The organism is Marinobacter fonticola, assembly GCF_008122265.1.
Classification (GTDB): Bacteria; Pseudomonadota; Gammaproteobacteria; order Pseudomonadales; family Oleiphilaceae; genus Marinobacter_A; species Marinobacter_A fonticola.
In genome coordinates, this window is record NZ_CP043042.1 from 171729 (window position 1) to 229399 (window position 57671).

Consider the following 57671-nt stretch of genomic DNA (forward strand, 5'->3'; position numbering starts at 1 on the left):
CGAGGCGCTGGCGGATCATATCGCCGGCCTCTGGCCACATGCGCCGGTCGCGTCCGGGCCACTCAAGCCCTACGTGGTCTGCACCGGCGGCGAGCCGTTGCTGCAGCTTGACGAGCCACTGATCGAGGCGCTCCATACCCGGGGGTTCGAGGTGGGGGTTGAAACCAATGGCACCTTGCCGGCACCCTCAGGGCTCGACTGGCTCTGTGTCAGCCCCAAGGCGGACGCGAAAGTGGTGATCGAGCGCTGCAACGAGCTGAAGCTGGTTTATCCCCAGCCGCTGGCCATGCCGGAGCGTTTCACCGCTATCCGGGCAGATCACTATTTCCTCTCGCCGATGGCTTCCCCATCGGTGCCGGATGAGGGCGACGACGCACTCAAACGGAGCAACACCCGCCGCGCCACGGATTATTGCCTGGCCCATCCGCAATGGCGGCTGACGTTGCAGATGCACAAAATTGTGGGGATCGATTAGATTGCCGCTTTGCCGACGAGCCGAAGCTTCTGCTGTTAGCAGGCATGGGGCGTGTTAAAAGCTTTCCGCCCCCTACGGCTCAATCCCCCAACAAATGATCCAGCGGCTGGCTGTAGCTCGGCGCGAACACCTCCAGAAAGTAGCGCACCTCCGGCAAGTCCTCGGCATCGAGACGTTGGCGGATCTGGATGGCCGCGGGTTCAAACTCTTTGTTGCCGGCGCTGATTTCCGCCTGGCACTTAAGCCACGCCGAGAGGCGGTCGGCGGCCTTCACCAACGATTTGACCTCTGCCGTCCATTGGGACTCCTTCACGTAGAGGGCAAAATCGTCCTTCAGGCTGGGGGGTAGAAGCTCCAGTAATTCGTCTTCGGCCCTATGCTCGATCTCCCCAAAGGCTTCACGCATGACGCTGGAGTGGTATTTGACCGGCGTCGGCAGGTCCCCGGTGATCACCTCCGTCGCGTCGTGGTACAACGCGGCGGCGGCAACGCGGTCGGCGTTGACCTGCCCGTGGAAATGACGATTGCGGATGAGCGCCAAGGCGTGGGCGATGGTGGCGACTTCCCAAGAGTGGGTCGCCACGTTTTCCTCGATGGCATTGCGCATCAGGCCCCACCGGCGGATCCAGCGAAGGCGGGCGATGTAGGCAAAAAAGTGACTGAGGGATGCGGACATGAACTTGACCTGGTTTAACGAGATTTCAAAGATGTGTCGTATGTAGGGGCGAAGGGCCGTGCTAATGTTCTATGAACTGTAGGAGAAACGCCCATGCGTCTGCGCTTGACGCACACCCTTTTAATGATTGTTCTCTGGATGTCGTCGTATGTCCAGGCCGCAACGACGGTGAAAGTCGGCGCTTACGCTCCCAGTTCCGTCGTTACCTTCGACGCCGACGGCCCGCCTCGGGGCCTTGTAGTCGATGTGGTCGGCGAACTCAATCGGCGTCAGCAGGCATTTAACTTCGAGATTTTCCGCACGGCGTCCAAGCGCCGGTTCGAAGACTATCGGCTCGGTCGTTACGACGTGATCCTGTTCGAGAGCCTGAACTGGGGTTGGGATGCCATGGACGTGGAGGCCACGGAGATTCTGCTGACAGACGAGGAGGTATACGTGGCCCTCGACAAGCCCGGCCGCGACCAGTCTTTTTTCGATAACGTCGCTGAGCGGCGATTGCTGACCATGCTCGGCTACCACTATGGTTTTGCCGACTTCGATGCCGACGAGGAGCGTCTGGCCAAACGCTTTAATATCGAAATGTCGAGCAGTCAGCAACGCAATTTGGCGCTTATCCTGGCGGATCGGCCGTCGGTGGCGGAAGTGGCTGTTTTTCCCCGCTCCTTTCTCAGGCTTTTTCAGGAAGCTCGGCCCGAGGTAGCCGAAAAGTTGCTGATCTCCGACAAGCCGGACCAAATCTACCCGCTGCGCGGCATGCTTCGCCCGGGCCATGACTTCACCGTCGAACAGCTTGAAGCCCTGGTCCGGGAAATGATTGACGACGGTACCTACGGGGCTATCGTCAAGCGCTACGGTAAGAGCGTCCCAGAAACACTGATCAACGAGATCCCATCGAAAACGGCACGATGACCTGAATGGTTTCCGCGCTCAGTTTAGTGTCCGCTTCCTGGGATGGGGCTTGCTGAAACAGTTGTTCGTTGGCAATGTCGTAATCCTCCGATAAACGCTGGAACAGTAACGATCCCCGTTGCTTGGCCAGACGGTCCAGTTCTTCCGGTGGTATCTCAACGTCCTTGGTAAGCTCGCGTGTCAGCGCTTCGAGCCATTGTGCGTTATTCAGTCGCGCTTCCGTCGTCTGGCTGTTGGCCTGTTTCAGGGCGTTCAACGCTTCATTGCCTTGGGTGCTGGCCAGGTGATTTTCCAGCGTACGAATGCGCTCTGCCCGCGGTGTGTCGGTTGTGAGGTCCAGACTGGTATTCATTTTCTGGCTCTTTAGGGCGAGCCCGTCCAGATCCGGCGCGACCGCACCACGGACATTGAGCCGCAACTGTTGGCGATCGGCCAACGCGTCGGCCAGCAGCTCCAGCTTTTTCTCCTCACCCTCTGCCAGAGTCGCCTCGCCGGGAACAAACCCGACCTTACCAAGCTCTTCGCCGGAGAAACCGGCCATATCGGCGATGGAGCCCAGCATGGTGAACGGTGACGTGGCGGCTTTGGCGAGTAGGTTGACGAAGGCGCCCATAACCACTTGGCTAAAGCGGAACTTCGGGTCGCCCAGGTTGCCCGAAACCGGCAGGTTGATGTCGATGATGCCGTTGCTGTTACGCAGTAGTGTCAGACCAAGTTTGATGGGGACGTCAACCGCCTGCTCGCTCTCCACGGGCTGCCCGAGGGTGAACTGATCCATGACGATATGATTGGCAGCGTCCAACTGGGTGCCCGTAATGGTGTAGTCGAGATCCAGGCCCAGCTTGCCGTTGTCGACGGCATAGCCCAGGTAGCGGCCGACATAGGGAGACAGCTCAGCCATAGCCAGGTTGTCCAGCTCAAGCTTGAGTTTGGTGGTATCTTCCTTGCCGAGGGTGCCAATTGAGCCGCTGATTTGCACGTTGCCTTGGTCGCCAATCTGACCGTTCAGCCGAACGTTGCCCTGCTGTGGGGAGACGTTGCTGAGACTGCCGACCGTGCCCTCAAGCTCCCGCATACTCAGGTTGAAAGCCGGCTCGACCGAGCGGTCGGCGAAATCGAGCTGTCCCTGTTTGATCTGGATGGTGTTGGCGCGAAAGACGAACCCCGGCTTCTGCTCTTCGTTGCCGTTTTCCGCGTCGTTTCCTTCACTCCCGGATTGCTCGGAGTTGCCTCCAGAGGACCGGTCTTCGTTGGGCGATGTGCCTTGCTCCCCCGAAGCCACCATCAGATTGCTCAAGTTGGTGCTGCCGTCCTCACGCCGGATGACCCGGCCGTCCGGATCGTTGATCGTAATGGTGCCGACTTCCAAGCGGCCCGGATCGAGATTGAGCTCGATGGGGTTGAGCACCAAGGAGCTCCAGCTCAGCAATTCGTCGGACTGGCCCTTTTGGGTGAGCTTCATGTCGGCCACTTCGCCGTTGCCGCTGAAGGTACCGGTGAGTGTCGGGTCCTGCGTATCCAGGTCGAGATTGCCCTCGATGTTGAGCTGGCCGCTGGCGAGGCCGATGTTGGCGTGCTCTTGGAGGTATGGCTGGAATGGCGGCAAGGCGATGCTCTTGACCGAGAGGACGGATTCCAGAGTGAAAGGCGCCACGGTTATCTGGCCCCGGGCGGACGCGGTGCCATCGTCGCCCGTGTTGAAGCTCAACTTGTAGGGAATCGGTTCGTCCATGGCTTGGGACAGCGGTCCCATTTCGACAGCGAGTCCGGTCACGGTGAGGTTAGCCGGTGTAGCCGGCGCGTCGTCATGCCAGTTCACCTGGCTGTTACCCAGGCGAACGCTGCCAATATGCCAGCGGAACGCGCCGTCCGAGTCTGAGGATTGCTGGCCTTGCGCGCCCGCGGCTTGGCTTTCTTTGCCTTCTTTGCCTTCTTTGCTTTCCTCACTCTCCGCGCTATCGCCCGCGAAGGGCTTAGCCACGTTGATCACGCCTTGTTCACTGCGGCTGATATCGGCATTCAGCGTATCGAGGTCCACCGAACCGATATCCAGGCTGAGTTCATTCAGGTCGAAGCTGATATCGTTGGCGGCGGCGGTGGTCAGCGTGGCGTAGGGCTCGTCCTGGTCGGCCAGCCGGGCGCTGAAGTCCTGGATGCGGATTTGGCCGTTGCGGGTGATCAGGGCGAACTTTCCGTCGCTGGACATGGCGTAGTCGGTCGACAGGCTGACGTTGCCGTTGGTCACCACGTACGGGGCGTAAGGCGCGGCGAAATGCCAGATGGTGGAATACCCGATATCGCTCAGTTCGATACGGCCATTGGAGTGGAACGGCATGATGCCGAGATTGCCCTGCCATTCGATTTGCTGGTCGCCGATGGCGGCGGACAAGGTGTAATCGCTGGGGCTGCCGTCATCGCTGACGGTGGCGAGATCGTTGAGCGCGAGACTTAGGGGCTCGATGTCGAAGGTTTGGGTGTTCTCCTTGGTGAAATCCCTGAGCTGGATGTGACCCTGGTCGATGCGGATTTCAGCAAAGTAAAGCCGGGGTGGATCGCCCTCTTCGGATTCGTTGGCCTCCGCCTCGTCCGCCTCTTCGGCGTCTTTGGAGTGATGTTGCGCCCAATCCCGTGCCAGGTTGATGCCGTAGCCTTCAAGCAGGTCGACACGTACGAAAGGGTTTTGCAGGTGAATGATTTCCAGAGCAACGGTGCCGGTAAAAAGACGCCAAAATGCGAGGTCGGCGTGTAGCGCTTGCAGCGTGACAACCGGGTTGCCCTCGCTGTCCTTGGCTTCCAGCTGTTCCACATCGAGTGTCATAAAGAAGGGATTGACGTCGATGTCACTGACGCTCCCTTGCCAGCCCATCTGACTCTGTAACTGCTCGGGCACTTGGCGCTCCAGCCACCAGGGCAAAAATAGGAAGCCGGCCAGGGCATAGAGGGCCAGCAGCAGGGCCAGCCAGAATGTCACCATCTTGTAGACCGGTTTACGGGTCTTGGAGTCGGCCACGAAACGCTCCTTGTCGGCGCATGAACGGAAATAAAACCAAAGGATAGTCCGAGACCGGGCCGCCTGTCATGGCTCCAATGGTGGCAGCATGGCCCGGGCGTCTGATTCTGTGTGGGCGGAAAGTAAAAAGGAAGGCCCCGGCCGGAACCTTCCCGGGTGCGACTGACCTATTTGGCCGCGTCGCGGGCGGCGTCCAGCCAGCCGTTGTAAGTGTCCTGGTGATTTTTGATCCAGGCCTTGGTATGCGCCATGATTTCTTCCTGTGAGTCTTCGCCGTCGCGAATTTTCATGTTCTGGGCGCTGACGTCGTTGACCGATACGGCCATAACCTCGAATAGCTTGGCGGCAGCGGGGTTTTCGTCGGCCCATGCCTTATTGGCAACGATCCGTTCGCTATTGATTTCAAAGCCGTAGTTCTTGCCGTTAGGCAGCTCGGTGTCCGCGCCGTTGGGATTGGCGGAATACGGGACTTCCAGCCACACCACGTCCTGGCCCGGTACGAGGATGCCGGAGACCCAGTACGGCGTCCAGGTGTAGTAGAAGACCGACTCGCCGTTCTCGTAGCGGGTAATGGTGTCGGAAATAATGGCCGCGTACTGGCCCTGCTTGTGGGTAATGCTGTCACGCAGTTCGAAGGCATCGAGCTGGTGTTCGATGACACCTTCGCAGCCCCAGCCTGCCTGACAGCCGGTCAAGTCAGCCTTGCCGTCGCCATCGGTATCGAAGAGCTTGGCAACTTCAGGTTTCTTGAAGTCTTCGAGGTTGTCGATGCCATGTTTCTCTGCGGTCTTCTTGTCAATCAGATAGCCTTGTGCCGCACCTTTGATGTAATGCCCCTGGCGGTAGAAAGCGTCGTCCCCGCCGGCATTCTTATACATGGTGTTGTGCAGCGGGTACCAGTTCACTGCCATGAACGTGGCGTCGCCATTGGCCACGGACGTGTAGCCGGCACTGTAGTCTACTTCCTGAATGTCCTGGACGTCATAGCCCAGGTCGCGAAGGGCCTGGTTGACCAGCATGGTCTGGAAGGTTTCTTCGGCGATCGGGCTCTGGATACCTTGTACGGTCACGCCCTCGCCGGGCATGTCGGCGGCCTGAACGGCCATTGTTACGCCGCCGGCCAGGATGGCGGCGGTCAACGTGTGTTTGAGCGTCATGCGTTTTCCTCCTGCATTATGATTCTTTAGCCTTGCTTCTTCTTGTTCACCAGCGTGCAAACCAGTCCGGCAGGGCCGGACTCATACCAGTGTCGGGTTCCCCTCTCCCGGGAATCCCGGCCCAGAGCCTGGGTCATGCGATCCAGGATGATGGCCAGAATGACGATGCCGATGCCGCCCACGGTGGCCAGGCCAATATCCAGCCGGCCAATGCCGCGCAGGACCATCAGGCCTAGGCCGGGCACCGCAATCATCGAGGCGATAACCACCATCGACAGGGCCAGCATGAGCGTTTGATTGACGCCGGCCATGATGGTGGGCATCGCCAATGGCAGTTGAACCTTGAACAGCAGTTGGCGAGGACTGGCGCCGAATGAGCGAGAGGCTTCCACCAGATCGTCCGGCACCTGGCGGATGCCCAGGTTGGTGAGCCGGATGACCGGCGCCACCGCGAAAATGATAGTGACGATCACGCCTGGCACATTGCCGATGCCGAACAGCATGACGATGGGCACCAGGTAGACGAATGCAGGCGTCGTCTGCATGGCATCCAGAATCGGGCGTACAGCGCTGGCTACACCGTTGCTTTTGGCCATCCAGATGCCCGTGGGAATACCGATGAGCATGCAAAAGAGCACGGAGGTAAGCACCAGCGACAGGGTCGTCATGGCCTGCTCCCAGGCGCCGATGGCGCCCATGGCGATCATGCCGATGATGGCGGCAATGCCCAGGCGCAGGCCCGCGAGTTGCCAGGCGATCAGTCCAAATAGGGCGACCATGATCAGTGGCGGCACATTAAGCAGGGCGGCATCGAAAGTGCCGAGAGCGAGATCCACCGGCTCCTTGATGAGCTGGAAGAACAGGCGGAAGTTCTCGACGATCCAATCGATGCCGTTTTCGACACCGCCCTGAATATCGAACCATTCCGTCTTGAACGGCTCCGCCAATGTGTTCTGTGCGCGCTCGACGCTTTCGGCGGTGTCGAGCCAGCTACTGCTCGAGGTACTTTGTTCCGCGCCGGTGCTCCCCCAGGGGTTACTGCTGGTACCGCCCGAGCCTTGCTGCTCCGAGGCATCGGCCCAAGGGTTCGCCCCGCTGGCGCTGTCCTCGGGAACGGACTCGGGGTTCTGGGTGTCTTGCTGTTCAGCCATCTTTATTCGCCCTCCCGATCCAGCGCTTGTAGCAGCACCGCCCGGGAGATGACGCCCAGATAGTGCCCCTCGTCGTCGATGACCGGCAGTCCGCAGGGCGCCTGAGCTACCGGCCCCATAATCTCGGTAAGCGGTGTGTTGCCGGGAATGGGATCGACGCCGGAGAGGAAGGCGTCGCTCACCCGGCCACCGCTTTTCTCCACCTCCAATAGCGAATTGACCGAGACCACGCCGTGGAAAACCTGGTCCGGACTGACCACATAGCCATAGTCGCGCTCGTTCTGCCGCAGGCGTTCCAACGCGGCCGGCACCCCGGCGCCTTCACGCTCGATCACGGTGACTTGCTTGCGCCGGGCAATATCGGCGGCCGACAGCACGGTGGAAACATCGACGCCGCGGAAAAAGGAGCGTACGTAGTCGTCCGCCGGATTCTTCAGGATCTCGTCCGGTGTACCCACCTGTACGACGCGTCCGCCTTCCATGATGGCGATGCGGTCGCCGATGCGCATGGCCTCGTCCAGGTCGTGGGAAATAAAGATAACCGTGCGTTTGGAATCCTTTTGCAGCTTGACCAGCTCATCCTGCATTTCGGTACGGATTAGAGGGTCGAGTGCGGAAAAAGCTTCGTCCATCAACATGATTTCCGGATCGTTAGCCAGCGCCCGGGCCAGGCCCACACGCTGCTGCATGCCGCCGGACAATTCATCCGGGTAGCTGTTGGCGTTGGCTTTCAACCCGACTTGAGCCAGTGCTGCCCGGGCACGTTGGTGGCGTTCTTCTCGTGGTACGCCTGAGAGTTCCAGGCCAAAGGCCGCATTGTCGATCACGTTCATGTGGGGCATCAGGGCGAACGACTGGAAGACCATGCTCATCTTGGTTCGCCGCAGCTGGTTGAGTTCGGATTCGGATAGGGACGATATGTTCTGGTTGCCCACCCAGACTTCGCCGGATGTGGGTTCGATCAGACGGTTCAGCAGCCGAACCAGGGTGGACTTGCCGGAGCCGGACAGCCCCATCACAACGAAAATTTCGCCCTCGAATATCTCGAAGGAGGCGTCCATGACGCCGATAGTCTTACCGGTGCGTTCGAAGATGTCGGCCTTGCCGATGCCCTGTCTGACCAGGTTCATCGCTTCTTCCGGGGAGTCCCCAAAGACCTTGAAAAGGTGCTTTACTACCACTTTTGGCTTCATTCAGCGTCGGTCCTGCGAGGGTCGCTCGCTTACAGCATCGTATTTATTAGTCTAGTAAAAGTTTGCAATAACACGGTTCTAATTTTATTCGTTGGTCGTCTATCTGTAATGCACGCTATCAGAGGCATTTTGTAAGTTCGATCCGCATGCGCCCATCTGGGATACATAACAGTTATGTTTCAACATAGCAGCTGTGGCTCATAAAATAACTTTGTTTTCTAAATAATATGACGACGATCTCCTCCTCTAAACTGTTCCGTGGACTGGCAAGAATCGGCGTCGAACGTACAGTTCTTCGGGCGCAGCCCGTATGATGAATGCTCAGCAACGATTATGCCGGGCATGGCGATTGAAGAGGTGCGCGTTGCGGCGTATGTTCAATGGTTATGACGGTTACTGACAGGGAAAGATGATGGATATCAGTGATATGCGTCGTGATTTCGAGAGCGAGGGTCTCGATCTCGATGCGCTGGACGCAAACCCGGCCACTCAGTTCGCCAACTGGTTTGGCCACGCACGGGATGCGGGCATCCTCGAACCCAACGCACTGTCGTTGGGCACCGCGGGGCAGGATGGCCAGCCCAACCTACGTACGGTGCTGCTCAAGTACTTCGACGAGACCGGCTTTGTCTTTTACACCAATTACGGCAGCCGCAAGGCAAAAGAGCTGGAGGCGAATCCCCGGGCTGCGATGCTGTTTCCCTGGATTGCCCTGAACCGTCAGGTCATCGTTCAAGGCCGTGTGGAGAAGGTCGGCAAAGCGGAATCCCTGCGCTATTTTGCGTCACGCCCTCGGGGCAGCCAGATTGGAGCCTGGGTTTCCGAGCAGAGTCAGGTGATTACTTCACGGGGTCTGCTGGAGCAGAAAGTAGCGGAGATCAAGCAGCGTTTCCACGATGGCGAGGTGCCTCTGCCCTCGTTTTGGGGAGGTTACCGGGTGGTGCCGGAGCGCTTTGAATTTTGGCAGGGACGTCCCAGTCGGCTGCATGACCGATTTGAGTACCTGAAGAACGAAGCTGGATGGACTATCCAGCGTCTGCAGCCCTGAGTCTATTTGGACAGCCCTGAGCCCTATGTAGAGCCGCGATGCCGGCTATGCCACAACAGGATAACGATCATGGACAACAATCAACGGTGTGGCTGGTGCGGTACGGACCCCCTATACGTGGACTACCACGACCATGTTTGGGGCCGGCCGGTGTCCAGCGATCAGGAGCTATTTGCCAAACTTTGTCTCGATGGCCAGCAGGCGGGGCTGAGCTGGATCACCATCCTGCGTAAGCAAAAAAACTACGAAGAGGCATTTGACGATTTTGACCCCGAGAAAATAGCCCGTTACGACCAGGCCCGTATCGATTCCCTGCTGCAGAACGCAGGGATTGTCCGCAACCGGCTCAAGGTGGAGTCGATCATTCGCAACGCCCGCAGTTTTCTCGCTTTTGGAGACGAGGAGCGGAGCTTCTCTGAATTTCTCTGGTCCTTCGTCGACTACCGGCCGATCCAGGGCGCTTGGGAGACGTTGCAGGATGTGCCGGTGACCACGCCCGAAGCCGAAGCCCTGTCCCGCGCGCTCAAAAAACGCGGTTTCAATTTTGTTGGCCCGACCATTGTCTACGCCTTTATGCAGGCGGTCGGTATGGTCAACGACCATCTGCTGAACTGTCCTGCCCGAGAAAGCTGCCTGGAGCTGGCAGTCGAACGGGACTTTCCCCGCTCTCAGGAACCATAGCGGGTTTTCCAAACCCGGCCTGTAGGCCTCACGCCTGTAGCATGGCGTCCAAATGCGCCGCTGCTAAGAACTTATCGCATTGCACGGATGTTGAGCGACCGATTCGTTTTCAACGATCACCTTGATCGTCTGATCCTTTCGTAGTCCAAGCGCGTAAAACACAGTGGTTCCGTGGAAAGTTGAGGCGTCTCTGAACATGTCCGCGGTCCCACTGAAGAAGCTTTACCCTATTCTGGAGGGCTGGACTTGCGAATGACCCTGGAAGAATTGCGCGGGCTCGAACATCCCCGTATTGATTGCCTGGAAATCCTGTCCCTGGAGGGGCAATTTTATATGGCCCGCCTGCACATGGGCGAACAGCTGAACGTGCTGTCGGATGAAAAGGGCAAGACCTGCCTGATGAAAAGCGCCTGGCAGATTCAGGACGCTCTGGGATCCTTCGATGTCCTACGGACAGAAGTCGTACACGCGTCCGCTTATGGCGAGATGGTTGGATTGTCTGCGGATGCCGTCGAGCCGTTGCGTATTCCAGTACAGGAAGCGCGTAAATGATCGCAGTAGCTCGACTGGCGACGGCGATTGGTTTAGCCGGCTTGGTGCCGTTTATCTTCGGGACCCTGGCTATTCTTCTCTGGCCGGATGCACAAGCGACCTGCGTCAAGCTGTTCTACATCTATAGCGCGGGTGTTCTGGCATTCATGGCTGGCGTTTACTGGCCCATCGCCCTACAGCTTGAAGACCGTTGCTTTCCCCTCTCGCCGATCACCACGCTGGTGATCAGCCAAGTCTTCTTCCTCTCCGCCGGGCTGGCGCTGCTGCTGCCCATCCAGGCTCAGGCGGTGGTTTACCCGATTGCCTATATCGCGCTTTACGTGGTGGATGTGCGGTGGATGCGGCTGTATTGGCCGGGTTGGTACCGTCGCCTACGCATGGTGCTGACGCTGGTCGCCTGTGCCTGCCAGGCCATCGCCGGTTTCTGGTTGCTTATGCATCCGCTTGTGGCATCGGCGGCAAGCTGAAGGGTTCTATGGTGTCTTCGGTTTGTTGCGGGCAAGACGGTGCGAGCGATAAACCGGATGCTGCTCGTTCTCAGGCGTGAGGTGAACACTCCCAGGCATGAGGTGAATAGGGCCGGGTAAGAGAAAGGGTGGTGTCAGGCAAGCAAATAAAGGTGACCGGGTGCCGCCCAAAATTCGCAGTTCAGGCGGCCCCGGTCGGGAGGCAAGACGTCCTCCATTACCGCGGCCAGGGCGACCGTTCCCAGCCACGGTAATTCGTATCATCCCGGTTTGCACGGGATGCGCCCGTCGTCAGGCGGCGACGATGGCGTATTCGTGGTTATGCGGTTCAATCAGTGTGGCGTGCAGCTTAACAATCGCCTTCTCGTAATGGTCTTCGTCGATCACGAACTGCATGTCCACTTGGCGCATACACTGATGCAGGGCGAGAATGCTGATTTCTTCCTCGGCCAGCGCGGCAACGGTCTTGGCGAGAATGCCCGGCACCTGCATATCGCTGCCGATGGCCGATACCAGCGCCACCTTGCGGGTGGAAATTTCCGCGTTGGGGAAATCTTCTTCCAGCGCGCGCACGATACGCTTGACGTGCTTGAGCGTACTGTCCACATAGTGGGTGATGGTATTGGCGTTGGTGTCCTTGGTAATACAGTGCACCTTAAAGCGCGCCAGAATATCCAGGATACGACGGTCGCTGGCAGGGTCGCCCTGCATGTCCTGGTCGAACACCTCGATGGCGAACACGCCCTTGTCGCCGGCTATGATCTCGACCTGCGGCTTCTCGCTGATGTAATCACGGGTAATCAGCGTACCGGTATGTTCCGGCTCGAAGGTGTTTTTCACCCGCAGCGGAATGTCGTTCTGGCGCAGGCCTTTGGCGGCCCGGGGGTGAATGGCTTCCATACCCAGATTGGCCAGTTGGTCGGCGACGTCGTAGTTGGTGCGGCCAATGGGTACGACCTTATCTTCGCCGACGATCCGCGGATCCGCGGAACTCAGGTGATACTCCTTGTGGATCACGGCTTCGCGCGCATCGGTAATCACGGCGATACGGCTAAAGGTCATTTCGCTGTAACCACGGTCGAAAGTGCGCATCAGCCCTTCCTTGCACTGGGCGTAGCCGGTGCAGATGGGCAACTCACGGCTCAGGTCGATGCTGCCCAGCGCATGCTTGAGCTTCTCGTCTAACGGCAGCAACTCGTTGTCGCGCCAGCCGGTGAGATCGACGAAGCGGGCGTTGATGCCTTCGGCCTGGAGTTTCAGCGAAGTATTGAAAGCACTGTGGGCTTCACCGATGCCCGCCAGCATCTCACGCACAGTGAGCAGATGCTCTTCCAGCTGGAACTGTCCGTAGGAGCACAACCGCTGCAGGTCGATCAGGCAGCCGCGAACGCCTTCTACACGGTCCATGATGAACTGGTCGGCCTGTTGCTTGAGCATCGAGTCGTCGAATAACTGGCCGTTGATGTCCGTGAGGAAATGGACCAGCTTGGTGAGGTCGTCGCCCCAGGCCCAATCCGATTCGGCATCCGCAAACAGTGCGTAGACTCCGGGCTCGCCGGTTTTTTTGTGCTCCAGCAACTCGTCGGTGACGCCGCTATAGGCGGAAACAACGAAGATGCGTTGATAGAGTTCGTCAGCGCTGCGATCGCCGACAACGATATTGTCACGTACGGCATGGTAGTCGCTCATGGACGTACCGCCGATTTTCTCTACAGTGTGCTGTTGGCTAGTCATGGTCCTGGTCTTCGGTCGCTTGAATTTGCGCCGGGAGTGGTTTGAGCGGGAGAGCCGAGCGCACCTCGTGGCGTCCCGGCCGTCGGTCGGCTCTCCGGAGCCCGACTGGACAGTCGGGCTTCAGGCAATACGGCTTTAAGAAGCCTGGCTCATATCCTCTTTCATAACGTCTTCGACGCTTTCCTTCAATAGGTCCAGACCTTTTTGCAGATCTTCTTCGCTGATGGTCAGCGGCATCAGGCACTTGACGACTTCGTCGTCCGGACCGGCGGTCTCGATAATCAGACCCTTCTCGAAGGCCCGAGCCGTGATTTTGCCCGCCAGGTCGCCGTCGCGACAGGCGATGCCCTGCATCATGCCACGACCTTTAACCTTGAATTCGCCGCCAAACTGGTCGCCGATGGCCTTCAGGCCGTTGTGCAGGATGCCGGTCTTTTTCTTCACTTCATCGGCGAAGCTGTTGTCTTTCCAGTAAGTCTCCAGCGCGGCCTTAGCGGTGGCGAAAGCCATGTTGTTGCCGCGGAACGTACCGTTGTGCTCGCCGGAAGACCACACGTCCAGTTCGCGCTTGAGCAGCACCAGGGCCATCGGCAGGCCGTATGCGCTGAGCGACTTCGATACGGTGACGATATCCGGTTTGATGCCGGCAAATTCGAAACTGAAGAACTCGCCGGTACGGCCGTTACCAGCCTGGATGTCGTCGACGATCAGCAGGATGTCGTGCTTGCGGCACAGCTTCTCGAGCTTCTGCAGCCACTCGGCGCGGGCAGCGTTCAGACCGCCTTCGCCCTGGACTGCTTCGACGATCACCGCCGCGGGGGTGTCGATGCCGGAGGAGCCGTCGCTCAGCATCTTGTCGATCATGGCGATGGTGTCGACGTCGTCGCCCAGATAACCGTCGTACGGCATGAAGTTGACACTGCCCAGCGGCACGCCGGCGCCGCCCCGGTGATGCTTGTTACCGGTCGCGGCTACGGCACCCAGGGAGACACCGTGGAAACCGTTAGTAAACGAGATAATGGTATCGCGGCCCTTGACCTTGCGAGCCAGCTTCAGCGCCGCTTCCACACAGTTGGTGCCGGTCGGGCCGGTGAACTGCATTTTGTAGTCCAGGCCGCGCGGGTCGAGGATGTACTTCTTGTAGGCTTCGATGAAGTCATGCTTGGCCGTGGTGAACATATCCAGGCCTTGGCTCACGCCATCGTTCTCGATGTACTCGAGTAGGGCCTTTTTGATGATGTCGTTATTGTGGCCGTAGTTCAGTGAGCCCGCGCCCGCCAGAAAATCCAGATATGGCTTGCCGTCCTCGGTGTAGAGGTGTGCGTTCTTAGCACGATTAAAAATCACCGGGAATGCACGTGAATAAACGCGGACTTCAGATTCGGTCGTCTTGAAAATTTCCATTGTCTTGCCTCTTAGCATGTCAGGTTCGAGGTGAATGCAGTGCCGGTGACACGGCTTCGGTCGCATTCGCCGGCAACTGCGGGTTGATAGCCGGAGCAGCACCTCGTTGTTCGTCGCTGCTCCGGCGTGCAGGGCCGGCCTTAACCGTTTATAGGCTTGGTGAAGGGGCCAATCCGGAGCAGAAATTCTGAGTCGTGGTTCCCACCGAAGTGGGTGTCTTTCTCAAAATGCTCGGTATAGGTCAGTTCCGCACCGAGATCTCGGGCAAACGAGCGAAACAGCGCCCAGGATGCCTCATTATCTTCGGTGATTGTGGTCTCCATGTGTGTGACATTTTGGCAAGTATCACGACCCACAATCGCCTTGAGCATACGCTTCGCGAGGCCCTGGCCACGTCCTTTCTCATGGACGGCGACCTGCCAGACGAAAACGGTTTCGGGTTGCTGAGGCGGAATATATCCGGAGATGAAGCCAACCAGATCGCCGTCCTTTTCGGCAGCGACGCCGGTTTCGGCAAAGTGGCTGCATTGCAGCAGATTGCAGTAAATCGAGTTGGGGTCCAGCGGTGGGCATTCCGCCACGAGCTGGTGGAGCCGGTAGCCATCATCCTTGTGCGGTACGCGGAGGGTGATGGCGGTCGTATTCGATCCTTCTGTGGTCATAGTCGCTTCGGATGCTCAGTCGTTAGAGTTAAATTCAATTGTGGAGACAACAAAGCGAATATGATGCTTATCGTGCTCCACATGCTGCGTTCAAGCTACTGTTATTCAAGCCTTGAGCGTGCAGCTGAAGTAATCTTTAGAGTTGTAATTATATAGACCACGAAAGAAAAATCAAATTGAGCTAGGTTGCTGTTGTGTAAGTATGCAACCTTTTACCGGCGGTCAACCTTGAATTCATAGGGTTCCGAGAGCCATTCGGTGAGGCTCCAGCCCAGTGCCTTGCAGGATGCGCTGACGGTATGACAGCGCGGCGTCGCTGCCCTCGGGCCACCAGCGGTCGAAGAGTTCCAGCCAGCGCTCCAGATTGAACATGACCGGCACTAACGATACGGATAGATCCCCCTGGAGGACGGCCATAAGCGGTTCCACCGGCGATTCGCGAAACATCGGCAGGCTGATCCGGCTTACCAGGCCGCGCGCATCGCCGGTCAGGTTGCCCATGCCCGCAGAACCGTTATTGATGACCGTGTGTGCGCCGTCTTGCCAAATGGCAGGCAAGCAGGTGTGGGTACACGCCATCAGGTCGGCTCCAGTGCGTTCGAACCACTGTGCAACCGTTTTCTGGTGTGTCGATTGGCTTAGGTGCTCATGCGCCAGGCCCCAGCCGGCGAGGGATTCCGGGTCGCCGTGGAGAATAAGCAGCCGTTGCCCGGCCAGTGACAGGCAGCGCCAGCGTGGGGCATTCCGCAACCGGGACTGGATCGCCGGAAAGCTCCCGGCGACGGCCTGCAATTGCTGCATGATCCGGTTGGAACGCGCCACCACGCGACTGTCGACGAAGTCGGGATAAGCGCAGCCGCATCCCGCGTCCGGGCTGGGGTTGGATAGCTCGTACTCGACGTTGCCGAGGACGATATCGTGGGCTAAAACGCGGTGGTTGAAGTCTTCGAAGCCATCTACGGCGCGGTTGAACCAGTTGAAGTCGCCATTGAAGACGACCCGGACTCGCCGGCCGAGCGCCTGCTCCTTCTCCACAAGAGACTCGATGGCCTCCAGTGCCAGCGGATTGCCGTAGAGGCCACCGACGACGTAGAGCACGTCGGCGTCGAGACTTTCGGGTGCCTGGCACAGCTGTTCGGGCCGGTAGCGGTAGTGGATCGGACAACTGCGGCCGGGGCGACTATCCATCGATCGTATCTCCCCTGACGTTAATGGACGCGAGATACAGTTCGGCCACGGGCCAGACGCTGCACGATAATCGGCAGGAAGAAGCCGGCGGTGCAGATCAGGATGCCCCAGGCGTTCACGCCCAACAGCGCGGCGTACTTGCCTTCGCCGATGGACCAGCTTGGCGGAATCAGTCCCGTGGCCAGCAAGACACCGAGCACGATGCCGCTCCAGAAACTGAGGTGGAAGCTCCACGGGGACCAGCGAGTGAAGCCGTAAAATAGAAATACCGGGGCCAGACCCATGACCATGGTGCCGGAGATCGTGGTCGCCTTAAGAATGTCGGTACCGGCGAACATCGGCAGGTTGCCGAGGATGGCGAACGCGACCATGACGACCGCGCCGACGCGCATGGAGGGTAGTTGCTCCGTTACGCGCCTTACCAGTTTCGGCAAGTCCACGGCAATCGACTTGGCCAGAGACGTAAAGGTGGAATCCAGCGTCGAGCCGGCGGAGGTCATCATTACCACGCTCATGAAGAATAAGGCTGTCAGGCCCAGTGCCGCGCCCACGGCTGCCGGCGCGTTGCCATTGGTGTCAATGCCATTGAGTTGGGCGTGTACGCCGACGAGGCTGAAAATGAACACAGCAACGAAACCGAGCAGACCGGCGACCACGAAGCTTTTAAGCATGGTTTTTTCTTTGTTCACGAAGCCGCGGTCAGTGAGCACCGGATCATGGAACGGGTAGCTGAAGATCTGCAGACCGGCCACCAGCAGCAAATCGGCACCGGCATTGAGGCGGAAATCGCCGGTGGACAGCAGGGTGCCGGTATCATTGGCTGGAACGATCAGAAACAGCACCGCTGCCAGGAAGAAGACGAACAGCACGGCCTGGATGACATCGGTGAAGATCGAACTGCGCAGCCCGCCTTTGAGGCTGTATGCCAGCGTGAATGCAGTGAAGAGCATGGCGGCGGTGTAGTACTGCCATTCACCGGGAAGCCCGAAATAGCCCCCGACCACCGCGGTATTGCTCCAGACTTCGTTGTACAGGCGGATCAGGATCGCAGCGGCAAACGCCAGCGCCGCCAGACGGCCAAAGCGGGAGGTGAGAAAGTCTTGTAGGCTCGTGGCGCCGGTCTGGGTACGAATCAGGTAAATGATGTAGCCTGCGACCGGTATCGATAGCCAATAAGTGGCGTAGGCCAAGCCGCCGACAACACCGTAGGCTGCGCCCAGGTTAGCGGCGTTGGTTACCGATTTGGCAAAAATCCAGCTAATAAAGATGCTGGCCGTGAGTGACCATTGCCCCACCGGATTGCCGTGTTTATCCGCGCCACGGTAGAACGAGGCGGGATTGGTGCTGCGTGGCGACAGGGCATACATCACCACGCCATAAACGATAAGAAAGCCCCAGAACAGGCCCGCTTCGGCGAACGACATTGTTGAACGATTCCTTCTTTTATTTTTTTTCCGTGTTGTTGAGGCAGACCGCCGCTTAGCGGGCTGCCAGTATCAGCCTGGAGCGCTACAGCTGGCGCCGAACCGGTAGCAGGCGAAGCAGCGGTGGTGGCGCAGCATGATCCGTGTGTCCATGCTCTCTTTCAACGTGCCGCCCAGGTCGTAATCCGGATCGTCGTCCACCAGCGTACAGGCGTAGACCCGCACCCGGTCGTCCCTCTTCACCAGCATGCGCGTGTACGTGCACATGAAATGCGACTGGCTTTCACGCGTGGGGTATTTCTCCATGCAGCTTTCGGTGATTTCCGGGCTGCCGTCGTCGGAGCCGGGCGTGCCGAAATCCGGGAAGGCGGTAAACGCCAGATCTTCGGGAATCGCCCATTCGCGAAAAATGGCCCGGAAGTCAGCCTCTACTTGCCCGGGATCTTCGTCGTTATCGCTCTGACGGGCGATGGACACTTCAAAGCCGTTATCGTGCAGCCAGCGAATCCCTTCCAGCGCCTTGTCAAAACTGCCCGCGCCGCGATCGACGTCGTGGCGGGCGCGATCCGGGAAGTCCAGGCTGACGCGAAAGCGAACCGGAAACGGATTCTCCCGCAGGGGCAACAGTTGATGCGTGCGCTTGAGCAGCGGGTCCGTGGCATTGGTCAGCACAAAACAGGGCCGGTGCTGGCTAACGTAGTCCAAGATATTGATAAAATCGCGAATGACGAAAGGCTCGCCGCCGGTAAAGGAAAACTGCTCGACGCCCATTTCCAGCGCCTCGTGAATGAACGGCTTGACGTCGCTCAGCTTCATGCCTGGTATGCGGCCGTCGCCGGGATGGGAGCCCTCCAGGCAAAAGGGGCAGGCCAAATTACATGCGGTGCCGGTATGTATCCACAGCTCTTTGAGCCGGTCGGCATCGATATAGCCGCGAGGCTCGCCTTCGCGGGTGTGGGTCCAGCTATCGATGTGGCGGGGCGCAACGACTTCCTTCGCCGGGATGCGCTGTAGGCCACCGGATATTACAGACATAATTACTCCCTTGTATTCTCGACGCTGTTCAACGACCAGTCGTAGTCGAGGTATTCGAATCCGGGTTTTTCTGTGTCGCGTGAGGACAGGGCGCCGGCTCCGGCAAGATGCTCCCGGTTCTTCAGAAGAAAGCCGCGTACCCCGTGAGGATAGCCGGACTCGGTGTTCCAGTCGTCGCCATACCATTTAAAGATGGACGAGATTTCAAACGTTCCCGTCACAGAGTTATAACGATTCCGTGACGAATCTGAGAGGAAGCGTCTGACCGCTTCATCCAACTGTGTGTCCAATGTTTCAGCGTTATACGCATGTTTTGCCAAGGCGGGGCAACCAATGGAGGCGCAATTGACCGCCATATGGATGCGAGGTTCCGCAAACCATTCACGAATCATGTCGTGTTCTAACTCGTCTAAGCTGCGTTCCGATCCCAGTAGCGTAAAGAACCGTTTTGACCAGGGCGAGCCGAACAGGCCGCCGATATCCTTGATGGACTCCAAATCGGAAGCCTGGTCCAGGATCAGACGCACCGTAAAAGCGTTATAGGCGTTGATTAGAAAAGCCAGTTGCTGCCGGTCATTCCAGGCATCGAACTCCGTCCGTGCGACATCGGACAACTCGGCCAGATAATCATTCAGCGGCGCTTGATCCTGACGCCATGCCGAGTAGTCCACTGCCGAGGATGTACCCTTGTTGATCCACTCGACATGGCTCTGCAGCTCGCTTTCCCAAAGGCTGTGCGCATGGTCGAAGGGTGCGGCGCTCAAGCCGGTGGAGGTTAGGAAGGCCAGCAAAAACAGTAACTGTCGCATACGTCCGCATTCCAGTAGATGATTTGAAGCATACGTGCCTTGGGCAGGATTCGATGCATGGCGCTTGTGTAGTTACTGACACGAGGCCGGCCTGGATGTTACAGCCAGCCTCAAACCTGCGTATACCATCGCAGGCCCGTGTAACGCTCTCGGCTTGTGGGGGTCTATTAAAAACAGGGAGTCCTCGCAAAGCCTTATTGCTAAATCTGGAGGAGTGAGTCACATGCGCCCCGCAAGACGTTTTATCGCCTTTCTGCTGACCTGGCCAATCGTGACCGGTTTGATTGCTGCACCATTCAAGAATGGATTTGACCTGAGGGGTGCTCTGGTACCTCCCGAGGCCATCATAAGTGGCGGACCTCCACGGGACGGCATTCCCGCGTTGACCAATCCGTCGTTTGTGGAGCACGAGGTGGCCTCGCTTTGGCAGCCTGATGACATTGTACTCTCGGTAGAAACCGAGTCGGGCTCCAGGGCCTATCCGGTGGGCGTCCTGAACTGGCATGAGCTGGCTAACGATACGATTGACGGCCAGCCGGTATTGATTAGCTTTTGCCCGCTATGCGGCACCGGCATGATTTTCGAGCGCAGGGTTGCGAACCGGACGCTAACGTTTGGTGTCTCGGGGCTGCTCTACAACAGCGATCTGCTGATGTATGACCACCAGACCGAATCGCTTTGGTCGCAAATTGGGGCGCGGGCGATTGCCGGTCCGCTGGCCGGTACGCGGCTGGAGCAGCGGCCCGTGCGCCACGAGCGCTGGCAAGCGTGGAAGGCACGGGTCGGGAATGCGGGGAAGGTGCTGTCGACCGACACGGGCTACTCGCGGGATTACCGACGTTCGCCCTACGGTGAGTACGACCACTCCGAAAGGCTCTATTTTCCGGTGTCGCACCAGAGTCGTCTGTATCACCCCAAGACCTTGGTGCTAGGCGGATCCTTCAAGGGTGAGCATAAAGCCTGGCCATTTCCGGAACTGGCCAAGACTGACGGCACGGTCAACGACCGGATTGGCGGCGAAGCGGTCGTGATCCATTACGATGCTACGGTGCCGACGGCTCGACTTTATCGCGCTTCGGGCGAGTTGCTGCCGGCGGTCCAGGCCTTCTGGTTCGCATGGTTTACGTTTCACCCGGAAACCGATGTATACACTCATGATCAGCCGGATTGAAAAAATCCTGCCATCGGGCGCCTTGGATGGCGTGTGGCAGGATCACCTGGACCGATCATCAATCGCGTCAGTCACCGCCTGTTCAAGGCGCTCCAGGTAACTCTCATGGGCCTGACCGATGGCATGGCGCTCGATGATTTCTGTCGTCAGGCGAATATGGTTGATAAACGCCCTGCAGCGCCGGCACATCATCAGGTGGGCTCGCAAAGAGAGTCGCTTGAGCGGCTTGACTTCGTCATCAATGTAGTCGCTGGCAAGTAGCGCGATATCCTTGCACATCAACATTCGCCGGTCTCCTGAAAATGTTCCAGCATAAGAAAGATGCGTTGGCGGGCGCGATGAATCATGACCCTCAGATTAGACGGTGAAATCCGGAGAATGTTACAGATGTCCTCCGAGCATCGTTGGTGGGCTTCGTAGAGTATCAGCGCCGTTCTCTGGTTCTCGGGCAGCGACGATAGGTGTTTGTCGAGGCAATCCTTGAGAGCCTCGTTTTCAAGCCAGTGTTCGGCGGTCTCGTGGGTTTGCAGTCTGGGCGGTTGGGTCCAGCGTCCATTCCGACCAAATCGGGCGCCCAGGGTGGGGTCGAGAGCATCGGAAAAGTCCACGTTTATCTCCCGGTCAGCGGTGCGAACCGCGTTCTTGCAGCGGTTCGCCACTATCCGACACAGCCAGGTTTTAAGGGAGGATCGCCCCTCAAACGAGTCGATGGCGTCGATAATTTTAAGCCAGCACTCCTGCACGACATCTTCCGCTTTGTCGGGCGCGACGTAGCAACGAGCGACCGCCAGCATCGTCGGACTATAGGTACGTACGGCGAGACGATAGGTAGCGGGGTCGCGGTCCTGCAAGCCAGCCAGCAAGTGCTCGTCGGTCGTCGAATCGGCGGTCATGTCTTACACTCCATCATTCTGCGTGGCTGATGCCTGGAAACCCTCGAGTGCGACCTCTCGGTTATATTTGGGTTTGCGTGGCATAGCGCTGCTTCGTCGCATTTTGTATATATGAGTAATCGCCCAATATTAATTTGAGCATCTGCTCAAGAATAGGTTAGCGTATCGGATATTGATCGTTCGCTCAAAAATGGGGCAACGTTCAAGGTTGTGAACGAATGTCACAAGGAGGATGCGTTATGTCAGATTTCAAACTGCACGATCAGGGTTCGGCGCCGCAAGAAGCAAAGCCACTGCTGGAAAAGTCGCAGAAGGCTTTTGGTATGGTGCCCAGTCTGCACGCCATCATGGCGGAAGCGCCGGGCGTCCTGCAGGCATACCAGGAGCTCCACCAGCTGTTTCTGGAGACCAGCTTCGACAATGACGAAACCACTGTGGTCTGGCAAACCATCAACGTCGAGCATGCCTGCCACTATTGCGTCCCCGCCCATACCGGCATTGCCAAGTCCATGAAGGTTTCGGACGACATTATCGACGCGCTGCGCGATGAAACGCCATTGCCTAGCGAGAAACTGGAGGCCCTGCGCACGTTCACCCTGGCAGTGGTTCGTAAGCGCGGTGAGGTTAATCGAGAAGACCTCGATGCATTCCATGCCGCCGGTTATGAACATCGGCATGTGCTCGAAGTGGTCCTTGGGCTCTCGCAAAAAGTGTTGAGCAACTACATCAACCACATTGCGGAAACACCCATTGACGAGCCATTCAAAAAGTTCGAGTGGAAGAAGAGCTAGTATCCACCCTTTCCAGGCGGTAACACCACGCGTGCTACGAACGAGGCCCTGTCGCTCATGTCAGGGCCTCTCTGCCTGGATTAGCGTCTTCAGAGTGTTAAGTCCTTTAAGTACCCCCTTTCTCTAAAATGCACTAAGGCAAGCGAGCACATGTTTCTCACCATTTCGGTGCAATTCTGATATTTTCTCCTATCCTGTACTGAGGATTTCATTATTGGGCAGGTTATCGAACCCTGCACCAATCGAGGGCGGTATCCCTTTAATATGAAGTCTGAAGGCAGTGGTTTTGCGCGATAGCGTAAGCTAAATAAAACAAAATCAATAACCTGCAAAGTTTGGCTTAGGCCTTGCTGATGCGGGAGTGCTATGCACACAACCGATATTCGGAGGCAACCTATAATGAAAAAACTAATTTCACTTGCTGCGGGAACGGCAACACTGGTGGGTACGTTGATGGCTGGAAATGCCATGGCGGCAACTACTCTGGAAACCGTCCAGGAAAGGGGGCATGTCCAATGCGGCGTTACCAACGGCCTGCCCGGTTTCTCCCAGCCGGATGAAAAGGGCAACTGGACGGGGATTGACGTCGATACATGCCGTGCGGTGGCTGCTGCGGTTTTCGGCGATGGCGGTAAGGTACAATTCACGCCCCTGACGGCCAAAGAGCGTTTTACCGCGCTACAATCCGGCGAAATCGACGTGCTGTCCCGCAACACGACTTGGACGCTGACCCGGGACGCCTCGCTGGGTCTGAACTTCACCGGCACCAACTACTACGATGGCCAGGGCTTCCTGGTGCGCAAAGAGATCGGCGTGAGCGATGCAACCGAACTGGATGGCGCCACGTTCTGTATCCAATCCGGCACCACCACCGAGCTCAACCTGGCGGACTATTTCCGCGCCAACGACATGGACTTCAAGCCGTTGGTCTTCGATACGTCCGAGCAGACTGTGCAGGGCTTTGCCTCCGGCCGCTGCGACGTGCTGACCTCTGACCGTTCACAGCTGGCCGCTCTGCGCTCCAAGCTGTCGGATCCCTCCAGTGCGGTCATCCTGCCGAACACCATTTCCAAGGAACCGCTGGGTCCGGTGGTTCGCCAGGGCGACGACCAGTGGTTCAACATTGTGAAGTGGTCATTGTTCGCTCAGATCAATGCTGAAGAACTGGGCGTGACGTCCGAGAACGTCGACAAGATGAAGGACTCCGATAACCCCAACATCCAGCGTCTGCTGGGTACCGATGGCGATATGGGCGATAAGCTGGGTCTGCCGGCTGATTTCGGCCACGCTATCGTTAAGGAAGTGGGCAACTACGGCGAAATGTATAACCGTAACGTTGGCCCGGGCACCCCGCTCGATCTCGAGCGCGGCCTGAACGCGCTGTGGACCGAAGGCGGCATCATGTACGCGCCGCCGCTGCGTTAAAACCCGAAAGCAACCGCAAGCCGGCAAACACGCGCTGTTCGCCGGCTTACGCCTTGAATGACGTTTTGGGAGTCTCTGAATCGCTCCTGGATCGCTCTGAATGCCCCGAAGGGCGCGCAGAGACGATCCAGGGGTGGTTCAGCGACTCTTAACCCAAGGGTGCTTTCCGGGATTCTGCATGAACGATACTAACCCGCAATTCGAACAAACCCGGCGCAAGCCCTGGAATGATCCACGGGTGCGCGCTCTTGTTTTCCAAGCTATAGCTATTGCCGGGGTTTTCTGGGCTGGCTGGGCGCTGATCGACAATACCCTGGCCAACATGGAAAGCCGTGGCATCAGTACCGGCTTTGGCTTCCTCGACCAATCCGCCGGCTTCGGCATCATCATGAGCCTGATTCCCTACGATGCGACCATGTCTTATGGCCGTACGTTCTGGGTCGGGCTGCTCAATACCTTGCTGGTGTCCGTCATGGGTATCGTCGCGGCGACGATCCTGGGGTTCATCATCGGCGTGGCCCGGTTGTCCAGCAACTGGCTGGTTGCCAAGCTGGCCTTGGTTTACGTCGAAATCTTCCGCAACATCCCGCTACTCCTGCAGATTTTCTTCTGGTACTTCGCGGTGTTGAGAAATCTCCCCTCGCCGCGGCAAAGTGTCGATGTCGGCGGATTGCTGTTTCTCAACAACCGGGGGCTTTATTTGCCTGAGCCGGTGGCCCAGCCCGGGTTCGCCTGGGTAACGGCAGCGATTGTGATTGCGATCGCTGCGGTGGTGGGAATTCGCGTGATGGCCAAGCGGCGCCAGATGGCGACCGGCAAGATCTTCCCGACGGTTAAAGTCAGCGCCGCTGTGCTTATCGGCCTGCCCCTCGTGACATATCTGCTCGCTGGTGGCCCGATTGTTTGGGAAATTCCAGAGTTGAAAGGCTTCAATTTCGGCGGGGGCATGACCCTGATTCCGGAACTGGCCGCTCTCTGGTTCGCGCTCTCCATCTACACGGCCAGCTTCATTGCCGAGATCGTCCGCTCGGGTATTCTCGCGGTTAGCAAAGGCCAGACAGAGGCCGCTCAGGCCCTGGGTTTACGCTCCGGCATGACGTTGCGGCTGGTGGTCATCCCCCAGGCCATGCGGGTCATCATCCCGCCGCTCACCAGTCAGTACCTGAACCTGATGAAGAACTCCTCCCTGGCAACCGCGATCGGCTACCCGGATCTGGTGTCTGTGTTTATGGGCACGACCCTGAACCAGACCGGTCAGGCGGTCGAAGTGGTGGCGATGACGATGGGGGTCTACCTGACGCTCAGTCTGCTGATCTCGCTGCTCATGAACATCTACAATCGCGCCGTTGCGCTTAAGGAGAGATGATGTCCGAGTCTGTAATGTCACCTCCCAAGCGCAACATCGGCCCGGTCCGTTGGGCGCGCGATAACTTGTTCAACACGTGGTACAACACGGTGCTGACCCTGGTGGTCGGCTACCTGGTGGTGACCAGTGTCGGGCCCCTGCTGAGCTGGGTGTTGCTGGATGCCAATTTCGTTGGCGATTCGCCGGAGGCCTGTGTGGGAGAAGGCGCCTGCTGGGTGTTTATCAACCAGCGGCTGAACTTCTTCATCTATGGGTTCTATCCCGGCGACGAGCAGTGGCGGGTCAACATTATGTTTGCCCTGCTGGCGCTGTGCGTCATACCCCAGTTTATCGAGAGCTTCCCTGCCCGGCGCTGGCTGGGCATCTTCGCCCTGACGGGTTTGCCCGTGGTGGGTTACTTCCTGATCAGCGGAGGCTGGTTCGGGCTGGAAACCGTGCCGACCAGCCGGTGGGGCGGTTTGATGCTGACCCTGATCCTGGCCTACGTGGGGATCCTGGCGTCGCTGCCCATCGGCATCGTGCTGGCTCTGGGGCGGCGCTCGGACATGCCGATCATCCGCGGTATCTGCGTGGTCTTCATCGAAGTCTGGCGGGCGGTGCCATTGATTACCGTGCTGTTCATGGCCTCGGTGATGCTGCCGCTATTCCTGCCTGAAGGCATGAACTTCGAGAAGCTGATGCGCGCCTTGATCGGTATCACCCTGTGGCAGTCCGCCTATATGGCCGAGGTGATCCGTGGCGGCTTGCAGGCCATTCCCCGTGGCCAATACGAGGCGGCCAGTGCGCTGGGGTTGGGCTACTGGCGCAAGATGGGGCTGATCATTCTGCCCCAGGCGTTGAAGCTGGTTATTCCCGGCATCGTCAACACCTTTATCTCTCTGTTCAAGGACACCACCCTGGTGCTGATCATTGGCCTGTTCGACGTGCTGGGCACGGTGCAGTCGACGATCACCGACCCGGCGTGGCAGAACGTTGCCATCGAAGGCTATGTCTTCGTCGCCTTCTGTTTCTGGGTATTCTGCTTCGGCATGTCCCGCTATAGCCAGAACCTTGAACGTAAGCTTGATACCGGTCACCGGACCTGATGGATACGCAACATGACAGAGCAAATGCAGAAAACTGAGAAACAGACGGTTTTGGACTCCACCAAGGCGGAAAAGACCATTATCCGGGTGGAAGACATGCACAAGTGGTACGGCAGCTTTCATGTACTCAAGGCGCTCAATCTGGAGGTTTCCCAGGGTGAGCGGATCGTGGTGTGTGGCCCGTCCGGTTCTGGTAAGTCGACGTTTATCCGGTGTATTAACCGGCTTGAAGAGCACCAGCAGGGCAAGATCGTCGTCGACGATGTGGAGCTGACCGACGATGTGCGTCAGATCGACAGCGTACGGCGCGAAGTGGGTATGGTGTTCCAGCACTTCAACCTGTTTCCGCACATGACGGTACTGGAGAACTGCTGCGTGGCGCCGATCTGGGTGCGCAAGACACCGCGCAAGGATGCCGAGGCCACGGCCATGGAATACCTGAAGCGAGTCAAGATTCCCGACCAGGCTCACAAGTACCCGGGGCAGTTATCCGGTGGTCAGCAGCAACGGGTGGCCATCGCCCGAGCGCTGTGCATGAAACCCAAGATCATGTTGTTTGACGAGCCCACGTCGGCGCTGGATCCGGAGATGATCAAGGAGGTGCTCGACACGATGATCGAACTGGCCAGCAGCGGCATGACCATGATTTGCGTGACCCACGAAATGGGCTTCGCCAAGACCGTTGCGGACCGCGTGATTTTCATGGACGGCGGTGAAATCGTCGAATCCGCTCCGCCCCACGATTTCTTCGATAATCCACAGGAAGCGCGGACCCAGCAGTTTCTGCGGCAGATCCTGCACTGAGAGGGCTATCGGAATGACGGGCACGAAGGGCACGTGCGTGCCCTTCGTGATTTGGGTCGTTTCCGGCTAAGCCCTTATCGTAGCGATGGGTTCAAGGTGTAAGTGCCGGTCACCCGCGCCGAGGCCAGCACATGACCCTGCATGGCTTCGCGCACGGCGTCGCCTTCGAATTCGCCGTCCAGATTTAGAGTCTCTACATCCAGAGCGTGGATCTCGTAGTGGTAGCGGTGCACGATTTCATCGTTCCAGGGCGGGCAGGGGCCATCGTAGCCGCCGTAGGTGCCCGCCATGTCCGGGTTGCCAGCTAGGAAATGGGTGAAGGTGTTGACCCCGCGCACACCAATCGGGCCGGCGCCGGGGGATTTACCCTTGGGGATAACGCCGTCGCTGTCCGTGCCTTCGGGGATACGGCTCATATCGGCCGGTACATCCACCAATAACCAGTGGAAAAAATCCACCCGGGGCAGATCTTTGGGTACAACCTTGTCTTCCTGATTGACGTCGTCGGCCTTGCTGGGCACATCCGGGTCGAACATGATCACCACGAAGCTTTTGGTGCCGGCCGGGGTGTCCGACCACTCCATTTCCGGATTCCGGTTGGGCCCAAAACTCATGTGATCCTCTTCGCTGTAAACGCCGAAGGCGAAGGTTTCCGGAATCGGCTGTCCGTCGGTGATACCTTTCACTTGAAGTTTCACGGTTTGCTCCTTGTTGGGATGGCTTCGTACACGCCGTGCGTCGTAATCCGCAGTCAACATGCTTACGTTTTAACAGTCTGTTTTTCCCTGTGTCCAGTGTTTACGGCTTGGTGCAGATCATTGGCGGGCATTGCATTGGACGGGCAGAACGCTAACATGCCCCCCGGAAGTCGCATTGAGCCGTCTGTAGCCTCCGGTTACGATATCGTTATCTCTGCACAAGTGAAGACAGCCAAAGGCTTTCCCTGCAGATCGATGATGCAGGTAGAGCATTTGGCTGTCTTTTCTTATGGGATTTATGCAATGGATAATCTGCACCACGATAATCTGCACCACATAGTGGTCGTCGGTGGCGGCGCCGGTGGCCTTGAGCTTGTGACACGCCTAGGCAATAAGCTGGGTAAAAAGAAAAAAGCCCGCATTACCCTGGTCGACGCCGGCCTGACCCACGTCTGGAAACCCCTGCTCCACGAAGTGGCCTCCGGCTCGCTGGACGCCAACGCCAACGAAATCAACTACCGGGCGCATGCCCGTAAGCATCACTATGAATATCAACTGGGCCGCATGGGGGGGCTCGAACGTCGCGAGCGCAAGGTCGTTGTCGAGGCCTTCTACGATGAGGACGGCTACGAGGTCGTTCCCCAGCGGCGTATCGGTTACGACACCCTGATCATCGCTGTCGGCAGCACCGCCAACGATTTCGGCACGCCAGGCGCCCAGGATCACTGCCTATTTCTCGACAGTCTGAGCCAGGCAAGGCGCTTCCACAACCTGATGCTTAACGCCTTTCTGCGCAAGAATCACGAGGCCGAGGAAGGGCGAAGTCACATCTTGCCAATCACGATCATTGGTGCCGGTGCCACCGGGGTGGAGCTGGCTGCCGAACTGCGCCTGGCTTCGCGGGAATTGCCGGTTTATGGCATGAACCACCTGCGGCCCGAGGACGTCAGCATTTCCATTGTCGAAGCTGCGGACCGCATTCTTCCCGCCTTGCCCGCCCGGTTATCCACCGGGGCGACCCGTGAGTTGGAGCGCCTCAATGTCAAGGTGCTCACGGGCGAGCCGGTACGGGAGGTGCGCGAGCAGGGCATTCTCATCAACGGCACGGAGATTCCGTCGGAGATGACCATCTGGGCGGCCGGCATCAAGGCGCCGGCCTTCCTCGCCGAGCTTGATGGCCTGGAGACCAATCGCGGCAACCAGTTGGTGGTCAAGCAGACCCTGCAGACCACTGTCGATGACAACGTGTTTGCTCTGGGCGATTGTGCCGCCTGCCCCCAGCCGGAATCGGACCGGACGGTTCCGCCCCGGGCCCAGGCGGCGCACCAGCAAGCCGATACGCTATTCCAGACCCTGGTTAACCGGCTGGATGGCAAAGAGCCGGTTGCGTTTGTCTACAACGATCATGGGTCGTTGATCAATTTTAGCCGCTACACCACGGTGGGGAATCTAATGGGCAACCTGTCGGGGCGCAGCATGTACATCGAGGGCAAAGTGGCACGCCTGTTCTATATCTCGCTGTATCGCATGCACCAGGTCGCGCTACATGGTCTGCTGCGTACGGGGGTGATCTGGCTGATGGATCGCATCAGCCGTGCCATGCATCCGCGCCTGAAGCTGCACTGACGGGATTGGCTAGTCGATCCGTCGGAATCGGCCAGCGGTTCCGGCGGTCGCCGGTGGCATACTGATTCCAGTATTCGTACAAGCTGGAGTCTGTATGTCCCCGACACCTCTGACGGACCTTCTCGGATTCGATCCACATCTGGTGACCCTGGCCTTGGCGCCGGCTTTCCTCCTGGCCATGGCAGGCGAGTGGATGCACTTGCGCCGGGGCCAGGGGGCTTATCCTTCGGCGACTTACACTTGGGCCGATACGCTGAGCAATATGACGCTGGCGGGCCTCTATCAGGCCAGCGACGTCCTGGCGGCTTTGCTGACTATCGTGGTCTACAATGCGTTGTTCGACGTGCGGCTGTTCGACATTCCGTTTACCGCTTGGTCTGTCGTGCTGCTGTTCGTGGTCCAGGACTTCGTCTATTACTGGTTCCACCGGGCTCACCATCGTATTCGCTGGTTCTGGTGCTCTCACGTGGTTCATCATTCCTCAGAAAAGCTCAACCTCTCTACCGCCTTCCGTCAGAGTGTGACTTATCCCATCACCGGCATGTGGCTGTTTTGGCTGCCTATCGTGTTGATCGGCTTTCCACCGGAGACGGTCATTTTTGCCGTAGCCATCAGTCTGGCGTACCAGTTCTTCATCCACACCCAGGCTGTGGGCAAGCTGGGACCGCTGGAATGGTTCCTCAATACCCCATCGCACCATAGAGCCCATCACGGGCGTAACCCGAAATACATCGATCGCAACTACGGAGGCATCCTGATCGTCTGGGATCGCCTGTTCGGCACCTTTGTTGAAGAGGACGCGAACGAGCAGCCGGATTACGGCATCCCGCGCCAGGTGCGCACGCATAACCCGGTGACGCTGAACTTCCACGAATGGCGGGATATGTTTGCCGACGTCCGGGCGCCGGGGCTGAGGCCGTTGGAAAGACTGGAGATGCTCTTCGGTCCGCCGGAGGTGGCGAATCGCGTGCGGATGCAGGAGTTTCTTAGGCAAGAACACGAAGAGCGGGAAATGGAGCGGGTGAAGGGAATCGAACCCTCGTCGTAAGCTTGGGAAGCTTCTGCTCTACCATTGAGCTACACCCGCGGAGGCCCCGCCGGGCCACGGTGCCAATATAGATTGTCAACTCTTGTCAGGCAAGGCTCTCGCTGTTTGACTGTGTGCTATTATCTTATTGTTCGTTTTTTATACATGAGATCCCCTTTTGGCCACGGTTTCAAAATCCGCTCTGCGGCGTATTCTGGTTCATGGATGGCCTGTACTGCTCGTTTTTGCACTCGGGATCACGTTGACGCTGGTGCTTGCACGGCGGGCTGCGGAAACCGAGGCACAGCTTGCTCACTCCCGTTTTGAGCAGAGTGCGCGTGCGCGCATTGCGCTCGTTAAGGAATTAATTCAGGGGCAGTTGCGTGAGTTGGACGCGCTGCGCCGGTTTATAACCCTGGGTCCCGAACTGACGCGGCAGGATTTCCAGGCCCTGGCCCGCCTGTCGGATCGCATCCAGATGACGGTCGCCTGGAACCAAAATGTACCGTCTACCGAGCTGGACCAGTACCGGGCACGGATGCGTGAAAACTATGGCGATAACTTCCGCTTACGTCTGCCGGAATCAGTGGAACCTCTGGGCTCCGGCGATATTCGGCGTTATTTCCCCATCACCTACCACAAATCCAGTGTGCCGGGCGCCGACCTGATTGGTATCGATACCGGCTACCTGCCGAGTCGAATCGCAGCCTACGAGCAAGCCATGTCCACCGGAGAGGCGGTAATGATCGGGGGGGTTCGTACCCTCGACGACCCCGGTGACCAAACGGGCATTCTGGTATTTTCGCCGGTTTTCGAGGGCGACGCCGGGAACGATATTACCGAACGACATTTCGGCAATCTGCGTGGCTTTGTAGCTATGAGTCTTCGTCTCAATGCCCTAGCCGACTTGGCTTCCGAGGCACATGGCGGTGGTCCTGGTATAGAGTTGCTTTTCTCTCCGTTTCCGTCCGATAGTTCCGACGATATGCCCGCCGATGTTGCCGACCTTCTGTCCCGCCACAAGCGGGTTTTTACCGATGAGCTGGAACTCGCCGACGGCATCGTGTCGGTGCATGCGGTGCCCTTACAGCGTGATGACTGGCAACCGCGACCGATCGGCCTGGTAATCGCTATTGTGGGGGTGGCCGGCGCTTTTCTGGGCGCGGCCTATCTCGCACTGGTTATCCTGCAGCGGTCCCGGGCTGAGCAGATGGTGGCCAGTCGTACCAAGGAACTGAAATCAGCCCTCGACGCACTGTCGGAATCCGAAGCCCGCTGGCAGTTTGCCCTAGCCGGCTCTGGCGATGGCGTCTGGGACCGGAATATGGAAACCGGCGAGGTGTTCTATTCCGAAGCCTGGAAAGCCATGCTGGGCTACGCATCCGATGAAATCGGCAATGGTTTGAGTGAGTGGACGAGCCGCATACATCCTGACGATCTAGCGGGTTGCCGCCACGCCCTGGAAACCCACTTCCGGGGTGAGTCCCAGTACTACGAGCATGTCCACCGGATACGTTGCAAGGCCGGCCATTACAAATGGATTCTGGATCGCGGCAAGGTGGTCGAATGGTTGGCCCCGGGGCGGCCTGCGAGAGTAATCGGGACCCATTCTGATATCACCCACGTCAAGCAGACCGAGTTGGAGTTGGTGGAGGCCAATGCCTTTCTCTCAAACCTGCTATCGTCCGCTGAAAACATGTCGATCGTGGCAACGGACAGCCGAGGGGTTATCCGCCTGTTTAACAGCGGGGCGGAACGTTTATTGGGCTATGCGTCCGAGGACATGATTGGTCAGCAGACTCTTGAGTATTTCCATGACGCGAAAGAACTGAGCGCGCAGCGCCAGGCCTTGGCAAAGGACAACGAAGCGGGTCTCGAGGGCGTTGCCATTTTCCAGGCCTGCATCGATGCCGGAGCCCAGTCCCAGCGTTGGACCTACCACTGTAAGAACGGGCAAGAGCGGCAAGTGCAACAGACGCTGTCGGTCATGCGCGACAACGAGGGGAAACGCTTGGGGTATCTATCCATAGCACTGGATATGACTGATTACCTCAAGGCTGTCGATGCGTTGGAGCAGAGTGATCGCCTGCTACAGGATCTTACCGCCAACGTACCCGGTGCTATTTATCAAATGGTCGTGCGCCCGGACCATAGTTTCTTCTTTCCCTACGTCAGCGATGGTGTGCGGCAGGTGTACGGTCTGACGCCGGAAGAAACCCGTGAAGACGGTGCGCGGCTTCTGCAACGGATTCACCCCGACGAAGTTGATGGTTTCAGGCGCTCCGTCCAGCGATCACGGGAGACCTTGCTGCCCTGGATGCGGGAGTTCAAGGTGTCGGTGCCCGGACAGGCGGAAAAGTGGCTGCGTGGCGAAGCGACGCCAAGGCGTCTGGACGATGGCAGCACGCTGTGGCATGGCTACGTCAGCGATGTCACCGAAATTAAACAGCTGGAAATGCAGCTGCGCAAACAGGCTACGATCGATCCTTTGACCGGTACGTTCAATCGCCGCCACCTGGAAACCCATTGGCAGCGTGAAATCGCCCGGGTGCAGCGCAAGGGAATGCCATTTTCCTTGATCATGCTGGATATCGACCACTTCAAGCTCGTCAATGACACGTATGGTCACGATATCGGCGACGAAGCCTTGATACGCCTGGGGCGGATGCTGCGAAAAGAGGTGCGCTCGACGGACGTGGTCTATCGCCTGGGCGGGGAAGAGTTCCTGGTGTTGTGTGAAGACACGGATGTCGATGGTGCGACCAGGCTGGCCGACATGCTGCTGGACCGGCTGCGGCACTTGCCCATGCCCTTCGAGAAATGGATAACGGCCAGTATGAGCGTGATCGAGGTGGTGGCGGACGACGATATGCCGACAGCCTTCAAGCGTCTGGACGAACTGCTTTACGAAGCCAAGGCCAGCGGTCGCGACCAGGTCGTGTCCGAGCCGGTCAAGCCGGTAGTTTGATCCAAGGACGCGTAGGCAACCTGTAGCCTGTCGTGCTGGATCATTCTAAACGTCAGGACCTGCTATCATGCCGGTGAACGGACTGGAGATAGCATGGACCCAACCTTTACCCTGATCGGTGCCCTGATGCTGGTGGTCAGCATCCTTCTCAGCCCGCTATCCAGCCGGCTCGGCATGCCGGTACTCCTTATTTTTCTCGGCGTCGGGATGTTGATGGGGGAAGATGGCCCCGGGGGTATCCGATTCGATGACTTCGAGCTGACCTTCATGGTGGGCAACCTGGCCCTGGCGGTGATCCTGCTGGATGGCGGGATGCGAACCCGGGCAGAAACCTTCCGCGTCGGCCTTAAACCCGCCTTGTTGCTCGCTTCGGCCGGTGTGCTGCTCACAGCCGCCGTTGCCGCTCTGGCGGCGCGCTGGCTGTTCGACCTGAGTTGGATGACGGCATTTCTGGTGGGGGCCATTATCTCGTCCACGGATGCCGCCGCCGTGTTTTCGCTGTTGCAGGGACGTGGCCTTCACCTGAACGAACGGGTGGGCGCCACCCTGGAGATCGAATCGGGCAGCAACGACCCGATGGCTATCTTTCTCACCCTTATGCTGCTGGCCATCATGACGCGGGAAGAATCGGGTCTGTTGGGCAGCATCTGGTTATTGGTGGAGCAGTTCGGCATCGGCGCGATCATGGGGCTATTGGGTGGGCGGCTGATCGTGCGCCTGGTTAACTGGGTGCGTTTGATGCCGGCGCTTTACCCGCTGCTGGTGGCGGCGGCGGGGATCGTCTTGTTTGCGGCGACCAATGCGCTGTCCGGCAGTGGCTTCCTGGCGATCTACCTGGCCGGCGTGGTGATGGGTAATCGCTCGGTGCGTATGATGCCGATGATTCTTCAAGTCCATGACGGATTGGCTTGGCTGGCACAGATGAGCCTGTTCCTGATACTCGGGCTGCTGGTCAATCCCAGCCAGCTGATGCCGCTGGCGGGCAGCGCGTTGCTGCTGTCGCTGGTGCTGATCCTGTTTGCCCGGCCGCTGGCGGTTTTCTCCACCCTCTGGCCGTTCAGCTTCAACCGTCGCGAATTGACCTTCATCAGTTGGGTCGGCCTGCGGGGTGCGGTGCCCATTGTGCTGGCCCTGTTTCCGATGATGGCCAGCCTGCCGGAGGCGCCGCTGATCTTTAACATTGCCTTCTTCGTGGTGCTGGTTTCGCTGGTGGTCCAGGGTAGCTCCCTTGCGCGCATTGCCCGCTGGCTCAAGCTGGAGGTGCCGGCGCCGGAAGAGCCTTATCGCCGCTTGCCCCTGGACGTCTCTGCCGCGGGCGACCATGAATTGATGCTATTTCCGCTGCGGGGGGACCGTTGGGAGGACCCGCGCCCGGTGGGTCGCTTGCGGTTGCCGGCCAATGCGGCGTTGGCCGGTATCTTCCGCAACCGTCAGTGCTTAGCGCCGGACAAAGAGACGCTGGTTCAGCGCGGTGATGTGCTGGCGGTGTTTGCGCTCTCCGACAGCCTCACGGATCTGGGCCATATCCTCAGTGGTCGTCAGCCGCCAAGCCACCTGATGGAAAGGGCGTTCTTCGGTGATTTTGTGCTGAACGGCGATGCGTTGCTGGGCGACGTGGAGCAGGTTTATGGCATTGAGTTCGACGAACTGCCGCCTGAGATCTCGCTGGCGGATTGCTTTGCCCGTCGCAGCAAGGGCCATCCGGTGGTCGGTGACCGCGTCGTGCTTGGCCCGGTAACGCTGGTTGCTCGAGCCACTGAGGCGGACCGTGTCACCAAGGTGGGTCTGAAGATGGATGAGCGGGGCTGAACACAGGCACGGCTGTTCTCGAAGTGTTATGCTATAACGTTTCTATTTCGAGGCCTTTGTATGCGTATTCCGACCCATTTGGTGCTGGGCTTTTTGGGCGCCGGTAAGACCACCGCCATCCTGGATCTTTTGACTCGAAAGCCGGCGAACGAGACCTGGGCGGTGCTGGTCAACGAGTTCGGTGAGGTGGGCATCGACGGCGCGCTGCTGGCCACGCAAGGTGCTGTGGTGCGCGAGGTGCCCGGCGGCTGTATGTGTTGCGTGGCGGGCTTGCCAATGCAAATGGGGCTTAACATGCTGATCAAGCAGGCCCGGCCCGACCGGCTTTTGATCGAACCCACCGGTCTTGGGCACCCGGCCCAGATTCTGAAGACGCTATCGGGCGAATTCTATCGCCAGGTGCTGGATCTGCGCGCCAACCTCTGCCTGGTGGATCCACGCCGTTTGGAGGAGCCCCGGGTGCGCGATAACGTTCACTTTCGGGATCAAGTGGCGGCTGCGGATATCTTGGTGGCGAACAAAACCGACCTGTGTAGCGATGCTCAGTTGAGCGCCTTCTGGTCCTGGGCGGGGGCGTTGAACCCGATGAAGTCGCAGTTGGCGCAAACCCGGTATGGCCGGCTGGAGCTTGATTGGTTGGAGGGCGCCGGCGGGACGCCCCGGTTCTCCGATGCGCAGGCCCACGCCCACGCCCACGCCCACAACCATGACCATGACCATGACCATGACCATGACCATGACCATGACCATGGCGATCACCCTTCCCCGCCGGTCGATACGGCTACGCTCGGAGCGCAGCCGTGGCAGCATCGCGCGAATAGCGGCAATGGCTTTGTCAGCCTCGGCTGGTTGATTGATCCCGCAACGACGTTCGACGCCTCCCGTCTCTGCTCTTTGGCGGGCGATAGCCGGCTGGTAAGAGCCAAGGGCGTTCTCCATACGGATCGGGGGTGGCTGGCCATCAATGCCGTGGATGGAGCCTTACAGCGCTATCCTGTTTCACCCCAGTTGGCCAGCCGGCTTGAGTTAATCGCTGATCAGCCGCTGGCATCCGCCTGTTTTGATTCACGGCTGCGTGGTAGCGTAGTGGCTTCCGCGGATACATCCGATTACGCACAAAGATTCCAGAGTTACGATTAGGAGTCGAACGCAACCTACGGCTATGCTATATAAAAGCCATTAAACTTTCGCAATCTGCCGGTCCACGCATGCTGTCTCGAGCCTTTCCACTATTCTTGCTGTTCGCTCTGTTCTGGGTTCCGGGTTATCTCTCGGCGGAAAACCTGGCCATGATTGATACCTCTTACGGCAAATTGACGCGCGGCCAATTGCAGGTCGATCGGGTGGTGGTTCACAAGGCTAGTCGCCGTATGGACCTGATTGCAGGCAATGAGCCGATTCTTAGCTATCGGATTTCACTGGGCGACAATCCTGAAGGGCACAAGCTTTGGGAAGGTGACGAGCGTACGCCGGAGGGCGACTACACGCTGGATTGGCGAAATTCAGAGAGCCGGTTCTACAAATCGCTGCACATTTCTTATCCCAATGATCGGGACCGCAAGCTGGCCGAAGCCTGGGGGCTGAACCCCGGCGGCGCTATCATGATCCACGGTCTGCCCAACGATGCAGGCGATTTGGCTTTCGCCTACGCGGGGCTGGATTGGACCGACGGCTGCATTGCGGTTAACAATGAAGCCATGGACGAGATTTGGTCATTGGTCAAAGACGGCACTCCTATCCGTATACTCCCCTGACGCGTAACCTTAGTTTACGGGTTACGAAGCGGTAATTGGCGAACACTATTGTCTCATCTATAGTTCACTATTCGTAACGCAGTGTTCTACACTGTCGAAGACGATTTGGATGTTCACTGTCCAGAATGAGGGACTTACAGGGAGTTGGTTCCGGTAAGACTTCTGCAGTCTAGGAAGAAATAAACACCAATAAGGGGTATCGATAATGCGTAAGTTGACGATCGCAGGTTTTGCACTGGCCACCGCTCTGACTGCTGGCTGTGCCAGCACGGCCAACCAGGAAGCTATGGACGATGCAGCAGCAACTGCAGATTCTGCAGAGCAGACTGCCAGCAACGCACTGAGCACCGCTAACTCTGCTCAGAGCCGCGCAAATGCTGCCTATGAAAAGGCAGAGCAAGCAATGGACGCGGCGATGAAAGCCCAGCGTTCAGCTGAAGAAGCCAACGAGCGTGCCAAGCGTATGCTGCAGAAGTCGAGCCAGAAGTAATCTCTCTGCTCTGACAGATGCAAAAAAGGCCGGTTCAACCGGCCTTTTTTATGCGTGAAATATACCCGGCTAGCCGTTTCGGGAAATGTCGTCATGACCCCCGCCCGGAGGTTGTTTGCGCTTGGCGAAACTTTCCATGATATCCATCGGCAACGGGAAGACGATGGTCGAGCTGTTATTGTTACTCATGTCAGCCAGCGTTTGCAGGTAGCGCAGTTGCAGGGCCGCTGAGTTGGCGGACATGACGTTGGCTGCCTCGACGAGCTTTTCCGACGCCTGTAATTCACCCTCGGCATGGATAACCTTGGCTCGGCGTTCCCGCTCAGCTTCCGCCTGACGGGCAATGGCGCGGATCATCGACTCGTTCAGGTCCACATGCTTGATTTCCACATTGGCGACCTTGATCCCCCACTCTTCGGTTTGGGTGTCCAGGATTTCCTGAATATCGGCGTTGAGTTTATCCCGCTCGGAGAGCATTTCATCTAAATCGTGTTTGCCCAACACCGAGCGCAAGGTGGTCTGGGCCAGCTGGCTGGTAGCGGCGCCGAAATTCTCGACTCGAATAATGGCTTTCTCCGGGTCGACCACTCGGAAATAGAGCACGGCGTTGACGCGTACGGTGACATTGTCGCGGGAAATAACATCCTGACTGGGCACATCCAAGGTGATGACCCGCAAGTCGACGCGGGTAATCTGCTGGATGGCGGGAATCACAAAGATAAGGCCGGGTCCTTTAACGCCCTGAAAGCGCCCCAGGAAAAACACGACGCCACGCTCGTATTCCCGCAGGATGCGGATGGCGGCGCCGAGGATGATCAACAGCAGGATGATCGGTGCGACGTAAGGTATCAGGTTGCCTAGCATGGCATGCTCTCCAAATCGACGGTGGTTGATCCCTGAAAAAGCCTGTAGTTGCTCTCAATAAATGCTGATATAGCTGCTCTCGATACAGTCGATGTTCCCGATCCGGTAACTACTTTTGAGCCAGTGCTTACCCTTGATCCAGCGGTTGCTCCTGATCTCGCAGTACTTCTGATTTTGCAGTACTTCTGATCTTGCAGTACTTCTGATCTCGCGGTACTCCTGATCTAAAGCTACTCCCGATGATGCGATGAACGCTAAAGCGCTTGCTGGCGATGCATCGTTTATTCGGTATCCGTTGCCGTGTCGTCCACCGGCAAGACGACGGCGGTCAAGCCGTCTACGCGTTCGACCCGGACCGTTTGGTTCCGCTCAATCGGGGCGCTGCTAATGGCGTTCCAGCGCTCGCCGTTGAGGCGGGCATGGCCGCGGTACTGCTCCTCCTGCGCGATAAAGGTATCCAGAGCCAGGCCCTCTTCGCCCTGCATCTGTTCCATGCCGCTGACCACTTGGCGTTTGCGCAGTGACATGAAACGGGTCACGGTCCATAGCATGAATCCGGCGGCAACAGCGGCTGTGCCGCCGATCAGCGGCCGCGATATCGCCTGGTGGGTGCCGTCCATCAGGATCACTGAGCCCACCACGAAGGCGGCAATACCTCCCAGCCCCAATATGCCGAAACTGGGCATAAAGGCTTCGGCAACAATAAAGGCCAGTCCCAGCAGGATCAGCGCCAGACCGGCGTAGTTCACCGACAGTACTTGAAATGCGAACAGCGCCAGTACAAGGCAAATGGCGCCAATGACGCCAGGCACGAGGCCGCCCGGATTGGCCAGTTCAAAGATGATGCCGTAAAAACCGATGATCATCAGAAAGTAGGCCACATTGGGATCGGTCAGCACGGCCAGAATCTGCGTGCGCCAGTCCGGCTCAAAACGCTCCAGGGTGAGATTGGCGGTCTGCAGGGTCTGTTCCTCGCCTTGCGCCATAGTGACGGTGCGGCCGTCGATTTTGCTCAGCAGTTGGGGAATATCAGCGGCGACGACATCGATAACGTTCTGTTCCAGTGCACCGGTCGCACTGAGATTAACCGCCTCGCGCACGGCGCGTTCCGCCCAATCGGCATTGCGCCCACGCCGTTCCGCCAGGCTGCGGATGTAGGCAACGGCGTCTTCCATGACCTTGCGCTCCATGGCGCTTCCGCCCTGGGTCTCTTTTTGGTCGCGCTCGTTTTCTGCGTTGCCGTTGTTACCGTTTTGATTTTCCGGCGCCGATTCTTTGGAAGACGGGTCCTCCTGTTGTCCCGGCATCCCGCCCATCTGGACCGGGGTGGCCGAGCCCAAGTGCGTGGCGGGGGCCATGGCGGCGATATGGCTGCCGTAGAGGATATAGGTGCCGGCACTGGCTGCACGCGCTCCGGACGGCGATACATAGGTTGCGACCGGGACTGGCGAGGCCAGTATCGCCTTGATCATATCGCGCATGGAAGACATCAGGCCGCCGGGCGTATCCATGGCGATGATCACCAGGTCGGCCTGCTGCTCTTCGGCTCGCTCTAGCCCCCGGAGGAGATAATCCATGGTGGCGGGCCCGATGGCCCCGTCGATGGTCAGGACGTGGGCTGAACCTTGGGAAGAGGTAGGGGTATCCTGGGCCAGAGTATGTATCGATAGCCCGAAGCCAAGCATGGCGCACACCAGCCAGAAGCAGAGCATCGGCGGACGCAGGGCCGGTTGCGGTAGTCGGCGCATAGCAGCGATCTCCCAGCTCGACGTGAATCAGGGACTATAAGCCCCAGTCTTCAGAGTCCTCACTTACAGATACGTTCCCTGCATCTGTCGAGATCTGCGTCAGTGCATTCCGTTCGCGCGTCAGACCATGCGTTTCAGCAGGGGAAGCGGTAGCCGTTTCATGATGAAACCGAGCGGTCGCCAGGGCCAGCCCGGGACGAAGGCCTCAGCCTTCTCGGATTCGATAGCGCGGACCAAAGCGCGGCAACCGGTCGCGGTATCCACGATGAACGGCGTATTCTTCACTTTTTCGTTAATCTCAGTACGAATGTAGCCCGGATAGAGTGTCGTGACACGGATCGGCGAACGTTTTCGGGCTAATTCCACCCGTAAGCCTTCTGCCAGGGAGGCGATGCCGGCCTTGGTGGCGGCATAGGTGGTGACGTTACCGGGCATACCACGTATGGCACTGACTGAAGACATGACGATCAGGTGGCCTTGGTTCTGGCCACGGTAGATTTCCATCGCCGCCTCCATTTGGGCCAGGGCGGCGACGAAGTTGGTCTCGGCGGTTTGGCGGTTGGCTTCAAAGTTGCCTGTACCCAGGGGCTGGCCTTTGCCGATACCGGCGTTGACGACGATGCGGTCCAAGCGGCCGAAATCCTCGTGGAAGCCCCGAAAGACCTCTAAGACCTGGCCATGGTCGTTCACGTCCAGTGCACGTATCTTGATGCTCACGGGCGCGAAACGCTCGGTCAATTCATCCCGGAGCTGCTCCAGGCGTCCGGTGCGCCGGGCGCACAGTGCGAGGTTGTAACCGCGTTCCGCGAACTCGCGGGCCATGCCTTCACCAAGTCCCGAGCTAGCGCCGGTAATCAGAACGGTTTTTGCCATGGCGGTGCCTATTTGTTGTTATCCCGGCCTTTATGTCGGTCACGCCACTATTGAGCACGACATTGAGCACGACTGGTATTTTGCGTGATCGCTATTTAGTGCGATCACTACTCTAGCGTGATCACTATTCCGGCGTGATCACTACAGGGAGGTGGACGATGCCTCGGTGTCATCGGCGGCCTGGGCCATTTGCCGGACCCGCTCGCCGACCAGGCGCGGTACGCCATCGGCCTGATCGATGGCCATCTCTACAGCGGCGCGCTGGAACTCGACGCCGGGATGTGCGTCCAGCAGGGAGTCCATACGCTCCATTACGCGTCGCCACAGCATGTCTTTCGTGTTGCTGTCGACTTCTTCCTTGGGGCGATGGATTTCCAGCCAAACTTCGTTGCCCCGCATGCCGACCTTGACCGGCTGGTTGACGAACTCGACCGGTGTGCCTTTGGGCACCGCGTAGACCAGCTCGGCAATGTCCTCGTTATACATGCGGATGCAGCCATGGCTGACTTGCATGCCGATACCGAATTTTTTGTTGGTACCGTGGATCAGGTAACCTTCGGCGCTGAGTTTGAGTGCGTAAGGGCCGAGTGGGTTTTCCGGTCCGGGTGGAATGACGCGAGGCAGCGCCTCCCCGGACGCCGCGTATTCTGCACGCACGCTGGCCGGTGGATACCACGCCGGTGACTCCAGGCGCATGGTGACCTCGGTCTGGGTCAAAGGAGACGGGTTCTGCTCGGTGCCGACGCCGACGGGATAGGTTTTAACGCCATCCCGGGTGTAGTAATAAAGGCGGAATTCCGCCAGATTGATCACGATGCCGTCCCGGGGGGCGTCGGGCAGAACGTGTTGCTGGGGCAGGCTAATTTGCGTGCCGTCGCCTGGCAGCCAGGGATCGACGCCGGGGTTGGCATGCACCAGCTCGAGGTAGCCTATGCTGTTGCGGCTGCCGATGTCGGCAAAGGTGTCTTCGTAGCGGGTGGCCATGGTGCCCATAGCGCCCACCAGGTCGCCATTAATTGGTAGGGCGACTTTTTCCGCAAACGCGGGGGACGCTGTCAGTAACAGCCAGGTCGCAATCAGGCCCGGTCTGAAAAATGCCATTGCTGAATTCCTTGGGGAATGTTCCCTGCCAATTCGGGTGAATCTGTCTGCCCGCAGTATTGTACGGTCAACCGGCGGCTGACTTCGAAATCCACGCTGGCAGAGTAACTTTTGCACAAAGAGTAATCTTCTGCACAAAGAGCAATCTTTATGCACAATAAGTGGACTGGCCCAACGTTAACCGCTCCGTTGTCGGGCGTCCAGTCGCTAGGGAGCCTCTGAAAAAGTTCAGGCTGTGGATGAAGCGCAAGGCGCACGGAGCGCAAGATGCGAGACATACCTTGCTGGTAGGCGAGTGTCTGAGCACCGCGCAACGCAGTGATTCGCCGCAGAATGGACTTTTTCAGAGGCTCCCTAGAACGATGTCTTGATTATCCCATACTGTAAGCGGTCTTGCGTGGGTTGCAGTAGGGTCTTGCCGTAATTCCAGTGATGTTTTGTTCGCTTGTGTAAGCCTGCGGACATTCACAGGCCCGCCGGGAAGGGTTCGGCGCCTTCAAGGCGATAGGCTGATGCCATTGTAAGCTCCCCATATCGTCAGCACGCCGAGCACGATAAACAACGCGCAGGCCAGCAAGCGCGCTGCAGCCAGGGGGAGCCGGTCCATAAGCCAGCGGCCGGCCCAGATGATCGGGATGTTGGCCAGCAGCATCCCGGCAGTCGTGCCGAGAATCACCCATACCGTTTCTTCATAGCGGGCTGCCAGTACAACGGTGGCGATCTGGGTTTTGTCGCCGATCTCGGCAATAAAAAACATCAGAGTGGTGGCGGTAAAGGCGCCAAAACGCAGCAGACCCGAGCTTTCGCTGTCGTCCTTATCGGGAATCAGCAGCCATAAGGCAATGCCGATAAAGCTGGCCGCGACGATCCAGGGGAGCCAGCTAGCAGGAATGACTTTGGCCAGCCAGACCCCAAGTAAGGCCGAAAGCGCGTGATTAAGTAGCGTAGCGACAAGGATGCCCAGGACAATAGGCGTGCGCTTAGCGAAACGGCAAACCAGGAAAAGTGACAACAACTGGGTCTTGTCGCCGATTTCGGCAATAGTGACGGCAAGCGTTGAAGCCAGGAAGGCATCCATGAACACTCCAATAATGGGGCGGATTTCTGAAGACGCAGGGATAACTCGACCGTCCACCCCATGGCAGGCCGTGTTATCCCAGGTCTCGTCAATCCCTTTGGTGGGACGCGACAGCCATGAGGATGTGCCTCAAGCTTGTTGACTATCGCCCGCGCGGCAGGACCGGCGCGAAGACTACTCCCCTGGAGATGCGGGAAAGTCTAACCAAGCTCGGGCCTAGGGGCAACTGTTAGGTGCAGTTGCGACACGATTTATAACCTTAATGATACGGATTTGCATTTGCTCGAAGTCGGCGTGCTGAGTAAACTTGCCATGGCAGTTGTCACTACTCGAAAGCCGGTACGCGTTCTATCGGCCACCGCCCATCCCACGGACCTTGCACGCTCCATGGCCCACGCCCAGTCTACAGCGCTAGAGAGATTTTTTGCCCTCTCCACCCGGGTGCATCCGGCACTGGCGGGCGAGTGCTCGAACAGCGACGATCAGTGTATTCGCGCCGGACGGGACAACAGCGCGGTCATCCAGTCACTGTACGATGAGCTTCGCCTCGCCAATCCGGAGGCTGGAATGCCTTATTGGTCCGTTCGATGCTGGACCCTGCTCATCTGGCAACCGGCGGTGCTGGTGCTGGTCGGTGTCCATGGCGCGGGAATCCTGCCGCCACTGGATGAGCTGCGTCAGAAAGCGGGAAAGCAGATGGTGGCGGGTTTTCGCTTCCCGGCAGATTCGGAGTGGGAAACGGGCAGCCAGGCGGCGTTGATTCAGCGCGGTGGCGCGGCGTTGCGATGGTTTTGTGACTCGTTGCTGGCCGAGTTGCGCGAAATCACCCGGATCAAGCCGCTGAGTGCGTTGCGCCTGGTTGCGGACAGCCTGATGGCTGGCGTTAGTCGGCTGAGCGAACTGTGCCCTGACCTGTCTCAGGCGGACCAGTTGGCGCTGGCCGATGCCTGGCTCGCCGCCACCGGCCTGGAGAACCAGAGTGCGTTGATGGCCTTGCCCTTGCCGGATGGCCGCACCCCGCTGGTGCTGGACCGCAAAGCCTGCTGTATGCATTATCGGCGGCACGATGGCGATCTGTGTGCGACCTGTCCCAAACTAAAGCCCAGCGTACGTATCGAACGCCTTAAACAAGAGCTGACTGACTATGCTTGAGCTGAGCGCCATCCGGATGAATCGCGACGGCCGCGACATCCTGAAGCTGAAGCAGCTCTCCATTGCCGCACATGAGTTCACGGTCATCCTGGGGCATAACGGCTCGGGTAAATCCACGCTGATGAACCTGCTAGCGCGTCAGTCGGTTCCTGACGAGGGCGAAGTGCGCCTCAATGGCCAGCCGATCCGGAGTTTCTCGCAGCGCGCTTTGGCGCGGGAAATTGCTTTTCTGCCCCAGCGTTTGCCGGAGGTTGCCGGTCTCAATGTACGTGAACTGGTCGCGTTGGGCCGCTACCCCTGGCGTGGGCTGTTCGGCCGCTGGCGGTCGGAGGATGCCGAAGCTATTGACGATGCCATGGTGCGTACCGATATCACCGCTTACGCCGATCAGTTGACCGACCAACTTTCCGGTGGCGAGCGTCAGCGGGCCTGGATCGCCATGTTGCTGGCCCAGCAATCGCCACTGTTGTTGCTCGACGAGCCCACATCGGCACTGGATCTGTCCCACCAGTATGAATCCATGCGGCTATTGCGCGAGCTGAACCAGGGGTCCGGCCGTGGCGTGGTGGTTATTCTGCACGACGTCAATCTGGCCGCCCGCTACGCCGATCGTATTATTGCGCTCAAGGGCGGGGCGCTGGTGTTCGACGGCACGCCGGACGAGTTGCTCTCCCACGATCGTCTCAGTCATCTCTACGGTATTGATATTCAACTCTTGCCCCAGCCCGGCCATGAACGCCCGGTCGCTGTGGTCGCCTGATTTTCGGAGTTCGTTGATGGTAGTTCGTACCCTTTTACGTGTGTCGGCCCTGTGTGTTGGCTTTTTAGCTGCCTTCCAGGCTCTCGCGGTGACGGTCACCGATGGCCGTGGCGAGCACACTTTCGATACCGTGCCCAAACGTGTGGTCTCCATCAGTTGGGCGATGACCGAGGATGTGCTGGAACTGGGCGTCGAACCGGTGGGTGTGGCGGATATCGAGGGCTATAACACCTGGGTGGTGCGCCCGGCCGTGCCTGAAGGCGTCGCCGACGTAGGCAAACGCACCGAGCCGAGTATCGAGAAGCTGGCCGAACTGGAGCCGGACGTGATTATTCTCTCCAACGGCCAGGAAGGGCTGGTGGAAAAGCTGGAACGGATCGCCCCGGTGCTGTTCTTCGATGCCTTCAGTGAAGAACACGATAATGCCGAGGCGGCCCGGCAGATCTATCTGGAGCTGGCCAAGCTGTTCGACAAACAGGCACTTGCGAAGAAAAAACTGGCGGCGATGGAGGACCAGTTCGCGGACCTCAAGGCCCGGCTGCACGCGCACTTTGGCGAAACGCTCCCGAACGTTACCGGCATCCGCTTCTTTAACGAAGCGGTTGCTTTGGTGTTTGGGGCCAACTCCACAGTCCAGGCTGCACTGCAGAACATAGGGATTGAGCCCGCCATGCCGGTGCCGGAGAGCCAGTGGGGCTTCGCTCAGCGCAAAATTACCGAGCTGAGCCAGATCCAAGAGGGCATCCTGCTTTACTTCAAACCGGCGCCGGGCGTCGAAAAGCTGTTCGCCTCACCGCTTTGGCAGGCGATGCCGGTTGCCCGCGCCAGCCGGGTCGCGGCGGTTGAGTCCACCTGGTCCTATGGCGGCGCCCTATCGGTGGGCTATCTTGCCCAGGCGATGGCGGAAGCGCTGTTGACCATCCCGTCGCAATGACCGCCACGGCAGCGCTCGATCGCGCCGGCAGCGCGGGGCTGCAGGCACGCGTGTCCCGCTACATTCTGGTCAGCCTGGCGCTGCTGGCCGCGCTGGTTATCCATCTTTCCCTCAACAGTACCCTGACGCTGGCTGATCAATGGTCGCTGATCTTGGGGCGGGCGCCGGAGACGTTCGAGGATTTCCAGTTTATCTATGCGGCTTTGCCCCGGGTGGTGCTGGCCATGCTTGTCGGGGCGGTCATGGCGCTGGTAGGCAGTCTGCTGCAGCAGGTTACCCAAAACCCATTGCTATCGCCGATGACGCTCGGCGCCTCTTCCGGTGCCTGGCTGGCGCTGGTCTGTGTGAGCATCTGGGCGCCTGAGCTCAAGGGCAGCTGGGGCGCCTGGTTTGCCATGGGCGGCGCGCTGGTTTCGGTCGTCATTGTGCTATTGATCGCCGGGCGTAGCGGTTTGGGCGGCCTGCCGGTGATTCTGGCGGGAATGGCGACCCATATCCTGATGGGGGCTATCGCAACCACCCTGGTGTTGCTGAATCAGTACGCCACCGAAACGCTATTCATCTGGGGTGCCGGCGACCTGACCCAAACCGATTGGACCTGGGTGACTTGGTTGCTGCCCAAGCTGAGCATCGCGCTGCTGGTCCTGCTGGTTGCTCCGCGACCGTTGACGTTGCTGCGCCTTGGGGATGCCGGGGCGGGCGCCCGGGGTTTGAGTACCGGGCCCATCATTGCCGTGCTGTTGCTGTTATCCCTATGGTTGGTGGCCTCGGCGATTACCGCTGTCGGCGTCATCAGCTTCATCGGGCTGATTACCCCTAATATTGCGCGGGCGCTGGGCGCTCGGACGGCACGGGATGAACTGCACTTCAGTCTCTTGCTGGGCGCCGTGCTATTGCTGCTGACCGATAGCGTGGCGGTGCAAGCCAGTAGCTGGTTCCCCGACCTCGTGCCCAGTGGTACGGCGGCGGCGCTGGTGGGCGCGCCGGCCCTGATCTGGTTCGCTCGCCGCAAGCTCTCCGCGCGGGATCAGACCGCCCTACAGTTGCCGGAAGGTGCTGCGCGCGTCGGGCGCCGGGTATGGCTGCTGGCGCCGGCGACGCTGGTTGTTCTGGTGCTTCTGACCCTTTGCTTCAAGCCCGATGCGTTTGCCTGGACGCAGCCCTGGGCCGCCTTGCGGTGGCCGTCGGAACTGGTGTTGTCCCTACGCTGGCCCCGCGTGCTGACCGCCGCCTGTGCCGGAGTCGGCATGGCGGTGGCCGGGCTGATATTGCAGCGTCTGATTCGTAATCCGCTGGCCAGCCCGGATATTCTCGGTATGTCCGCCGGCGCCACTCTTGCGCTGGTGCTATACACCGTCTTTGTCGGCGGCTCGATTCACGAGGCGGGCCCCGTCCTGGCCTTTGCCGGCAGCGGAGGCGTACTGGCGCTGCTGCTCCTGCTCGGCCGCCGGACTCACTACGCGCCTGGCATTATGATCTTGGTTGGTATCTCGCTCGGGGCCCTGATTGAGGCTATCGTCCATTTTGTCCTGGCCAAGGGTAGCGATCAGGCTTTTGCCATTCTGGGGTGGTTGTCCGGCTCCACCTATCGGGTATCGGATACCAAGGCGCTGCTTTTCGCCGGCGGAACGGTCGCGCTGTTCTTGCTGGCGCTCACGACCTCGCGCTGGCTGACCTTGATATCGGCGGGCGATCACGTCGCCCTGGCGCGTGGCTTGAATACCGGCCGCGCACGCTTGGTGCTGCTGATCCTTGCGTGTGCGCTGTGCGCGCTGGTTACCGCGATTATGGGGCCGATTGCCTTCGTTGGTCTGCTGGCGCCGCATGTGGCGACGCTGATGGGCGCGCGCAAAGTGTGGCCGCAGCTCTGGCTGGCGCCTCTGGCGGGCATGGTGCTGATGATTTTTTCCGACTGGCTGGGATGGGCTTTGCTGTACCCCAAACAAATGCCCGCTGGCACCATTGCCGCCATCCTTGGCGGCAGCTACTTCATTTTTCTGCTGACGCGGCGGCGGCTGGGATAGTCCCCGCGAGGCCGATCCGGCGTACCGGCCAAAGGGCGATCAGGACAAAGGCGGTAACCAGCCACCAAGCGGTATGGAAAGCGTCAATGGTGGGGAGTCCGTTGACGTGGTCACCGTATTCGATCGTCAAGGCAACGATATTGACGCCGAAAGCACCGCCGAGCTGGCGGGTAAAATTGATAATGCTGGAGCCATAGCCCAATTCGTCGGTGTCCAGGGGATTCAGTGCACCGGTGGAGAGCGCCGGCATGATCAGCCCCAATCCTACCCGGCCAATGACGGCCCAAAGCGCCAGCCAGGCGAAGCCCAGACTCATATCAGAGACCGCAAACAGCGTCGTCGATAGCGCAAAGGCCAGTATTCCGCCCATAATCATCCAGCGCGCCGGTTGCCGGTCTGCCATGCGTCCGGCAATGGGGAAGGTAATGCCGAGAGCGATCCCCGCCGGCAACATCAGCAAGCCCGCTTCCGTGGCGGAGTAGTGCAAGGCTGACTGCACAAATAGCGGAATCAGATAGGTCGATCCGAAAAGCGCCAGACCCAACGCCATGGCGCCCAGGCAAGCACTGAGAAACTCCGGCCGCTGCAGCAACCCCAGGTGCAATAGCGGGTGTTTGGCGTGACGCTGTCGCAGAACAAACAAAATCAGCGCTACAATCGCCACACCGGCACCCAGGGAGATGCGAAGCCCTTGTCCGTCGGCGTGTTGCAGCGCATTGAGTGCATCCAGGCTGGGCCCGATAAAGAGGGCCAGCAAGGCCAGGCCGGGGAAGTCGAACCGATAGGGCGCGGGCCGGGACACCGGCCAGGGCAGGAAGCGATAAACCATGTAGATGCCCAATAGGGTCACCGGCGCGGGCGCAAACATGACGTATCGCCAGCTCAACTGGTCGACGATAAACCCGCCGATCACGGGGCCGAGGGCGGGCGCCAGAATCACGCCCACGCCGTAGATGCCCATGGCCTGGCCCCGCATGTCGCGTGGAAAAACCCGAAAGACAAGATACATGGCCATTGGCTGCATCAGGCCGGCCACAGCGCCCATGCCAATGCGGGCGGCGATCAGCCATTCGGGTGTGGGCGCAAAGCCGCCGGCGATTGCAATCAGCGTGAAGACAAACATCGCCGCCGCAAGGCTGCGGCGCAGGCCGTAATGGTCGAGCAACCAGCCGGTGGTGAGCATGGTGGTGGTCATCGCGGCGATAAAGCCGGTGACCATCCAGTGTGCCTGGCCTTGGCGAATACCGAAATGCTGCATGATATCCGGCAGGGCGACATTGATAATGGTGGCGCTGAGCACCGTGGCTATGGTGCCCAGCATCACCGTTCCCACCGCCAGCCAGCGCCATTTCGCGCCATATCGGGCTTGCAGGGCCTGCAGGCTGAAATCGCTCAGAAGAACCTCCGGTGGGGTCGGTCGCCGGGAATCAGCCTTTTTGCAACTGATCCCCGTTGATCATAATGCGATTGAAGACGTTCATGGCGACGGCCAGGTCGTCTGCATTCACGCCTTCGAGCATTTCCTCGCGCAGTTTATCGGCGCGGCTATTGAGGTCATCCATAAAGGCTTCGCCGGCTGGCGTCAGGTGCAGGCGACGGGCGCGACGGTCCTTGCTGCAAGGCCGGCGCTCGATCAGTTCCTGGTTTTCCAGGCTGTCGAGCAAGCGCACCAGCGTCGGGTTCTCGATGGCCATGAGGTTGGCCAGCTCGCGCTGGGTCAGACCTTCGCCGCCGCGCTGAAGGTAAACCATGGTCGTCCAGCGGGCCTGGGTCACGCCCAAGTCCTTGAGGCGTTCATCCAGCAGCTTGCGCCAACGTCTGGTGACCCGCGCTACGGCGAAAGGAAACTGGTCTCTCATCAGGTTGCTCCAGCAAAAAATAGTGTCCCTTGGATCGACTAAATACCCAAAGGTGATGCGTTTAATAATAGTTTGCTAACTGTTGTAATAAAAACAGATACAGGAACAAAATTAAAATGAGGGAAAACCGAGAGCGATGACTCGGATCAACCGTGTTATGGAACAATCTATTGTCGGTTTCTATAAAGACGCAGAGAACAATTGGGTGGCCCGGCTGGCTTGCGGCCATGGCCAACACATGCGCCACCGCCCACCGTTCGTTAACCGGCCCTGGGTGACCACCGCGTCCGGGCGCCGCAAACAACTGGGCACCCGGCTTGATTGCCTGAAGTGCGATCGGTGCGAGCCGGTGGATTAGGGCGTTTGCCCGCAATCTTTCGCAGTAGTGTGCGGTACGCCCTAAGGCCCCTTAGCTATCGGTGCCGGTCTTCTTTGCTGTCTCGTCCTCCTCCTGCTCAACCGCCATCGACGTATGGAACGCCTCGTTGCGTGGATCCATCTCGGTGAGCACCGGCATGGCTTCAGGCATGGTGGTCACAAAGTGCTCTTGCTCGGCCACCGGAATATCTTCGGTGGTGATGATGTAGTAGGCGGTTACCAGTCCCAGTAAGGCAAGGAATCCGGCACTGCCGAGAAACAGCCCCTTGGGACCGACGATCCCGATCAGTTCGCCCATAGCCAGAGGCCCGACCACGCTGCCCAGTCCGTAGCTGAGCAGGAGGGTGGCGCTGGCGGCCACGATGCGGGACTGCGGCATGCGGTCGTTGGCAATCGCCACGGCAATAGGATAAAGCGCGGCGGACAGACCGGTGAACAAGCCCACCGCGACGATCAGCGCCAGCGGCAAGTGAACGCCGATGAAAGCCGCTGCCAGCGCAGCGACGCCGGCGGCAATCGATACGGTAAACAAGACCCGTCGTCGGTCGAAGCGATCGCAGACAAGCCCCATGGGCCACGCCAGTAACATGGCCGCGATGATCGCAATCGCCATAAACAGCGATGTCTGGGCGACGTCCAGGCCGATCAGCGTGGCATAGACCGGCCCCAGCGCGTAAAACGAGCCAATCAATACGCCGCAAATGAAGGTGCCGGCGACCCCCGTCGTGGCTTCCCGCAACAAGCTGAATATGGAGACGCGCTCGACCTGCTCGATGTGAGGGGCTTCCATCTTGGTCAGCGACAGGGGAACTAGAGACAGCGCCAACAGGATGCCAGCCACGGTGTAGAGCTGGAAGGCTGCAGGATCGCCCAAGTTGATGATCAACTGGCCCCCCGCCACGGAGATGAAAAAAACGATTTGGTAGACCGCGAACAGAGCGCCGCGATTGGCATTGGTGGCGCGGCTGCTGAACCAACTCTCGATCACCAGCAGTACGCCGGCCATGCTGAGGCCCGACAGGCCGCGCAGGATGGCCCATAACGTCATCGATACGTCCATGGGATAGAGCAGCGCAGTCACGGCGGCCAAGGCCGAGAAGACGGCGAAGGCGCGGATGTGGCCGACCCGTTCGATCACCCGGCCGACGTAGAGCGTGCCCAGAACGAAGCCGATGGAATAGCACACCAGTACCCGGCCGATCGTGGCGGGATCGACCGCCTCCAGGCCTAAGCGAACGCCCAGCAGGGTCATCAGGAAGGCGTTGCCGCTGACCAGCAGAATCGTGCTCACGATGAGTGCAGAGAGGGAAGTCACCATGCGAGTCATGCCATCAGCTCCGGAATGTTAATTCGACTATAGAGGAGGCCGCCTAAACGGGGGTTCACGAGGCTCCACTCAAACCATAGCAGCCTCCGTGGGAGCATGCCGGGCAATCCGCGATTACAGCAGGGGCGCGGCGTGCAGGCTATTACGCACTTACCGAATGGCGGATGTTACCTGAATGTAAGTGGTGGATTTACCTGGAAACCGACAAACTGCATGTGCAGTGTTTGACGTTATTTTACATTAATGTGCCGTAACACGCGGCGCATCGGGAAGCTGATAGCATAATCAGCTCTGATCACGGATTGATCGGAATCCAATCAGTTTATGAAGAGCGGCATATCATGAAAAAAACGGATTGGCCTATTCGCTGGGATCTCCTGCTACGTTACCGGCTAATTGAGATCATCGCCTTATGGGAAGGGCGGCTGACAACCAACCATATCTGCCATGCATTTGGCATTGGTCGGCAGCAGGCGTCCAAGGATATCAATACTTATCTACGCGAGGTCGCCCCCGGCAACCTTGAATACGATAGGCATCTCAAGGGCTACGTGCCGGCGGACAGGTTCCAGCCCACGGTGACCCAGGGACGGTCGGACGAATACCTCGAAGTTTTAGGGCGCGACCATGCCTTGAGCGAAACCTTCGAGTCCCTGGATCTGGGATTGCCTAACACCGAAATTCTGCATGTACCGCGCCGGCTGGCCGAACCCGATGTCGTGCGTCCCATTGTTCTGGCCACCCGCCAGGGACGCCGTTTGGAAGCCGAGTACTTTTCGCTGACCAAGCCGGAAGGCGAAAGGCGCGTGCTCGAGCCTCATACCCTGATCTACAGTGGGCAGCGTTGGCATGTCCGTGCCTGGTGCGACACCAATGGCGAGTATCGGGACTTTATGCTCAGCCGTTTCCGCGGCACCCCTCAGGTACTGCCAGAGCGGAGCCGCCACAAGGCGCGCAACGATGAAACCTGGAATACCCGGGCGACCATCGTCCTGCGCCCGGATCACCGGCTAACGGAGGCGCAGCAGTCTATCATTGCCAACGATTACGCCATGGTGGAGGGCAAGTTGCGGATTGAAACCCGCGCGGCCCTCGTTCGTTATATATTGACGCTCGCCGGGCTCTGTGGTGATACGCCGAATAGCGATCCTTTGGTCCAGCAACTGGAGCTGGCCAACCGGGACGAACTGCACCCCTGGCTCCAGAAAGCGCGCCGGGTAGGCCCCTAGCCGCCGGCGCTTCCCAGCAAGGTGTTTTCGGCGCTCGCAGGGCCGGGGCAGAGACTGATACTCCTCGCGCTGATGAGCGTGGCACCGCTGGCTGCGGCGGATAGCTGCGGCGACGCTCTCACCCCCATTTCAGCGATTCAGGGAACCCGAGACACATCGCCGTTGCAAGGATCCGTGCAGCGGGTAGAGGGCGTCATAACCTTGGATGGCCGTGGTCCCGGCGGGTTGTCCGGGTTCTACCTGCAGTCGCTCCCGGATGATACCGATGCCAACGTCTCCACCTCCGAAGGGCTTTTTATATTTACCGGTGCCGAAGGCGGGCAGGTGGGTGACCACGTGCGCGTCGAAGGCTCGATCAAAGAATATTACGGCCTGACGGAAATGACCGGACGGGGTTCGGTGGAAGTATGCGGCTCAGCGGCGCTGCCAGCGCCTGTCCCGATTGACTTGCCTCTGACCCACCCTGAACGCCTGGAAAGTATGCGGGTCACCTTCGACCAGCCGCTGGCCGTGATCGATACCTATGCTTACGGCCGCTTCGGCGCGGTGACGCTGGCGGCTGACGATCCACTACGAAGCCAGCGGCCGCAGCAGCACCGCAAGAATCGACAGTACCGTATTCTGCTGGACGACCGTCGCTTGGCGCAAAATCCTGAGATATTGCCGCTGCCCCAGCCCCGTCTCAGCGCTGGGAACAGTTTGCGAACCGGTAGCCGGCTCGCGCCGGTTCGGGGGGTATTGGATTTTCGCTACGATCACTGGCGTATCCAGCCTGAGGTTTGGCCGGATATCGTCATCGCCAATGAACGCCCGGCGCCACCCATCGCACCGCAGGCAGGCGTTATCCGCGTGGCCAGCTTCAATACGCTGAATTTCTTTAACGGCGATGGCAGCGGGGGTGGCTTTCCCACGGCCCGGGGTGCAGATAACCGATCCGAGCTGAAACGCCAGCAACAGAAACTGGCGGCCGCCATCCGCGGTCTGGAGGCTGACGTTGTCGGCCTCATGGAGCTGGAGAACGATGGCAGCGATACCGACAGCGCAATCGCCGAATTGGCCCGAACGCTGGGTGAAGATTGGGCCTATGTGTCTCAAGCCTTCGCCGGCGGCGATGCCATTCGGGTCGGGCTACTCTACCGCAGTGATCGTGTCGAGCCGGTAGGCGACACACGGGTTTTGAGCGATGGCGTGTTTTCCCGCTATAGCCGGGCGCCGGTAGCGCAGGATTTCCAGTCGCGCGGCGGAGAGGGTCGTATGCGAGTGGTGGTGAATCATTTCAAGTCCCGCTCATGCCGCAACGCCGAAGGTGACCATCGGGCGGTTGATGAAGGCTGCTACGCGCCTGTGCGCGAGCGTTCAGCCCGCGAGCTGCTGGCTTGGCTGGAGACACTGCCCGAGTCAGGTAATCTATTGGGCACCCTGATCCTCGGCGATCTGAATACCTACATCGGTGAGCGGCCTCTGGCCATCCTGGCGGCGGCGGGCTTCCAGCGGCCCGCGGTGCTGAGCGGGGAGGATCAGCATACTTACCGCTTCAAGGGCGTTCGCGGGGTTTTGGACTACATTCTGCCTGACGAATCGCTGCAGTCGCGCGTCACCGGTGGCGATGTCTGGCACATCAATGCCGATGAGCCGACGGTGTTGGATTACAACCTGGAATTTCATCCGCCCAAACGCGCCGAACGACTCTACGGGCCTGGCCCCTGGCGCTCCTCCGATCACGATCCTGTCTACCTGGATATCCGCCTGGACCGGCATTGATTTGCTATCCGGCCGCGCTCCGGCGACAGACGGGCCATTCCTCGATGTTGTTTTGCCGCTAGACTCCGAGCTATCCATGCCTTTCGTGTAACACTTTTCGTGCATACTTGTTTCGTAATGACTGTTTGAAATAGCTGTTTTTCAGTGCTTGTTTTTCAGCGCTTGTTTTTCAGCGCTTGTTTTTCTATACCGGTTTTTAGGGAGCCTCTGAACAACTCCTGGAGCGCCTCTGGCTTTCAAAGCCATCCACAATCAAGGCGCGACTTTGCGGGAAGGCTGGTTGCCTTTCAAAAAGTCGCAACGCGGAGTGTGGATGGCTCTGAAAGCCCCGAAGGGCGCGCTCTGAAGACTGCATCTGCCGCGTTGCGGCTCTTGGTAAGGGCTATCCGAATGCGGCCCAGGCCATTACCGGCGAGCCACGCCTTGCAGCTACAGCCTTCAGAGCACGCAGAGGCGGTCCAGGAGTTATTCAGAGGCTCCTTAGTACTTATCGTGCCGTATTTTTCTTTTTGAATTACTACCTTGGAAAAGCTCTAGCCATGTCTGCAGATGTTCCAGTGCTCTCTAAACTTCATAACCGTATCCCCAATCCCTGGCCGTTGGCTCGCACCGGTCATCGCTGGTTGCAGCGCGCGCGTCGGCATTCGGTTCGGGTAGACGATCATCGCATCGTTTGGCTGGAGCGTGGCCGGCGCCAATCGCATAAGCCTTCGGTCGTTTTGCTCCATGGCTTGGCGGCGATGAAGGAAAACTGGAGTGCATGGCTACCGCTGTTCCCCTCGGACCAGCATGTGCTCGCCGTGGATATTCCCGGTTTCGGCGAGAGCGACTACCGCGTCGGCGCCAGCTATCGCTACCGGGATCAGGCGGACAGATTAACGCAGTGGTTGGGCGCTGCGGGGCTGGGCCAGGTCCACCTGGTGGGCAGCTCCATGGGCGCAGCGATTGCGACCGTGATGGCCCGCAAAATAGGAGACCGGGCGGCCAGCCTGACGGTTATGAATAGCGCCGGCATCCCGGCCCACGACACCGTCGATTTGAACCGCCCACCGGCTTTCGACCGCAGTGTGCTCGTGCCAGTGGACTGGCAGGGGGTTTATCGCATGTTCAATACCGTGGGCAACGGCAAGCCCACGGCCACCGGCCTGGCCATGACCGGTCTGCTGGGGACGGATCTGCTGCGCCGGGCCGGGCAGAACCGCCATGTCTTCGCCGATATGGTGGCCGATCCCTATGCGCCGATCAACGCGCTGGATAACGACACAGCGCCCCTGCTGGTGATCTGGGGCGAGAAGGATCGCATTACGCCACCAGGCTGCGTGGCGTTCTACCGTAGCAAGACACCTCACGCGGAGGTGCATGTGATGCGGGGTATTGGTCATCTGCCGATGCTGGAAAATCCCCGCCGGTCCTATCGTATTCTCCAGGCGTTTATTCGCCGCCATGGCGGCTGAGACGGAACAATTGGCCTCTTCCTCCAGTTGACGCGTCATTGAAGTCATGGGGTGGCCGGCAAGATCCGTTCATACTCTTTGCACTATTACAATAATGCAACTAGTGAGGACGCATCCCATGCCTGCTGCCGCACAGATCCAGGACCTGGGCCTGCCCGCCATTTACTTGCACACGATTGCCGAGCTTCTACGCCAACGAGGGGTAGACGACCGGGCCCTGTTGACGCGTGTCGGGCTCGATCCCGCCTGCCTGACTGACGACGACGTACGCGTGTCGCTCTCCCAGGCCAGCGAATTCGTGACGCGAGCGATTGTCGAGAGCGGCGAACCGGGCCTCGGTATTCTGCTGGCTTCGGAATTGCGCCTGCCGTTGCACGGTGCTCTGGGACTTGCGGCTATGAACAGCCGTACCCTCGGTGAGGCCATGGATCTAATGGTGCGTTACCTGAGCCTGCGGGCCCCGCACTTGCGCATTTTCTGCCGAACCGAAGGCGATACCACAACCCTGCGTGTGGTGAGCGGTTTCGACTTGGGACCGCTGCAGAGCTTTATTATGGACGCCATGGTGTTTGGTTGCGTGATGATGGGCATCCAGCTCCTGGGGGAACCCTTGCGCGGTGCCCGCGTGCATCGCCGGGGTCATGAGCCCAGCTATTTTCAGCGTTTCCGTCAGCGCATTCCGGTACCGGTGATGTACGGCTGTGACGAGGACGCCATTTTGATCCCCAGGGGGCAGCTTTCGTCGCCGATCCGCTTCAGCGACGAGCAGGCGGCTGAAGTCAGCCGCGAGCAGTGCGAACAGGCGCTGCTCCGACTTAACGAAAATGCGGGCTTTGTCGCCCGGGTGCGGCGGGTGATCGAAACCAGCCATCCGTTCCCGCCTAAGCTGGGACGCGCGGCCGGCACGTTGTTCGTTTCCGAGCGGACCCTCAAACGCCGGTTGCAGGAAGAGAACGCCAGCTTCCAGATGCTGGTGGACGAGGTGCGGCTGGAGCGTGCCCAAGACCTGTTGGTCAACACTCACATGGGCCTGAGCCAGATCGCCGATGCGTTGGGTTACGCCGATGCGGCCAATTTCACCCGCGCCTTCAAGCGCTGGACCGGGACGAGCCCGAGCGCCCATCGCCATAGCTGTCGCGAGCTTCCGCAAGCCGGTTAACGCCTATGCCGCAAAAGCCTGCGGTCAAACTGTAGGCATCGATTACATAGCCATTACCTTTCGTACAGGACCGTAGCCTGGACTGGCGGGTTTTGGCATGATTCCGAGCGTTCACCGGCAACGCCGGTTATGCCCTCAACAAGGAGTTCTGCATGAAATACGGATTGAGTCTTTGGCTGGCAGTGGTCATGGCCTTCTCGGCGCCGATGGTGCTGGCAGACGACGATGACAGTGAGGGGCCGGATACTCTCGGCTTCGTGGAATGGATCGTATTGCATGATACCGGTGTGCGTGTGAAGGCCCGGCTGGATACCGGCGCCAAGACCTCGTCTTTGCATGCGGTGAATGTCGAGCCGTTCAAGAAGGGCGATGAGGAATGGGTCAGCTTCGAATTGCCATTGGACGATCATAAAGAGCTGGAGGGGGCCGACGACAACAATGTCGTCCTGAATTTCGAGATGCCGGTTGAGCGCACAGTACTGATCAAG

52 protein-coding genes and 1 tRNA gene (2 of these 53 cut by a window edge) are annotated in these 57671 nt (G+C 59.0%); 29 read left to right on the forward strand and 24 right to left on the reverse strand.

Translation table 11 applies throughout. The features are described from left to right. A protein-coding gene (gene queE / locus FXO11_RS00780; protein ID WP_148861115.1) for a 7-carboxy-7-deazaguanine synthase crosses the window boundary here: on the forward strand, positions 1–475 show its 3' portion. 197 nt of this gene lie to the left of the window's left edge; the window shows 475 of its 672 coding nt (coding positions 198–672); the start codon falls outside the window, past its left edge; it ends in the stop codon at positions 473–475. Positions 476–554: 79 nt separating this feature from the next. On the opposite strand, the gene yfbR is transcribed toward queE, so the two are convergent. Then, positions 555–1151, reverse strand: coding sequence for a 5'-deoxynucleotidase (gene yfbR, locus FXO11_RS00785; RefSeq protein ID WP_148861116.1), 597 nt, complete (start codon positions 1149–1151; stop codon positions 555–557). 93 nt (positions 1152–1244) lie between these two features. Between yfbR and FXO11_RS00790 the strand changes: the two genes are divergently transcribed. Next, positions 1245–2060 (forward strand): transporter substrate-binding domain-containing protein, encoded by an 816-nt coding sequence (locus FXO11_RS00790; RefSeq protein WP_148861117.1) that lies wholly within the window; start codon positions 1245–1247, stop codon positions 2058–2060. Here the strand turns inward: FXO11_RS00790 and FXO11_RS00795 are convergent. The 4 genes from FXO11_RS00795 to proV all read right to left on the reverse strand — a co-directional run bounded on the left by FXO11_RS00795 (position 2029) and on the right by proV (position 8571). Continuing rightward, positions 2029–5070, reverse strand: a complete 3042-nt coding sequence (locus tag FXO11_RS00795; protein WP_148861118.1) for a DUF748 domain-containing protein — start codon at positions 5068–5070, stop codon at positions 2029–2031. The genes FXO11_RS00790 and FXO11_RS00795 overlap by 32 nt on opposite strands. 167 nt (positions 5071–5237) lie before the next feature. Continuing rightward, positions 5238–6227 carry a glycine betaine/L-proline ABC transporter substrate-binding protein ProX gene (gene proX / locus FXO11_RS00800; protein ID WP_148861119.1) on the reverse strand — a complete coding sequence of 330 codons (990 nt, stop codon included), beginning with the start codon at positions 6225–6227 and terminating at the stop codon, positions 5238–5240. Positions 6228–6253: 26 nt separating this feature from the next. Continuing rightward, on the reverse strand, positions 6254–7378 hold the full coding sequence (proW, locus tag FXO11_RS00805; RefSeq protein ID WP_148861120.1) for a glycine betaine/L-proline ABC transporter permease ProW: 1125 nt from the start codon (positions 7376–7378) through the stop codon (positions 6254–6256). Between the two features lie 2 nt (positions 7379–7380). Further along, complete coding sequence (proV, locus tag FXO11_RS00810) at positions 7381–8571, reverse strand: glycine betaine/L-proline ABC transporter ATP-binding protein ProV (protein WP_148861121.1); 1191 nt, start codon at positions 8569–8571, stop codon at positions 7381–7383. A gap of 412 nt (positions 8572–8983) precedes the next feature. Here proV and pdxH point away from each other — a divergent pair, with 412 nt between their 5' ends. The 4 genes from pdxH to FXO11_RS00830 all read left to right on the forward strand — a co-directional run bounded on the left by pdxH (position 8984) and on the right by FXO11_RS00830 (position 11319). Beyond that, positions 8984–9619: a pyridoxamine 5'-phosphate oxidase gene (gene pdxH / locus FXO11_RS00815; protein ID WP_148861122.1), complete on the forward strand. Its 636-nt coding sequence runs from the start codon at positions 8984–8986 to the stop codon at positions 9617–9619. A gap of 69 nt (positions 9620–9688) precedes the next feature. Further along, a complete protein-coding gene (locus FXO11_RS00820; protein ID WP_148861123.1) occupies positions 9689–10300 on the forward strand; it encodes a DNA-3-methyladenine glycosylase I in 612 nt (203 codons plus the stop codon). Between the two features lie 252 nt (positions 10301–10552). Next, a complete protein-coding gene (locus tag FXO11_RS00825; RefSeq protein ID WP_227545996.1) occupies positions 10553–10852 on the forward strand; it encodes a DUF6482 family protein in 300 nt (99 codons plus the stop codon). Then, positions 10849–11319, forward strand: coding sequence for a DUF3429 domain-containing protein (locus tag FXO11_RS00830; protein WP_148861125.1), 471 nt, complete (start codon positions 10849–10851; stop codon positions 11317–11319). Before FXO11_RS00825 ends, FXO11_RS00830 begins: the two co-directional genes overlap by 4 nt. A 291-nt stretch (positions 11320–11610) precedes the next feature. Here FXO11_RS00830 and FXO11_RS00835 read toward each other — a convergent pair whose 3' ends face one another. The 7 genes from FXO11_RS00835 to FXO11_RS00865 form a co-directional block, all read right to left on the reverse strand. Next, positions 11611–13053 (reverse strand): aspartate kinase, encoded by a 1443-nt coding sequence (locus FXO11_RS00835; protein WP_148861126.1) that lies wholly within the window; start codon positions 13051–13053, stop codon positions 11611–11613. A gap of 135 nt (positions 13054–13188) precedes the next feature. Next, entirely contained in the window at positions 13189–14457 is a 1269-nt protein-coding gene (gene ectB, locus FXO11_RS00840) for a diaminobutyrate--2-oxoglutarate transaminase (protein WP_148861127.1), read from the reverse strand. 140 nt (positions 14458–14597) lie between these two features. Continuing rightward, positions 14598–15119 carry a diaminobutyrate acetyltransferase gene (gene ectA / locus FXO11_RS00845; protein WP_148861128.1) on the reverse strand — a complete coding sequence of 174 codons (522 nt, stop codon included), beginning with the start codon at positions 15117–15119 and terminating at the stop codon, positions 14598–14600. A gap of 234 nt (positions 15120–15353) precedes the next feature. Continuing rightward, a complete protein-coding gene (locus FXO11_RS00850; protein WP_148861129.1) occupies positions 15354–16307 on the reverse strand; it encodes a metallophosphoesterase family protein in 954 nt (317 codons plus the stop codon). 20 nt (positions 16308–16327) lie between these two features. After that, complete coding sequence (locus FXO11_RS00855) at positions 16328–17731, reverse strand: sodium:solute symporter family transporter (RefSeq protein WP_148861130.1); 1404 nt, start codon at positions 17729–17731, stop codon at positions 16328–16330. A 72-nt stretch (positions 17732–17803) separates the two neighbouring features. After that, positions 17804–18766, reverse strand: coding sequence for a radical SAM protein (locus tag FXO11_RS00860; RefSeq protein ID WP_148861131.1), 963 nt, complete (start codon positions 18764–18766; stop codon positions 17804–17806). Positions 18767–18768: 2 nt separating this feature from the next. Next, a complete protein-coding gene (locus FXO11_RS00865; RefSeq protein WP_148861132.1) occupies positions 18769–19575 on the reverse strand; it encodes a DUF547 domain-containing protein in 807 nt (268 codons plus the stop codon). 223 nt (positions 19576–19798) lie between these two features. Between FXO11_RS00865 and FXO11_RS00870 the strand changes: the two genes are divergently transcribed. Next, complete coding sequence (locus FXO11_RS00870) at positions 19799–20746, forward strand: DUF3179 domain-containing protein (RefSeq protein ID WP_148861133.1); 948 nt, start codon at positions 19799–19801, stop codon at positions 20744–20746. 42 nt (positions 20747–20788) lie between these two features. On the opposite strand, the gene FXO11_RS00875 is transcribed toward FXO11_RS00870, so the two are convergent. Beyond that, a complete protein-coding gene (locus FXO11_RS00875; protein WP_148861134.1) occupies positions 20789–21031 on the reverse strand; it encodes a zf-HC2 domain-containing protein in 243 nt (80 codons plus the stop codon). Beyond that, a complete protein-coding gene (locus tag FXO11_RS00880; protein WP_148861135.1) occupies positions 21025–21639 on the reverse strand; it encodes an RNA polymerase sigma factor in 615 nt (204 codons plus the stop codon). Before FXO11_RS00880 ends, FXO11_RS00875 begins: the two co-directional genes overlap by 7 nt. A gap of 239 nt (positions 21640–21878) precedes the next feature. On the opposite strand from FXO11_RS00880, the gene FXO11_RS00885 reads away from it, so the two are divergent. The 5 genes from FXO11_RS00885 (at position 21879) to FXO11_RS00905 (ending at position 27110) form a co-directional block, all read left to right on the forward strand. Then, the gene (locus FXO11_RS00885) at positions 21879–22430 is read left to right on the forward strand and encodes a carboxymuconolactone decarboxylase family protein (protein ID WP_148861136.1); all 552 of its coding nucleotides are present in this window, start codon (positions 21879–21881) and stop codon (positions 22428–22430) included. Positions 22431–22829: 399 nt separating this feature from the next. Continuing rightward, positions 22830–23855 (forward strand): amino acid ABC transporter substrate-binding protein, encoded by a 1026-nt coding sequence (locus FXO11_RS00890; protein WP_148861137.1) that lies wholly within the window; start codon positions 22830–22832, stop codon positions 23853–23855. A gap of 178 nt (positions 23856–24033) precedes the next feature. Next, complete coding sequence (locus tag FXO11_RS00895; protein WP_148861138.1) at positions 24034–25221, forward strand: amino acid ABC transporter permease; 1188 nt, start codon at positions 24034–24036, stop codon at positions 25219–25221. Further along, complete coding sequence (locus FXO11_RS00900; protein WP_148861139.1) at positions 25221–26306, forward strand: amino acid ABC transporter permease; 1086 nt, start codon at positions 25221–25223, stop codon at positions 26304–26306. Before FXO11_RS00895 ends, FXO11_RS00900 begins: the two co-directional genes overlap by 1 nt. A gap of 24 nt (positions 26307–26330) precedes the next feature. Next, positions 26331–27110, forward strand: a complete 780-nt coding sequence (locus tag FXO11_RS00905) for an amino acid ABC transporter ATP-binding protein (protein WP_148864740.1) — start codon at positions 26331–26333, stop codon at positions 27108–27110. Positions 27111–27184: 74 nt separating this feature from the next. Here FXO11_RS00905 and FXO11_RS00910 read toward each other — a convergent pair whose 3' ends face one another. Next, positions 27185–27808 (reverse strand): YbhB/YbcL family Raf kinase inhibitor-like protein, encoded by a 624-nt coding sequence (locus tag FXO11_RS00910; protein ID WP_148861140.1) that lies wholly within the window; start codon positions 27806–27808, stop codon positions 27185–27187. A 303-nt stretch (positions 27809–28111) separates the two neighbouring features. On the opposite strand from FXO11_RS00910, the gene FXO11_RS00915 reads away from it, so the two are divergent. Together FXO11_RS00915 and FXO11_RS00920 are read left to right on the forward strand one after the other, a co-directional pair. Then, positions 28112–29434 carry an NAD(P)/FAD-dependent oxidoreductase gene (locus tag FXO11_RS00915; RefSeq protein ID WP_148861141.1) on the forward strand — a complete coding sequence of 441 codons (1323 nt, stop codon included), beginning with the start codon at positions 28112–28114 and terminating at the stop codon, positions 29432–29434. A gap of 94 nt (positions 29435–29528) precedes the next feature. Then, positions 29529–30482 (forward strand): sterol desaturase family protein, encoded by a 954-nt coding sequence (locus FXO11_RS00920; RefSeq protein ID WP_227545997.1) that lies wholly within the window; start codon positions 29529–29531, stop codon positions 30480–30482. Here the strand turns inward: FXO11_RS00920 and FXO11_RS00925 are convergent. Further along, positions 30448–30521 (reverse strand) — tRNA-Gly (locus FXO11_RS00925). The genes FXO11_RS00920 and FXO11_RS00925 overlap by 35 nt on opposite strands. A gap of 118 nt (positions 30522–30639) precedes the next feature. Between FXO11_RS00925 and FXO11_RS00930 the strand changes: the two genes are divergently transcribed. The 5 genes from FXO11_RS00930 (at position 30640) to FXO11_RS00950 (ending at position 37482) form a co-directional block, all read left to right on the forward strand. Then, positions 30640–33429, forward strand: a complete 2790-nt coding sequence (locus FXO11_RS00930) for a sensor domain-containing diguanylate cyclase (RefSeq protein WP_148861142.1) — start codon at positions 30640–30642, stop codon at positions 33427–33429. 93 nt (positions 33430–33522) lie between these two features. After that, complete coding sequence (locus FXO11_RS00935) at positions 33523–35238, forward strand: potassium/proton antiporter (RefSeq protein WP_148861143.1); 1716 nt, start codon at positions 33523–33525, stop codon at positions 35236–35238. 60 nt (positions 35239–35298) lie between these two features. After that, positions 35299–36378 (forward strand): CobW family GTP-binding protein, encoded by a 1080-nt coding sequence (locus tag FXO11_RS00940; protein ID WP_148861144.1) that lies wholly within the window; start codon positions 35299–35301, stop codon positions 36376–36378. 149 nt (positions 36379–36527) lie between these two features. After that, positions 36528–36992 (forward strand): L,D-transpeptidase family protein, encoded by a 465-nt coding sequence (locus FXO11_RS00945; protein ID WP_227545998.1) that lies wholly within the window; start codon positions 36528–36530, stop codon positions 36990–36992. Positions 36993–37197: 205 nt separating this feature from the next. Beyond that, on the forward strand, positions 37198–37482 hold the full coding sequence (locus tag FXO11_RS00950) for an Lpp/OprI family alanine-zipper lipoprotein (RefSeq protein ID WP_148861146.1): 285 nt from the start codon (positions 37198–37200) through the stop codon (positions 37480–37482). A gap of 69 nt (positions 37483–37551) precedes the next feature. On the opposite strand, the gene FXO11_RS00955 is transcribed toward FXO11_RS00950, so the two are convergent. The 5 genes from FXO11_RS00955 to FXO11_RS00980 form a co-directional block, all read right to left on the reverse strand. Then, complete coding sequence (locus tag FXO11_RS00955; protein WP_148861147.1) at positions 37552–38346, reverse strand: slipin family protein; 795 nt, start codon at positions 38344–38346, stop codon at positions 37552–37554. Between the two features lie 281 nt (positions 38347–38627). After that, the gene (locus FXO11_RS00960; RefSeq protein WP_148861148.1) at positions 38628–40094 is read right to left on the reverse strand and encodes an NfeD family protein; all 1467 of its coding nucleotides are present in this window, start codon (positions 40092–40094) and stop codon (positions 38628–38630) included. A gap of 120 nt (positions 40095–40214) precedes the next feature. Next, positions 40215–40967 carry an SDR family oxidoreductase gene (locus FXO11_RS00965; RefSeq protein ID WP_148861149.1) on the reverse strand — a complete coding sequence of 251 codons (753 nt, stop codon included), beginning with the start codon at positions 40965–40967 and terminating at the stop codon, positions 40215–40217. Positions 40968–41108: 141 nt separating this feature from the next. Then, entirely contained in the window at positions 41109–42068 is a 960-nt protein-coding gene (locus tag FXO11_RS00970; RefSeq protein ID WP_148861150.1) for a L,D-transpeptidase family protein, read from the reverse strand. A 496-nt stretch (positions 42069–42564) separates the two neighbouring features. Next, positions 42565–43146, reverse strand: coding sequence for a TMEM165/GDT1 family protein (locus FXO11_RS00980; RefSeq protein ID WP_148861151.1), 582 nt, complete (start codon positions 43144–43146; stop codon positions 42565–42567). Between the two features lie 273 nt (positions 43147–43419). Between FXO11_RS00980 and FXO11_RS00985 the strand changes: the two genes are divergently transcribed. From FXO11_RS00985 to fhuB, 4 genes are read left to right on the forward strand one after another with little or no spacing between them, the layout of a single operon-like run. Beyond that, complete coding sequence (locus FXO11_RS00985) at positions 43420–44298, forward strand: siderophore ferric iron reductase (protein ID WP_148861152.1); 879 nt, start codon at positions 43420–43422, stop codon at positions 44296–44298. Beyond that, entirely contained in the window at positions 44291–45058 is a 768-nt protein-coding gene (locus tag FXO11_RS00990) for an ABC transporter ATP-binding protein (RefSeq protein WP_148861153.1), read from the forward strand. The genes FXO11_RS00985 and FXO11_RS00990 overlap by 8 nt, the downstream gene beginning before the upstream one ends. 16 nt (positions 45059–45074) lie before the next feature. After that, a complete protein-coding gene (locus FXO11_RS00995; RefSeq protein ID WP_148861154.1) occupies positions 45075–45992 on the forward strand; it encodes an ABC transporter substrate-binding protein in 918 nt (305 codons plus the stop codon). Further along, positions 45989–48016, forward strand: a complete 2028-nt coding sequence (gene fhuB / locus FXO11_RS01000; RefSeq protein ID WP_148861155.1) for a Fe(3+)-hydroxamate ABC transporter permease FhuB — start codon at positions 45989–45991, stop codon at positions 48014–48016. The genes FXO11_RS00995 and fhuB overlap by 4 nt, the downstream gene beginning before the upstream one ends. Here fhuB and FXO11_RS01005 read toward each other — a convergent pair. Together FXO11_RS01005 and FXO11_RS01010 are read right to left on the reverse strand one after the other, a co-directional pair. Further along, positions 47982–49412 carry a DHA2 family efflux MFS transporter permease subunit gene (locus tag FXO11_RS01005; protein WP_148861156.1) on the reverse strand — a complete coding sequence of 477 codons (1431 nt, stop codon included), beginning with the start codon at positions 49410–49412 and terminating at the stop codon, positions 47982–47984. The genes fhuB and FXO11_RS01005 overlap by 35 nt on opposite strands. A 31-nt stretch (positions 49413–49443) precedes the next feature. Further along, positions 49444–49875 (reverse strand): MarR family transcriptional regulator, encoded by a 432-nt coding sequence (locus FXO11_RS01010; protein ID WP_148861157.1) that lies wholly within the window; start codon positions 49873–49875, stop codon positions 49444–49446. A gap of 157 nt (positions 49876–50032) precedes the next feature. Between FXO11_RS01010 and FXO11_RS01015 the strand changes: the two genes are divergently transcribed. Next, positions 50033–50233: a DUF3565 domain-containing protein gene (locus FXO11_RS01015; RefSeq protein WP_148861158.1), complete on the forward strand. Its 201-nt coding sequence runs from the start codon at positions 50033–50035 to the stop codon at positions 50231–50233. A 51-nt stretch (positions 50234–50284) separates the two neighbouring features. On the opposite strand, the gene FXO11_RS01020 is transcribed toward FXO11_RS01015, so the two are convergent. Further along, a complete protein-coding gene (locus tag FXO11_RS01020; protein WP_148861159.1) occupies positions 50285–51580 on the reverse strand; it encodes an MFS transporter in 1296 nt (431 codons plus the stop codon). Positions 51581–51921: 341 nt separating this feature from the next. Here FXO11_RS01020 and FXO11_RS01025 point away from each other — a divergent pair, with 341 nt between their 5' ends. The 5 genes from FXO11_RS01025 to FXO11_RS01045 form a co-directional block, all read left to right on the forward strand. Next, positions 51922–52809 (forward strand): helix-turn-helix transcriptional regulator, encoded by an 888-nt coding sequence (locus tag FXO11_RS01025; RefSeq protein WP_148861160.1) that lies wholly within the window; start codon positions 51922–51924, stop codon positions 52807–52809. A 72-nt stretch (positions 52810–52881) separates the two neighbouring features. After that, entirely contained in the window at positions 52882–54570 is a 1689-nt protein-coding gene (locus FXO11_RS01030; RefSeq protein WP_148861161.1) for an ExeM/NucH family extracellular endonuclease, read from the forward strand. Between the two features lie 539 nt (positions 54571–55109). After that, on the forward strand, positions 55110–56024 hold the full coding sequence (locus FXO11_RS01035; RefSeq protein ID WP_148861162.1) for an alpha/beta fold hydrolase: 915 nt from the start codon (positions 55110–55112) through the stop codon (positions 56022–56024). A 118-nt stretch (positions 56025–56142) separates the two neighbouring features. Continuing rightward, positions 56143–57183: an AraC family transcriptional regulator gene (locus FXO11_RS01040; protein WP_148861163.1), complete on the forward strand. Its 1041-nt coding sequence runs from the start codon at positions 56143–56145 to the stop codon at positions 57181–57183. 152 nt (positions 57184–57335) lie between these two features. Continuing rightward, positions 57336–57671, forward strand: the 5' portion of a protein-coding gene (locus FXO11_RS01045; RefSeq protein WP_148861164.1) for an ATP-dependent zinc protease family protein. 237 nt of this gene lie beyond the right edge of the window; the window shows 336 of its 573 coding nt (coding positions 1–336); its start codon is at positions 57336–57338; its stop codon lies beyond the right edge, outside the window.

Coding starts and splice junctions, on each gene's coding strand:
- FXO11_RS00860 (WP_148861131.1), bottom strand. CDS start 18,766: ATGTCTGTAATATCCGGTGGCCTACAGCGCATCCCGGCGAAGGAAGTC.
- FXO11_RS01035 (WP_148861162.1), top strand. CDS start 55,110: ATGTCTGCAGATGTTCCAGTGCTCTCTAAACTTCATAACCGTATCCCC.
- FXO11_RS00875 (WP_148861134.1), bottom strand. CDS start 21,031: ATGTTGATGTGCAAGGATATCGCGCTACTTGCCAGCGACTACATTGAT.
- proW (WP_148861120.1), bottom strand. CDS start 7,378: ATGGCTGAACAGCAAGACACCCAGAACCCCGAGTCCGTTCCCGAGGAC.
- FXO11_RS01025 (WP_148861160.1), top strand. CDS start 51,922: ATGAAAAAAACGGATTGGCCTATTCGCTGGGATCTCCTGCTACGTTAC.
- FXO11_RS00960 (WP_148861148.1), bottom strand. CDS start 40,094: ATGCGCCGACTACCGCAACCGGCCCTGCGTCCGCCGATGCTCTGCTTC.
- FXO11_RS00980 (WP_148861151.1), bottom strand. CDS start 43,146: ATGGATGCCTTCCTGGCTTCAACGCTTGCCGTCACTATTGCCGAAATC.
- FXO11_RS00950 (WP_148861146.1), top strand. CDS start 37,198: ATGCGTAAGTTGACGATCGCAGGTTTTGCACTGGCCACCGCTCTGACT.
- FXO11_RS00905 (WP_148864740.1), top strand. CDS start 26,331: ATGCAGAAAACTGAGAAACAGACGGTTTTGGACTCCACCAAGGCGGAA.
- FXO11_RS00895 (WP_148861138.1), top strand. CDS start 24,034: ATGAACGATACTAACCCGCAATTCGAACAAACCCGGCGCAAGCCCTGG.
- FXO11_RS01040 (WP_148861163.1), top strand. CDS start 56,143: ATGCCTGCTGCCGCACAGATCCAGGACCTGGGCCTGCCCGCCATTTAC.
- FXO11_RS00830 (WP_148861125.1), top strand. CDS start 10,849: ATGATCGCAGTAGCTCGACTGGCGACGGCGATTGGTTTAGCCGGCTTG.
- FXO11_RS00850 (WP_148861129.1), bottom strand. CDS start 16,307: ATGGATAGTCGCCCCGGCCGCAGTTGTCCGATCCACTACCGCTACCGG.
- FXO11_RS00915 (WP_148861141.1), top strand. CDS start 28,112: ATGGATAATCTGCACCACGATAATCTGCACCACATAGTGGTCGTCGGT.
- FXO11_RS00855 (WP_148861130.1), bottom strand. CDS start 17,731: ATGTCGTTCGCCGAAGCGGGCCTGTTCTGGGGCTTTCTTATCGTTTAT.
- yfbR (WP_148861116.1), bottom strand. CDS start 1,151: ATGTCCGCATCCCTCAGTCACTTTTTTGCCTACATCGCCCGCCTTCGC.
- FXO11_RS00880 (WP_148861135.1), bottom strand. CDS start 21,639: ATGACCGCCGATTCGACGACCGACGAGCACTTGCTGGCTGGCTTGCAG.
- FXO11_RS00870 (WP_148861133.1), top strand. CDS start 19,799: ATGCGCCCCGCAAGACGTTTTATCGCCTTTCTGCTGACCTGGCCAATC.
- FXO11_RS00935 (WP_148861143.1), top strand. CDS start 33,523: ATGGACCCAACCTTTACCCTGATCGGTGCCCTGATGCTGGTGGTCAGC.
- FXO11_RS00940 (WP_148861144.1), top strand. CDS start 35,299: ATGCGTATTCCGACCCATTTGGTGCTGGGCTTTTTGGGCGCCGGTAAG.
- FXO11_RS00920 (WP_227545997.1), top strand. CDS start 29,529: ATGTCCCCGACACCTCTGACGGACCTTCTCGGATTCGATCCACATCTG.
- FXO11_RS01030 (WP_148861161.1), top strand. CDS start 52,882: ATGAGCGTGGCACCGCTGGCTGCGGCGGATAGCTGCGGCGACGCTCTC.
- FXO11_RS00890 (WP_148861137.1), top strand. CDS start 22,830: ATGAAAAAACTAATTTCACTTGCTGCGGGAACGGCAACACTGGTGGGT.
- FXO11_RS01020 (WP_148861159.1), bottom strand. CDS start 51,580: ATGACTCGCATGGTGACTTCCCTCTCTGCACTCATCGTGAGCACGATT.
- FXO11_RS00900 (WP_148861139.1), top strand. CDS start 25,221: ATGTCCGAGTCTGTAATGTCACCTCCCAAGCGCAACATCGGCCCGGTC.
- ectB (WP_148861127.1), bottom strand. CDS start 14,457: ATGGAAATTTTCAAGACGACCGAATCTGAAGTCCGCGTTTATTCACGT.
- FXO11_RS00835 (WP_148861126.1), bottom strand. CDS start 13,053: ATGACTAGCCAACAGCACACTGTAGAGAAAATCGGCGGTACGTCCATG.
- FXO11_RS00955 (WP_148861147.1), bottom strand. CDS start 38,346: ATGCTAGGCAACCTGATACCTTACGTCGCACCGATCATCCTGCTGTTG.
- FXO11_RS00865 (WP_148861132.1), bottom strand. CDS start 19,575: ATGCGACAGTTACTGTTTTTGCTGGCCTTCCTAACCTCCACCGGCTTG.
- ectA (WP_148861128.1), bottom strand. CDS start 15,119: ATGACCACAGAAGGATCGAATACGACCGCCATCACCCTCCGCGTACCG.
- FXO11_RS00790 (WP_148861117.1), top strand. CDS start 1,245: ATGCGTCTGCGCTTGACGCACACCCTTTTAATGATTGTTCTCTGGATG.
- FXO11_RS00825 (WP_227545996.1), top strand. CDS start 10,553: ATGACCCTGGAAGAATTGCGCGGGCTCGAACATCCCCGTATTGATTGC.
- fhuB (WP_148861155.1), top strand. CDS start 45,989: ATGACCGCCACGGCAGCGCTCGATCGCGCCGGCAGCGCGGGGCTGCAG.
- FXO11_RS00990 (WP_148861153.1), top strand. CDS start 44,291: ATGCTTGAGCTGAGCGCCATCCGGATGAATCGCGACGGCCGCGACATC.
- FXO11_RS01015 (WP_148861158.1), top strand. CDS start 50,033: ATGGAACAATCTATTGTCGGTTTCTATAAAGACGCAGAGAACAATTGG.
- FXO11_RS00995 (WP_148861154.1), top strand. CDS start 45,075: ATGGTAGTTCGTACCCTTTTACGTGTGTCGGCCCTGTGTGTTGGCTTT.
- pdxH (WP_148861122.1), top strand. CDS start 8,984: ATGGATATCAGTGATATGCGTCGTGATTTCGAGAGCGAGGGTCTCGAT.
- FXO11_RS00970 (WP_148861150.1), bottom strand. CDS start 42,068: ATGGCATTTTTCAGACCGGGCCTGATTGCGACCTGGCTGTTACTGACA.
- FXO11_RS01010 (WP_148861157.1), bottom strand. CDS start 49,875: ATGAGAGACCAGTTTCCTTTCGCCGTAGCGCGGGTCACCAGACGTTGG.
- FXO11_RS00965 (WP_148861149.1), bottom strand. CDS start 40,967: ATGGCAAAAACCGTTCTGATTACCGGCGCTAGCTCGGGACTTGGTGAA.
- FXO11_RS00885 (WP_148861136.1), top strand. CDS start 21,879: ATGTCAGATTTCAAACTGCACGATCAGGGTTCGGCGCCGCAAGAAGCA.
- FXO11_RS00820 (WP_148861123.1), top strand. CDS start 9,689: ATGGACAACAATCAACGGTGTGGCTGGTGCGGTACGGACCCCCTATAC.
- proX (WP_148861119.1), bottom strand. CDS start 6,227: ATGACGCTCAAACACACGTTGACCGCCGCCATCCTGGCCGGCGGCGTA.
- FXO11_RS00945 (WP_227545998.1), top strand. CDS start 36,528: ATGATTGATACCTCTTACGGCAAATTGACGCGCGGCCAATTGCAGGTC.
- proV (WP_148861121.1), bottom strand. CDS start 8,571: ATGAAGCCAAAAGTGGTAGTAAAGCACCTTTTCAAGGTCTTTGGGGAC.